General features: G+C 69.6%; 50 protein-coding genes and 11 pseudogenes (2 of these 61 running past the window's edge). 30 read left to right on the top strand and 31 right to left on the bottom strand.

Annotated features, from left to right (window positions below; all coding sequences use genetic code 11):
- From QWM81_RS04960 to QWM81_RS29255, 4 genes and pseudogenes are all read right to left on the bottom strand, one after another.
- Positions 1–273: pseudogene (locus QWM81_RS04960) on the bottom strand (MobF family relaxase); its annotated part reaches 551 nt to the left of the window's first position; the annotation flags it as partial.
- Between the two features lie 537 nt (positions 274–810).
- Positions 811–1,140, bottom strand: a complete 330-nt coding sequence (locus QWM81_RS04955) for a hypothetical protein (protein WP_290110251.1) — start codon at positions 1,138–1,140, stop codon at positions 811–813.
- Positions 1,141–1,178: 38 nt separating this feature from the next.
- Positions 1,179–1,598, bottom strand: a complete 420-nt coding sequence (locus QWM81_RS04950; RefSeq protein ID WP_290110291.1) for an amidase domain-containing protein — start codon at positions 1,596–1,598, stop codon at positions 1,179–1,181.
- A gap of 677 nt (positions 1,599–2,275) precedes the next feature.
- Positions 2,276–2,965: pseudogene (locus tag QWM81_RS29255) on the bottom strand (DNRLRE domain-containing protein); the annotation flags it as partial.
- Between the two features lie 1,848 nt (positions 2,966–4,813).
- Between QWM81_RS29255 and QWM81_RS29250 the strand changes: the two are divergent.
- Genes QWM81_RS29250 through QWM81_RS04935 form a run of 3 tightly spaced genes read left to right on the top strand, consistent with a single transcriptional unit; the run spans position 4,814 to position 6,382 of the window.
- Complete coding sequence (locus QWM81_RS29250) at positions 4,814–5,272, top strand: hypothetical protein (protein ID WP_435372328.1); 459 nt, start codon at positions 4,814–4,816, stop codon at positions 5,270–5,272.
- Positions 5,244–6,005: an RHS repeat-associated core domain-containing protein gene (locus QWM81_RS29245; RefSeq protein ID WP_435372327.1), complete on the top strand. Its 762-nt coding sequence runs from the start codon at positions 5,244–5,246 to the stop codon at positions 6,003–6,005. Before QWM81_RS29250 ends, QWM81_RS29245 begins: the two co-directional genes overlap by 29 nt.
- Entirely contained in the window at positions 5,921–6,382 is a 462-nt protein-coding gene (locus tag QWM81_RS04935) for a hypothetical protein (RefSeq protein WP_290110296.1), read from the top strand. Before QWM81_RS29245 ends, QWM81_RS04935 begins: the two co-directional genes overlap by 85 nt.
- A 21-nt stretch (positions 6,383–6,403) precedes the next feature.
- On the opposite strand, the gene QWM81_RS04930 is transcribed toward QWM81_RS04935, so the two are convergent.
- Positions 6,404–6,670 carry a hypothetical protein gene (locus QWM81_RS04930; protein WP_290110250.1) on the bottom strand — a complete coding sequence of 89 codons (267 nt, stop codon included), beginning with the start codon at positions 6,668–6,670 and terminating at the stop codon, positions 6,404–6,406.
- Between the two features lie 283 nt (positions 6,671–6,953).
- Here QWM81_RS04930 and QWM81_RS04925 point away from each other — a divergent pair, with 283 nt between their 5' ends.
- Together QWM81_RS04925 and QWM81_RS04920 are read left to right on the top strand one after the other, a co-directional pair.
- Positions 6,954–7,784, top strand: coding sequence for a glycoside hydrolase domain-containing protein (locus tag QWM81_RS04925; protein WP_290110249.1), 831 nt, complete (start codon positions 6,954–6,956; stop codon positions 7,782–7,784).
- Positions 7,785–8,678: 894 nt separating this feature from the next.
- Positions 8,679–9,812 carry an MBL fold metallo-hydrolase gene (locus QWM81_RS04920; RefSeq protein ID WP_290110248.1) on the top strand — a complete coding sequence of 378 codons (1,134 nt, stop codon included), beginning with the start codon at positions 8,679–8,681 and terminating at the stop codon, positions 9,810–9,812.
- 67 nt (positions 9,813–9,879) lie between these two features.
- Here the strand turns inward: QWM81_RS04920 and QWM81_RS04915 are convergent.
- Positions 9,880–10,841: pseudogene (locus tag QWM81_RS04915) on the bottom strand (aldo/keto reductase); the annotation flags it as partial.
- Positions 10,842–11,021: 180 nt separating this feature from the next.
- Between QWM81_RS04915 and QWM81_RS04910 the strand changes: the two are divergent.
- Positions 11,022–11,315 carry a hypothetical protein gene (locus tag QWM81_RS04910; protein ID WP_290110247.1) on the top strand — a complete coding sequence of 98 codons (294 nt, stop codon included), beginning with the start codon at positions 11,022–11,024 and terminating at the stop codon, positions 11,313–11,315.
- A gap of 977 nt (positions 11,316–12,292) precedes the next feature.
- On the opposite strand, the pseudogene QWM81_RS04905 reads toward QWM81_RS04910, so the two are convergent.
- Positions 12,293–13,656: pseudogene (locus QWM81_RS04905) on the bottom strand (transposase).
- A gap of 690 nt (positions 13,657–14,346) precedes the next feature.
- Positions 14,347–14,760 (bottom strand): hypothetical protein, encoded by a 414-nt coding sequence (locus tag QWM81_RS04900; protein ID WP_290110246.1) that lies wholly within the window; start codon positions 14,758–14,760, stop codon positions 14,347–14,349.
- Between the two features lie 677 nt (positions 14,761–15,437).
- Between QWM81_RS04900 and QWM81_RS04895 the strand changes: the two genes are divergently transcribed.
- Positions 15,438–15,812, top strand: coding sequence for a YsnF/AvaK domain-containing protein (locus tag QWM81_RS04895; protein WP_435372326.1), 375 nt, complete (start codon positions 15,438–15,440; stop codon positions 15,810–15,812).
- Positions 15,813–15,922: 110 nt separating this feature from the next.
- On the opposite strand, the gene QWM81_RS04890 is transcribed toward QWM81_RS04895, so the two are convergent.
- Positions 15,923–16,120, bottom strand: coding sequence for a hypothetical protein (locus tag QWM81_RS04890; RefSeq protein WP_290110245.1), 198 nt, complete (start codon positions 16,118–16,120; stop codon positions 15,923–15,925).
- Between the two features lie 270 nt (positions 16,121–16,390).
- On the opposite strand from QWM81_RS04890, the gene QWM81_RS04885 reads away from it, so the two are divergent.
- A complete protein-coding gene (locus QWM81_RS04885; RefSeq protein ID WP_290110244.1) occupies positions 16,391–16,597 on the top strand; it encodes a DUF6207 family protein in 207 nt (68 codons plus the stop codon).
- Between the two features lie 18 nt (positions 16,598–16,615).
- On the opposite strand, the gene QWM81_RS04880 is transcribed toward QWM81_RS04885, so the two are convergent.
- Together QWM81_RS04880 and QWM81_RS04875 are read right to left on the bottom strand one after the other, a co-directional pair.
- A complete protein-coding gene (locus QWM81_RS04880) occupies positions 16,616–16,798 on the bottom strand; it encodes a hypothetical protein (RefSeq protein ID WP_290110243.1) in 183 nt (60 codons plus the stop codon).
- A 543-nt stretch (positions 16,799–17,341) separates the two neighbouring features.
- Complete coding sequence (locus QWM81_RS04875; protein ID WP_290110242.1) at positions 17,342–18,346, bottom strand: amidase domain-containing protein; 1,005 nt, start codon at positions 18,344–18,346, stop codon at positions 17,342–17,344.
- Between the two features lie 71 nt (positions 18,347–18,417).
- Between QWM81_RS04875 and QWM81_RS04870 the strand changes: the two genes are divergently transcribed.
- On the top strand, positions 18,418–18,585 hold the full coding sequence (locus QWM81_RS04870) for a hypothetical protein (protein WP_290110241.1): 168 nt from the start codon (positions 18,418–18,420) through the stop codon (positions 18,583–18,585).
- Between the two features lie 20 nt (positions 18,586–18,605).
- Here QWM81_RS04870 and QWM81_RS04865 read toward each other — a convergent pair whose 3' ends face one another.
- Together QWM81_RS04865 and QWM81_RS04860 are read right to left on the bottom strand one after the other, a co-directional pair.
- Positions 18,606–19,043 carry a DNRLRE domain-containing protein gene (locus QWM81_RS04865; protein ID WP_290110290.1) on the bottom strand — a complete coding sequence of 146 codons (438 nt, stop codon included), beginning with the start codon at positions 19,041–19,043 and terminating at the stop codon, positions 18,606–18,608.
- Between the two features lie 189 nt (positions 19,044–19,232).
- Positions 19,233–19,706: a hypothetical protein gene (locus QWM81_RS04860; protein WP_290110240.1), complete on the bottom strand. Its 474-nt coding sequence runs from the start codon at positions 19,704–19,706 to the stop codon at positions 19,233–19,235.
- Positions 19,707–20,054: 348 nt separating this feature from the next.
- On the opposite strand from QWM81_RS04860, the pseudogene QWM81_RS04855 reads away from it, so the two are divergent.
- Together QWM81_RS04855 and QWM81_RS04850 are read left to right on the top strand one after the other, a co-directional pair.
- Positions 20,055–20,407 (top strand): annotated as a pseudogene (locus QWM81_RS04855) (transposase); the annotation flags it as partial.
- Between the two features lie 31 nt (positions 20,408–20,438).
- Positions 20,439–20,564: a hypothetical protein gene (locus tag QWM81_RS04850; protein WP_290110295.1), complete on the top strand. Its 126-nt coding sequence runs from the start codon at positions 20,439–20,441 to the stop codon at positions 20,562–20,564.
- Between the two features lie 6 nt (positions 20,565–20,570).
- On the opposite strand, the gene QWM81_RS04845 is transcribed toward QWM81_RS04850, so the two are convergent.
- Complete coding sequence (locus QWM81_RS04845) at positions 20,571–21,665, bottom strand: hypothetical protein (RefSeq protein WP_290110239.1); 1,095 nt, start codon at positions 21,663–21,665, stop codon at positions 20,571–20,573.
- Between the two features lie 677 nt (positions 21,666–22,342).
- Between QWM81_RS04845 and QWM81_RS04840 the strand changes: the two genes are divergently transcribed.
- From QWM81_RS04840 to QWM81_RS04830, 3 genes and pseudogenes are all read left to right on the top strand, one after another.
- On the top strand, positions 22,343–22,498 hold the full coding sequence (locus QWM81_RS04840; protein WP_290110237.1) for a hypothetical protein: 156 nt from the start codon (positions 22,343–22,345) through the stop codon (positions 22,496–22,498).
- 297 nt (positions 22,499–22,795) lie between these two features.
- Positions 22,796–23,998 (top strand): annotated as a pseudogene (locus QWM81_RS04835) (Tn3 family transposase); the annotation flags it as partial.
- A 244-nt stretch (positions 23,999–24,242) separates the two neighbouring features.
- Positions 24,243–24,989, top strand: a complete 747-nt coding sequence (locus QWM81_RS04830) for a dienelactone hydrolase family protein (RefSeq protein WP_290110235.1) — start codon at positions 24,243–24,245, stop codon at positions 24,987–24,989.
- A gap of 341 nt (positions 24,990–25,330) precedes the next feature.
- Here the strand turns inward: QWM81_RS04830 and QWM81_RS04825 are convergent, their stop codons facing one another.
- Positions 25,331–25,765 carry a hypothetical protein gene (locus QWM81_RS04825; RefSeq protein ID WP_290110233.1) on the bottom strand — a complete coding sequence of 145 codons (435 nt, stop codon included), beginning with the start codon at positions 25,763–25,765 and terminating at the stop codon, positions 25,331–25,333.
- Positions 25,766–25,962: 197 nt separating this feature from the next.
- On the opposite strand from QWM81_RS04825, the gene QWM81_RS04820 reads away from it, so the two are divergent.
- The 4 genes and pseudogenes from QWM81_RS04820 to QWM81_RS04805 form a co-directional block, all read left to right on the top strand.
- Positions 25,963–26,274 carry a site-specific integrase gene (locus tag QWM81_RS04820; RefSeq protein ID WP_290110231.1) on the top strand — a complete coding sequence of 104 codons (312 nt, stop codon included), beginning with the start codon at positions 25,963–25,965 and terminating at the stop codon, positions 26,272–26,274.
- Positions 26,275–26,671: 397 nt separating this feature from the next.
- Positions 26,672–27,370: pseudogene (locus QWM81_RS04815) on the top strand (helix-turn-helix domain-containing protein); the annotation flags it as partial.
- 537 nt (positions 27,371–27,907) lie between these two features.
- Positions 27,908–29,710, top strand: coding sequence for a reverse transcriptase/maturase family protein (locus QWM81_RS04810; protein ID WP_290110230.1), 1,803 nt, complete (start codon positions 27,908–27,910; stop codon positions 29,708–29,710).
- 106 nt (positions 29,711–29,816) lie between these two features.
- A pseudogene (locus QWM81_RS04805) lies at positions 29,817–29,987 on the top strand (integrase core domain-containing protein); the annotation flags it as partial.
- 51 nt (positions 29,988–30,038) lie between these two features.
- On the opposite strand, the gene QWM81_RS04800 reads toward QWM81_RS04805, so the two are convergent.
- The 3 genes and pseudogenes from QWM81_RS04800 to QWM81_RS04790 form a co-directional block, all read right to left on the bottom strand.
- Positions 30,039–30,416 (bottom strand): VOC family protein, encoded by a 378-nt coding sequence (locus QWM81_RS04800; RefSeq protein ID WP_290110229.1) that lies wholly within the window; start codon positions 30,414–30,416, stop codon positions 30,039–30,041.
- 538 nt (positions 30,417–30,954) lie between these two features.
- A pseudogene (locus QWM81_RS04795) lies at positions 30,955–31,191 on the bottom strand (N-acetylmuramoyl-L-alanine amidase); the annotation flags it as partial.
- Positions 31,192–31,474: 283 nt separating this feature from the next.
- Positions 31,475–32,080: a hypothetical protein gene (locus tag QWM81_RS04790; protein WP_290110228.1), complete on the bottom strand. Its 606-nt coding sequence runs from the start codon at positions 32,078–32,080 to the stop codon at positions 31,475–31,477.
- A gap of 213 nt (positions 32,081–32,293) precedes the next feature.
- Here QWM81_RS04790 and QWM81_RS04785 point away from each other — a divergent pair, with 213 nt between their 5' ends.
- The 3 genes from QWM81_RS04785 to QWM81_RS29070 are packed head-to-tail and all read left to right on the top strand — an operon-like array spanning position 32,294 to position 33,414.
- Positions 32,294–32,518, top strand: coding sequence for a hypothetical protein (locus QWM81_RS04785; RefSeq protein ID WP_290110227.1), 225 nt, complete (start codon positions 32,294–32,296; stop codon positions 32,516–32,518).
- 45 nt (positions 32,519–32,563) lie between these two features.
- Positions 32,564–33,004 (top strand): hypothetical protein, encoded by a 441-nt coding sequence (locus QWM81_RS29075; protein WP_353938278.1) that lies wholly within the window; start codon positions 32,564–32,566, stop codon positions 33,002–33,004.
- The gene (locus QWM81_RS29070) at positions 32,944–33,414 is read left to right on the top strand and encodes a DinB/UmuC family translesion DNA polymerase (RefSeq protein ID WP_353938277.1); all 471 of its coding nucleotides are present in this window, start codon (positions 32,944–32,946) and stop codon (positions 33,412–33,414) included. Before QWM81_RS29075 ends, QWM81_RS29070 begins: the two co-directional genes overlap by 61 nt.
- On the opposite strand, the gene QWM81_RS04780 is transcribed toward QWM81_RS29070, so the two are convergent.
- The 4 genes from QWM81_RS04780 to QWM81_RS04765 all read right to left on the bottom strand — a co-directional run bounded on the left by QWM81_RS04780 (position 33,318) and on the right by QWM81_RS04765 (position 37,270).
- Positions 33,318–33,725: a hypothetical protein gene (locus QWM81_RS04780; RefSeq protein ID WP_290110226.1), complete on the bottom strand. Its 408-nt coding sequence runs from the start codon at positions 33,723–33,725 to the stop codon at positions 33,318–33,320. The genes QWM81_RS29070 and QWM81_RS04780 overlap by 97 nt on opposite strands.
- Before the next feature lie 134 nt (positions 33,726–33,859).
- Positions 33,860–35,185, bottom strand: coding sequence for an MFS transporter (locus tag QWM81_RS04775; RefSeq protein WP_290110225.1), 1,326 nt, complete (start codon positions 35,183–35,185; stop codon positions 33,860–33,862).
- 113 nt (positions 35,186–35,298) lie between these two features.
- The gene (locus tag QWM81_RS04770; RefSeq protein WP_290110224.1) at positions 35,299–36,399 is read right to left on the bottom strand and encodes an LLM class flavin-dependent oxidoreductase; all 1,101 of its coding nucleotides are present in this window, start codon (positions 36,397–36,399) and stop codon (positions 35,299–35,301) included.
- Between the two features lie 103 nt (positions 36,400–36,502).
- Positions 36,503–37,270, bottom strand: coding sequence for an MBL fold metallo-hydrolase (locus QWM81_RS04765; RefSeq protein ID WP_290110223.1), 768 nt, complete (start codon positions 37,268–37,270; stop codon positions 36,503–36,505).
- A 59-nt stretch (positions 37,271–37,329) separates the two neighbouring features.
- On the opposite strand from QWM81_RS04765, the gene QWM81_RS04760 reads away from it, so the two are divergent.
- From QWM81_RS04760 to QWM81_RS04750, 3 genes are all read left to right on the top strand, one after another.
- Positions 37,330–37,965, top strand: coding sequence for a CGNR zinc finger domain-containing protein (locus QWM81_RS04760; protein ID WP_435372325.1), 636 nt, complete (start codon positions 37,330–37,332; stop codon positions 37,963–37,965).
- 143 nt (positions 37,966–38,108) lie between these two features.
- Positions 38,109–38,714: an MBL fold metallo-hydrolase gene (locus tag QWM81_RS04755; protein WP_290110221.1), complete on the top strand. Its 606-nt coding sequence runs from the start codon at positions 38,109–38,111 to the stop codon at positions 38,712–38,714.
- Positions 38,715–38,979: 265 nt separating this feature from the next.
- Complete coding sequence (locus tag QWM81_RS04750; RefSeq protein ID WP_290110220.1) at positions 38,980–39,204, top strand: hypothetical protein; 225 nt, start codon at positions 38,980–38,982, stop codon at positions 39,202–39,204.
- 1,246 nt (positions 39,205–40,450) lie between these two features.
- Here QWM81_RS04750 and QWM81_RS04745 read toward each other — a convergent pair.
- Together QWM81_RS04745 and QWM81_RS04740 are read right to left on the bottom strand one after the other, a co-directional pair.
- Positions 40,451–40,663, bottom strand: a pseudogene (locus QWM81_RS04745) (tRNA (N6-isopentenyl adenosine(37)-C2)-methylthiotransferase MiaB); the annotation flags it as partial.
- A 71-nt stretch (positions 40,664–40,734) separates the two neighbouring features.
- Positions 40,735–41,400: a TetR/AcrR family transcriptional regulator gene (locus tag QWM81_RS04740; protein ID WP_290110218.1), complete on the bottom strand. Its 666-nt coding sequence runs from the start codon at positions 41,398–41,400 to the stop codon at positions 40,735–40,737.
- Between the two features lie 131 nt (positions 41,401–41,531).
- On the opposite strand from QWM81_RS04740, the gene QWM81_RS04735 reads away from it, so the two are divergent.
- Positions 41,532–43,094, top strand: a complete 1,563-nt coding sequence (locus QWM81_RS04735; protein ID WP_290110217.1) for an APC family permease — start codon at positions 41,532–41,534, stop codon at positions 43,092–43,094.
- 473 nt (positions 43,095–43,567) lie between these two features.
- Positions 43,568–44,725 carry an agmatine deiminase family protein gene (locus QWM81_RS04730; RefSeq protein ID WP_290110216.1) on the top strand — a complete coding sequence of 386 codons (1,158 nt, stop codon included), beginning with the start codon at positions 43,568–43,570 and terminating at the stop codon, positions 44,723–44,725.
- Between the two features lie 289 nt (positions 44,726–45,014).
- Here QWM81_RS04730 and QWM81_RS04725 read toward each other — a convergent pair.
- Both QWM81_RS04725 and QWM81_RS04720 read right to left on the bottom strand, forming a co-directional pair.
- Positions 45,015–45,479 (bottom strand): annotated as a pseudogene (locus QWM81_RS04725) (IS5 family transposase); the annotation flags it as partial.
- 259 nt (positions 45,480–45,738) lie between these two features.
- Complete coding sequence (locus tag QWM81_RS04720; protein WP_290110215.1) at positions 45,739–46,404, bottom strand: ATP-dependent endonuclease; 666 nt, start codon at positions 46,402–46,404, stop codon at positions 45,739–45,741.
- Positions 46,405–46,546: 142 nt separating this feature from the next.
- Here QWM81_RS04720 and bdeA point away from each other — a divergent pair, with 142 nt between their 5' ends.
- Both bdeA and QWM81_RS04710 read left to right on the top strand, forming a co-directional pair.
- Positions 46,547–47,602, top strand: coding sequence for a bis(hydroxyethyl) terephthalate hydrolase (gene bdeA, locus QWM81_RS04715; RefSeq protein WP_290110214.1), 1,056 nt, complete (start codon positions 46,547–46,549; stop codon positions 47,600–47,602).
- 204 nt (positions 47,603–47,806) lie between these two features.
- A complete protein-coding gene (locus QWM81_RS04710) occupies positions 47,807–50,569 on the top strand; it encodes a helix-turn-helix transcriptional regulator (protein WP_290110213.1) in 2,763 nt (920 codons plus the stop codon).
- Between the two features lie 354 nt (positions 50,570–50,923).
- Here QWM81_RS04710 and QWM81_RS04705 read toward each other — a convergent pair whose 3' ends face one another.
- From QWM81_RS04705 to QWM81_RS04695, 3 genes are all read right to left on the bottom strand, one after another.
- Positions 50,924–51,445 carry an HAD domain-containing protein gene (locus QWM81_RS04705; protein WP_290110212.1) on the bottom strand — a complete coding sequence of 174 codons (522 nt, stop codon included), beginning with the start codon at positions 51,443–51,445 and terminating at the stop codon, positions 50,924–50,926.
- Positions 51,446–51,826: 381 nt separating this feature from the next.
- A complete protein-coding gene (locus tag QWM81_RS04700; RefSeq protein WP_290110211.1) occupies positions 51,827–52,315 on the bottom strand; it encodes an LIC_13387 family protein in 489 nt (162 codons plus the stop codon).
- Positions 52,316–52,317: 2 nt separating this feature from the next.
- Positions 52,318–53,502 (bottom strand): FAD-dependent monooxygenase, encoded by a 1,185-nt coding sequence (locus tag QWM81_RS04695; protein WP_290110210.1) that lies wholly within the window; start codon positions 53,500–53,502, stop codon positions 52,318–52,320.
- Positions 53,503–53,581: 79 nt separating this feature from the next.
- Here QWM81_RS04695 and QWM81_RS04690 point away from each other — a divergent pair, with 79 nt between their 5' ends.
- Positions 53,582–54,166 (top strand): TetR/AcrR family transcriptional regulator, encoded by a 585-nt coding sequence (locus QWM81_RS04690; protein WP_290110209.1) that lies wholly within the window; start codon positions 53,582–53,584, stop codon positions 54,164–54,166.
- Between the two features lie 68 nt (positions 54,167–54,234).
- Positions 54,235–54,378 carry a hypothetical protein gene (locus QWM81_RS04685; RefSeq protein WP_290110208.1) on the top strand — a complete coding sequence of 48 codons (144 nt, stop codon included), beginning with the start codon at positions 54,235–54,237 and terminating at the stop codon, positions 54,376–54,378.
- A 355-nt stretch (positions 54,379–54,733) separates the two neighbouring features.
- Here QWM81_RS04685 and QWM81_RS04680 read toward each other — a convergent pair whose 3' ends face one another.
- Together QWM81_RS04680 and QWM81_RS04675 are read right to left on the bottom strand one after the other, a co-directional pair.
- Positions 54,734–55,891 (bottom strand): DUF1152 domain-containing protein, encoded by a 1,158-nt coding sequence (locus QWM81_RS04680; RefSeq protein WP_290110207.1) that lies wholly within the window; start codon positions 55,889–55,891, stop codon positions 54,734–54,736.
- Positions 55,888–56,348: the end of a coproporphyrinogen-III oxidase family protein gene (locus tag QWM81_RS04675; protein ID WP_290110206.1), read on the bottom strand. The gene runs 979 nt beyond the window's last position; the window shows 461 of its 1,440 coding nt (coding positions 980–1,440); the start codon falls outside the window, past its right edge; its stop codon occupies positions 55,888–55,890. Before QWM81_RS04675 ends, QWM81_RS04680 begins: the two co-directional genes overlap by 4 nt.

The following is a 56,348-nucleotide window of genomic DNA, read 5'->3' as shown; positions in this document are numbered from 1 at the left end:
GCCACGCAGGACGTAGGAGAGGTAGCGGCGGGCTTCGGCGAGCAGATGGTGGCGCTTGAACGCGCCGCGCATCACGTACACCACGGCGACGACGTCGACGGCGGCCAGCGCTATGTCCACGACCGGCCGCACCCGCGCCCACACCGCCGCGGCCGCTGCCCGCGCCCGCTCGGCGAGCCGGTAGATGGTGCAGGCGCCGAACGTCCGGATCGCTGAGGTGCGCCATCGCTCGGTCAGCGACAGCAGCTCCGTGCGCTTGGGCGGGCGCGTCTGAGCGGTCGGCAGCCTCCGAGCTGCGAAGCCGGGGCTTGGTCCACCCCGAGCATCTGCTTAAACAGTAGGAAAGGTGCTCCAGGTCGAAGCGGCGGAGGAAGGACTGCCAGCAACGGTCGATGTCGGCTGTGATGACGGCAGTGCCCGACCAGCAGGACGTCCTGACCCCGAACCCACGACTATGGCCTTCGTGCTGGTTCCTCTGCCTTTGTGACGGAGCACAGGATCAGTCGAAGGCCGCCCTCGCGTCCGCTGAACTGCGAGAACGCAGATCAATTCGAGTCGCGTTCGACATCGGACCTTAAACGCCAAGCTGAATGGAACTGATCAAGTAGTGCTCACGGCTCTGACGCGCGTGTGCCCCGGCCGGAGGAACCGACCGGGGCACGGGAACGCATGTCAGAGTCCGGCGTCAGCCTTCGCCCCCGCCGTATGTCCGATGGAGTCCTTGGTCATGACGTCGCTAATCGTCACGGAGGAGGAGAGCGAACTCGTCATCGTACGGCTCGTCCTCGTTCTTCGGTACCAATAGCAATGTCAGGGCAGACCGTTCACCGACGAAGCGGAGATCGACGGATGTTCCCTTTCGGGTTGCGCGAAGTCGGCCGTGACCGGGCGCTGGGCGGCGTCGCCCCAGCGGGCCACCCAGCGCTTGGCGGCGCCCCTCGTATCGCCGTCCTTGGCCGCGAACTCGGCCAGCCCATCGACGTCTCGAGCCTTGAGGCGGGCCAATACGTGCTCAGTGATGGAGAGGCTGCCAGGAGTGGGGCGTCCGGTGACGGACAGCTCGATGTTAGCCGTACCGTCTTTCCACCGACGCTCTGCCTTGTCCGTCGAGAGCGCGTCACATCCGCTGAGCAGCAGCATGAGCGCGCCGGCCAGGCCCACTGACCACTGTGCCCGCCTCAACCGCGCTTCCCCGGCCGGATGATGCTGATGGCGCTGAGATGCTTGTTGTCGAACCACCGGTTCAACATCGTTTGCGGCCTGCTGCCGTGCTGGCTGATATTGATGTTGCCTCCCTTGGCAGCAGTGACGATCCCCGCATGGTTCCACGCCTTGGAAGAGGTGTAGTAGGCGAAGATCACATCGCCTGGCTGGGCATCGTAGCGGGATATCTCTCGGCCACCCCGGTAGTTCTTCAGATGCTGGCGCAAGTTGGCGGCGCCGGCCCAGGTGCAGCTGTCGAGCCGCCACGAACCGATGTTGTTGCGGAACCAGCGGGATGGATTCTTACGGCCGCCCTTGCGCTGCTGCATCTTGCCGCCCCAGTGGAGCGCCTTGGACGCGAAGGTGGCGCAGTCGTACTTGTAGTCCTTCCCGATCCTGTCGGCGTTGCGCTTGGCCCATGTCGCGGTGCCGCTTGCGTCGGGCGCGGCGGCGACACTACGGCGAGCTGCATTGTCGTAGTGTCGGGGGCGGGCTCGTCGGGCAGCATGCCGTCGGCGTCCAGCTTGGTCGGCAGGTCCTCTTCCCCCTGCGCGACCTCCTCGACGCTCTGCTCCGCCAGCGGCGCCACGGAGGCATCGCGCACGGCATCGTTCGTCGTGGGCAGGGTGACCTCGGCCGCAGCGTCGTCGGCTTCCATGCGCAGGACGCCGTCGGCGAAGACGAAGCGACCGGGCAGGTCGCTCTCCTCCGGCTCCTGTGTGCCGTCGGTGTGGGTGAGCACACTACGCTCCGAGACCGTGCCGCGCACGATCACGGTGTTGTCGGCGCCTGGACCGGTCAGCACGTCGTCGAAAACTGTGGTGATCTCGGTAAAGCGTCGCTCGTGACGGGCATACGCTTCGCGGCGGTCGTTCAGGTGGGGCAGCTGCTGTTCCAGCAGCGCGCGGAACATCGCGCCGTGCGGGCTGCTTGCGGCGGCCTGCTCGACGGTGGTGTACGTGCCCTTGAGGACTCCGGCACGAGCGGCGAGGTAGTCGCGCACCGCTGGGGCGTAACGTTCCTGCTCAGCGACGGCGACCGGCTTGGCCGTGACCGACACGGCTGCTTGGGATGTTCCGTGTGTGGAGGCGGCCGTGACCGTCACGGTGTGGTTTGCGCCGTTTGTGAGGCTGTCGAAGACGACTCGGGTGTCCTGGGTGGTGGTACGGGCAGCCTCAGTGCCGTCACGGTGGACGATCACCGTGTAGGTGAGTGCGTCGGTGGCTGCACCGGGGTCGGTCGGCGGATTCCAGGTGGCCAGCAGACCGCGGGCGGCCGGTACGGCCTTGACGTTCTCAGGGGCGCCGGGGGCGCCAGAGGGGACGTAGGACACCTTGAGCACGGGACGCAGTTCTGGGTCCTGAGCCCGCGAGGAGTGGTACACCACACCGGGCGCCGCCGTCTTCTCGTCCCCGAATTGGAGGCTCAAGCCGTGGTTGTCAGTCTGGTAGAGCCAGTCCGCGACGAGTGATCCCAGGTTCAGGTCACCGAGCGCTGCGAGCAGTTCGTCCTCGGCGAGCAATGGCTCCTCGTTGGCTGCGGCGGCGAGATCCTGTCCGCTGAGGGCAGGGTCCCATGCCGTAGCGAGGTCACGCACCGTAGCGGCTGGTTCGGTACAGGTGGGCTCGTCCCCGCCCCCGCAATCGGCCCGGTGAAGGGTGAGCCGAGCGTCGGTGATCCGGGCGCCGGCCGGTACTGCGGACAGGTCTGCCTTTAACCAGGTGCGCCAGGCGATGCCGCCCGGTGTGCCTACCCGCAGCATGCCGTCCTGGACAGCCGCGCACGGGCTGGTGCCGCAGTCGGTGGCGCCGACCGGGGCGGTGGCATCGCGCAGGGCGTCGCCGGAAATGTCGACGGTGCGTACCTGCGGGACCGGCTGGGCGGCCGGGGCCTTGGCGGTGAAGGTGCGCTTGGGTGTCCACGCCGAGCAGGCCGTGTCGCTACAGGCGCGCATGGCCCACTGATAAGTGCGCCCGGGTACGAGAGTGCTTTCGGGAATCAAGGTAGCGACGCGCCGGCCGCTTTCACAGGACGGCGGCAACTGCACGCCCGGCAGGGGCGCGCCCGTGGCGTCGTATAGGGCGAACTCACCGTGCAGGTATGCGCGGTCTCCCGACGTCAGCACACCGGACAGCATCGGTGCGGGAGTGTCCTGGGCGCCCTCCTGGAGAGCGCTAGGCATGTCCGGCACCGGCAGAACCGCCGGCTTGGGGCCCCTGCCGAACTGGTAGGCGGTGACACCGGAGAGCAGACCGGCAGAATCCACGGTACGGGCGTGCAGGACATGCCAGCCCTTGGCAGGGTTGACCCTGACGGTCTGCGGCTTGCCGCCGGTGCCGGCCGGGTCATTCACCTGCTGGCGAGTGTTGGGGTCGTCGAGCCCCCACAGGAAGCCGCGGCCGTCGGAGGTGGTGGTGGTGAAGGTGCAGTCGATTTCACCACTCGTGTCGGTCCATGCGTCCTGCGGGTGGCCGACGCACGCGATCTGCGGGGCGGCAGGCTTGCCGGTGTTCACGCGGAAGGGGACACAGCCGCTCCACGGGCCGTACGCGGACCCGTCATAGGCACGTGCACGAACCCGGTAGCCGAACGCGCCAAGCTTCCTGTCCTCGGGAAGCGTCAGCATGGCGATGCTACCGGACGTGACGGCACCGCTGGTGCCCGCCCAGCTATAGGTACCCGCGTCGTTGAACGCCGGGTCGGGGGTGACCTCGAACTGGGCACGCACGGTGCCACTGTCGGCGTCCGTCACACTCGCCGAGAAGGTCGGCGTCACCGAGGTGGCGTACGTGCGCTTGTTGAAGGCGTTGTACGAGGACGGGGAGAGCGCCACGGACGTGGGGATTCCCGGCGGATTGTTGTAGGTGACCGACAGGACTGGGACGTTGGTGGCCGCGTTGCGTGAGTTGGGTCCACAGGTTCCGCAGGCGCCATCACCGGCGGCGGTACCAACCCCGCCGCGCTGGCCACCACACCACCTACGAGTTGACGTGTGGGGCAACACGGCGGTCATCACCAACACCGCCAACGGCGTCACCCGTACCACCACCACCGCCTACGACGGTGCGGGCCGCGCCACCACCGTCACCGTCACCGGCGGCCTGGGCCAGGCCGTCCCCGCGACGACCACGGCATACGACCCGACACCGGCCGGGTCGCGACCGTCAGCTAGGCCTCCTCCGGGACCATCACCAAGGCGTACGACAAGCTCGGCCGCCTGACCTCCTACACCGACGCCGACGGCGGCGTCACCAGCACCGAGTACGACACTCTGGACCGCCCGGTCAAGGTCGCCGACAGCGTGCCCTAGACCCAGACCTTCACATACGACCACAGCACCGAACCCCGTGGTCTGGCCACCGCGATCACCGACTCCGCCGCCGGAACCTTCAGCGGCACCTACAACGCGGCCGGGACGGCGACGGCACCCTCGTGCACGACAACGCCGTCACCCAGTCCGTCCACGACCAGAACACGAGCAGTGCCGGCTGGTCCGACCAGAGGTTCGGCTACGACGCCGCCGGCAATCTGACCAGCGTGCAGGACACCGCGGACACCGTGTGTACCCGGCGGACGTACGCGTGCGACGGCCGGACCAACCGCACCGGACTTGACCACGGCCAACGGCGGACCGGGCGAGGACTACTCGGTCTCCGGCGGGACCACCGTCACCACCGCCTGCCGCTCGGCCGACCAGTCCGTGGCCGCGGGCTACGTCTACGACGCCTTCGGCCGGACCACCTCCCAGCCGGGCGGCGTCACCACCCGCTACTTCGCGAAAGACATCGCGCGGCAGCAGACTACGGCCACCCAGCGGCAGACCTGGAAACTCGACGCCGCGCTGCGCATCCGCACCTGGACAGCCGAGAACAGGACCGGCACCACTTGGACACAGGTCGGCAGCAAGACCAACCACTACAAGCGCGATGCGGACAGCCCGCGGTGGATCGTCGAGGACAACGCCACCGCAGCGGTCACCCGCAACGTGTCCCCCCCTCTCCGGCGGTCTGTCCGCCACGACGGGCGCGACCGGCGACACGGTGCTCCATTTCACCACCATCCACGGTGACGTGGCGCTCCAACTGCCCCTGGACGCCTCCGTCGCCCCGACTGCGCTCGACACCGACGAGTACGGCAACGCCCGCGCGGGCCAGCAGGTGCCCCGCTATGGCTGGCTGGGCGCCAAGCAGCGGACCGCGGAGACCGTGACCGGCCAGACGCTCATGGGCATCCGGCTGTACGCCCCGGCGACCGGCCGCTTCCTCTCGGTCGACCCGGTCTTCGGCGGCGGTGACAACCGCAACCGCTACCCCGGCGACCCGGTCAACAAGAACGACCTCGACGGCCGCAAGTGGAAGTGCAACACCAAGTGCCAATTGGCCGGGCACGGTTCGCACTGCACCGGGTACATCTGGGGCGCGGGCTCGGGCCACAGCCAGGAAGGAGGCCGCCCGGGACGCCAAGCGCGACACCGTGCACCAGGCTCCCCGCGGCTGCTACGCCCGCCACTGCAAGGCGTACGACTGCACGAAGAACCGCGTCCGCCAGTGGTGAGACAGCAACAACAGCCCGCGCAACATCCACCGCCGCAAGCCGCCAACTGGATGCGCAGCGCCAACCACAACTCGTGGGGCATTCTGTTCCACAGCGAGGTGTGGCGGGCACCTACGGCAGCTGGTGTGGCTGCGGCCCCTGATCTGCCTGGAGGACGTCCGACATGCCCGACACCACCCCTGACACCGACCCCGGTGCCGGCACGGATGCCGACGGTGGGTCCGAGGAGCCGAGGCTCTGGCAGGTGAAGATCGCCATGATCGCCACCTCCGCCGAGCACGAGGAGCTGATGGACCGCCTTGCGGACGTGCTCTGCCCGGACCCCGATCACGACGGTCCCTGCCCCGTTCCGTGGGGGATGCACAGCATCAATGGGGACTCCCTGACCGACGAGGAGCGCTCCGCACTCTTCACGGAGATCGAGGAGACCAACTGGAACCTTAAAGAAGGCCCGAGGACGGCGAAGGCCGAGAGCAGTAGCGAGACCGGAGGCTCCGGGCAGTCGGACTGCCCGCGGCCTCCGCACGTCTCGCGCCCGCCATCGATGCCAGCACCGGCATTTCCTCTGCGCTTCGGTTTCGCAGCCTCTGTAGGAACTGCTGGACCTGCCACTCGCCACACGTGACACGTGCATCAGCCGGAGGCGTCATCGTGCGGTGCGCAAGTACGCGCGCCGTGCGGTGACCAGCGCGCGCCAGCGCCTGCGGACGGCTTGCGTGCCGTCGATCCACCGCGTGGACGACGATGACTCCATGGGCAGGTCGGCCATGGAGTGGGCAATGTCGGCGTAGTAGACGTAGTCGCCGGTCCAGGGGAGCTCGCGTAGCCGGTCGATGACGGTGCGCACCTTGTCGTACTCGCCCAGGACGGCGCGGTGGAAGGCGAGGGCGAGTTCCAGGACGGCGACAGCCACGGTGATACCCGCGTGGCGGATCCTCGGCCCGCAGCGCGCAGGCTGATGCGAGGCCGCATCTTCTCCGCTGTGCCGCGCCGCGTTCCGAACCGCTCGCACCCCAGACACCGGGGTGCGGCGCGACCCCGTCGAGTACGGCGGCGCGCCGGTAGAGGCCGCGCTGCCGACCTCGGCGACGAAGACGCCTAGGTGGACATGCTGGTAGGCCATTGCAGGGCCCCACTTCCCGGTAAGGTGATCGGGCTCCGGAGAACCGGGGCTCGATCGTGTCCTGGGGTGGGGAATGCCGAAGCACCGGTTGTCCAGAAAAGGCCGCTACATCGCCATGGCGACGACAGGTGTCGTCGTCGTGGTCGGCGCCGGGATCGCGGCGCAGACCACGATGGCCGCCTCGGCGTGGCCGACTCAGAGGACGTACACAGGCCGGGCTTTCGACGCCTGCACCGCACCCTCACTCGCCGCGATGAAGGCGTGGAAGAAGGACGGCTACTACGGCGGCGTCGCGGTCTACATCGGGGGCAAGAACCGCGGCTGCGCCCAGCCCAACCTGACCAAGCCCTGGGTGAAGTCCGTCGACACCCTCGGCTGGCGCGTCATCCCCCTGTACGTCGGCGCCCAGCCGCCCTGCCAGAAGAGCCGGAACAAGGAGAGGTTCACCGCCGCCACCGCGGTCTCGGTCGGCGTCAGCAACGCCAACGACGCGATCGCCAAGGCCACGGCGCTCGGGATGAAGCCCGGCAGTCCGATCTACCTCAACATGGAGTCGTACGACATCGCCGACAAGGCGTGCAACGATGCCACCCTCGCCTACGTGCGGTCCTTCAGCAGGACCCTGCGCGCCAAGACCTACCGCTCCGGCCTCTACGGCTTCAGCAGCTCCAGCGCGAAGGCGATCGCCACCGCCAAGGACCGCACGGACCTGCCGGGCAACCTCTGGTACGCCCTGTGGAACGGTCAGGAGACCACCACGAAGGACTGGCCCTGGAACCCCAAGCTGTACACGGACCACAGCCGCGGCCACCAGTACAAGGCCAATAGCAAGGAGACACGCGGAGGTCACACCATCACCGTCGACCGCAACGCCTGGGACGCCCCGGTCGCCATCATTGGCTGACCGACAAACTGTTGCATGGTCATGCCCGCCTTTCCCACTCCAGAGCGATCAGTCCGTAGGGAGGTGGACGGCGCCTGGGCCACCCTCTAGAGGAGACCCAGGTCGGAAGGACCCTGTTGGACCGGTGGAGTGAACTGTGTCGGTCGATGCCACGGTCGGTCCTGCTCCATGGAAGAGCCGCCCTCCTGGGCACACCTCGTCGGAGCACTCCGCGGTGCCCGATGTAACCCTGCCCTGCCTCGTGGGCCGCGCGAACGCGCTCAGGCGCTGGACCACAGCGTCCCCTCATCGCTGCGCGGCCGCTACAGGCCGTTTGGCTTCCGACGGGTACCTCGATCGATTTGCGCACGCTTGTCCACCTTGCGTTCCCTGCCAGACACCTCTGATCGGGGCTGCCGCGCGTTACATGGTTCAGTTCCCGGCGTGCGGCCCGGGCCTCCTGGCCTTGTCCAAGATCCTCGTCCCGCGTCGCAGCGACCCGGGTGACTGAAGTTCGTATCCATGGGTGCGCGCACGGCTACGAACGCCGCGTCGCAACAGCAGCCGCCTCAGCCGCCCGTCGTGTAACCGCCGGCCGTATCTCGGCGGTCCCCCGCTCCCGGCCGGCGGGAGCCTGCCGCCTGCTGCGCAACCGGAGACGTGGGTGGTGACGGCCGTCATGTAGAGGTGGCGGACCGCCTCGTCGTGGGGTCAAGAAATGGCGTGGTCTCGGCGTCTTCATCCGGTCCGCACGCTGATCCGAAGAAACGGTAAACGCTGTGGGCAATGGGGTGATCCTCCGGAACTCCCTGCCCGTCGCACCGTCCTGTCTGGAGGACTCGCCCATGGGCAGCGGTGCTTCCGGTTGCTCTACTTGAGCCGCTTGGCGCGACCGCTTCGCCGGAAGGAACGACCATGCGCATATTTCGCCGTTCGAGCAACGCCGGGTCATCGAGCCGTCCCGCCACAGATAATTCCCCTGCCGCAATAGCGCGACGCCCGCTGCTCGGGGCAGCGGCAGCCCTGCCGTTCGGGCTGCTCGGCTGCAACGCCGCGGCCAAGACCGGGACCGAGGCCGCGAGCGCGACCGCGAGTGAGACCGCGCCGCGCGCAGGACAGCAGGACGCGGCCGGCGGACCGGCACCCACTGTCAGGGTGCGCCTCCTGGGAACCGGCGGACCGGAGATGTCCACCACGCGGCAGGGCATGTCGACGCTCATCGAGGCCGGCGGCCTACGCCTGCTGTTCGACGTGGGACGGGGCGCCACCCAGAACATGTACGAGTCCCGTGTCAACCCCAAGGACGTCACCAAGATCTTCCTGACGCATCTGCACAACGATCACTACGAAGACCTGCCGACGCTCTGGCTCAACCCATGGTTCATGCTCGGCCGGACCGAGCAGTTGGAGATCTGGGGCCCGCCCGGCACGGCGGGCATGGTCAAGGGCATGCGGGCCATGTACCAGCACGACCTTGACCACCGCTCCAACGCCCTGTTCAAGAAGGAGTATCTCGACATACGCGTGCATGAAATACGGCCCGGCATCGTGTACGACCAGGACGGCGTCAAGGTCACCGCCTTCACCGTGGAACACAAGGACGGAAATCCCGCCTACGGGTTCCGCTTCGACCATTCCGGAAAGTCCGTCCTGCTCTCCGGTGACACCACGTACCACGAGAACGTCGTCACCCACGGCAAGGGCGTCGACGCACTCATACACAACGTCATCGCATTCGACGAGGAACTGACGAAGTCGGGCAAGCTGAAAGCGGTCGAAGAGAAACTCACCACACCGGAACAGGCCGCCCGGGTGTTTTCCGAAGCCCGGCCGCGCATCGCCGTCTTCTCGCACATCGCGAAGAAGGGCCTGCATGGAGAAGCCGGAGACCAGGTCATCATGAACCGCACCCGCAAGGCCGGGTACGACGGCCCGCTCTACATGGGCCTGGACCGGATGACCATCGACATCGCCGACGACGTCACGGTACGGAAACCCTTGTCCACCGCCGGTCTGCCCGAGCTGGACGGCCCCGGCGTTCGGCTCTGAACGCTCCACGGCGAAAGCGGCCCGTTCCGCACCTTGGCCATGTCTTCAAGTCCTGGCCCATGGCGCTGCGGCGCGTGGTGCCGCGGTCGTCGATGTCCGCCCACAGGTCGCCGTAGACGTTGCGGAGGATGCCCGGTTCGCGCAGGAAGGCGTACGGGAAGCCGAGCGGTACCGCGCTCACCCGGTCGAGCCGCTCGACGGACTCGGCGTCGAGGGTGACGTCGAGGCTTGCCAGGTTGTCGGTGAGCTGGTCCGGACGGGTGGCGCCGATGATCGGGACGATGGTGCCGGGGCGGCCGCGCAGCCAGGCCAGCGCCACCTGGCCGGGCTCCAGCCGCCCTGCTCGGCGATCTCCAGCACCGCCGTGATGACCGCGTCCTCCTGAGGGTCCGCCCCGGCGGCGTCCAGGCCGGCGGGGCGACGCCCCGTCTCACCGCGGCGGTATTTCCCGGTGAGCTTGCCGCCGGCGAGCGGTGCCCATGCGAACACCGCCTGGCCGAAGGCGCGGGCCTGGGACAGCAGTTCCCGTTCGGGCGTCCGCTCCAGCAGGTTGTAGCGCAGCTGCGAACCCGCGAAGCTGGTCGAGCCGCGCAGGTCGGCGAGGGTGTTCGCCTGGGCGATCTCCCAGGCGGGCCAGTCGGACACACCGAGGTAGAGCACCTTTCCGGCGCGTACGAGATCGTCCAGCGCGCGCATGACCTCCTCGACCGGCGTGAACTCGTCCCGCGCGTGCACCCACAGCACGTCGAGGCGGTCGGTGCGCAGCCGGGCGAGCCTCTCCTCCACCGACCGCACCAGGTTCTTGCGGTGGTTGGCCGCCGCGTTCGGGTCGCCCTGGCGGGTCGCGCAGGTGTACTTGGAGGCCAGGACCAAGCCGTCGCGACGGCCGTCGAGCAGCTTGCCGAGTACCGTCTCCAAACTTCCGCCGTTGTAGACGTCGGCCGCGTCGATGAAGTTGCCGCCCGCGCCGGCGTACGCGTCGAGGATGCGGCCGCTCACGTCCTCGCCGAGTTCGTCGCCGAACGTCATGGCGCCCAGCGCCAGCTCGCTCACGCGCAGGCCGGTCCGGCCGAACAGTGTGTAACGTACGGTGTGCCCTCGTAGCACTCGTGTAGCACTCGTGGCCCTGGTCGGGTCGTACCCGCGCGCTGGGGCCTGTCTTTCGGATCTTGGTTCCGAGGGTCCCGGGGGAGCGATACAGTGCGCGGCGTGGACATACCCGGCTGGTTCGTCTGGATCGCTCTCGGTCTGGCCGTCTTGCAGGCCCTCGGCCTCGTTCCCGTCATCCGCCGACTGCGCGGATCCGACTCCGCGGTGCGTTTCAAGGCGAGCCTTGACCTGCTGGACGTCGTCGGCTCCCTGCTGCTCTTCGGCGGCCTGCTGCTGAGTCTGGTGGTGGCGGAATCCTGGTTTTGGCTCACGTTCGCTGGCTTCGCGCTCATGGCCGCCGTCTACGCCATGAAGGGTGTTCACCGGCTCCGCGCCCGCCGCCCCACAGCCTGATCCAAACGACAGGCCCTAGGTCGCTTCCACCGTGACGCGAGCCCGACTTGACGGGGCAGAGCGCGAAATGCGGGCGCTCGAAGCACCGGTTGCCCGCCCCCGGCGAGCATGAAAAACAGCTGTGACCTGTGGCGTTGCCGTGCCGTTCGGCTAAAGCGTTTCTGAAACACCCATCCGTGACGCCCGTCGCTGGCGGCAGGCCCGTACACGGCACCGCGTCGAGCAGTAGACCGCCGAGCGCGATCGCTCGACTCCCACCGTCCACGACCGCCCGCACACCGGACACTCGGCCGTCTCCCCCCGCTGCATCAGCACCCACAGCACCCACCGCCGCCGGGCCCGCTGAAGCCTCCGCCACCGCCATGACCTGCAACGGCCCGAGCAGAACACCGCCTCCGCCGCCATCGACGACGGAAGCGGACTACCGCACTCCCGGCAGTACCGCCGGCCCACCCCGCCAGACGCCACAACCCAGATCATCCAGCCGTACAAACCTCACGGCCAGAGTTCAAAAACAAGCTCTCAGCTTGTCGTTTAACCTTGTCTCCGTTGGGGGTGGGGATGGAGCACGCGGTTTTCGAATCCGTCAGGTACTCCGCCGTGTGCCAGGACTGCGGCGCTGAGCTGGAGTGTTATGGGGTCCAAGCCCTGGTCAACGGCCGCTTGCGGTGGGACGTTGAGTCAACATGTTCCGCCTGTGGCTTTGCGGTAGCCGTGTGCGGTGGCGACCTGCCAGCTGAACGGCGCGATCAGATGCTCTCGGAGCATGGAGCCACGAGGCTGCAGGTGAGGGGTCCGTCGACGAAGAGTGTCGTCATCATGCGGGTGCTGCGGGCTGAGCTCGGCATTGACCTGATGAGTGCCAAAGCTGTGCTGCTCCGTGTGCTGAACGGTGGTTACTCAGGAACGCTTCCCGAGGTCGAACGCCTGGCCCGCAAGCTGCGGGAGTCTGGCATCGCTGCTTCAGCTACTCGCTCTCAGATCTCTGATCTGGGCGCTCGGTGACGGTTCGCCTGGGCTTGGTTGCCCTTCTTGTGGTGCGCGGGGCGGCTGCATGCCTCACCGGTCGCCAGGACTCTTCCCACGTCATGACAAGTGGCCGTGCGACGGTTCTTCGACCCCGGCGGTCGGCCGGGCCCGGGTCGGGACGGTTTCGGTGCACCGGTCGGGGAGCCGGTCTTCGTGCGCAGGTTCCTGAACCCTCCGCGAACACGGGCCGGTGTGAGTCTGTTCGGCTCGGCTGGCTTCTCCCAGGGCCGTCGTAGCTCGGTGGTCAGCGGCCGGCGAGCCGGAGCTGGGCATGGGCGGCGATCACCAGCCACGTCCACCGGCCAGCCGCTTCCGAACTGCGAAGCCGGGGCTTGGTCCAGCCGAGCGTCTGCTTGAACAGGCGAAACGTGTGCTCCAGGTCAAATCTGCGAAGGAAGGACTGCCAGCAGCGGTCGACGTCGGTGGCGGTGGCGCCGGTGCCTGACCACCACAGCCAGACCGGCTTGTTCACCCCGCCGCTGGGCAGCTTCTCCACGGCCAGGCGGATGACGGTGCCTTCGATGATGGGCAGTGGTCCGTCGTGGTCGATCCAGGCCGCCCGCCTGGTCAGCCTCGGGTGCAGCCGGTCCCATGCCTGCGCGGTGGCCTTCCCGTAGCGGCGGGTATCCGTGACAGTCCTGGCCTGCTCGGCGCCCCAGGTAGCGGGATCGCCGAATACGAACTCGCCGCCGTGCTTGGGTGGTCGGCCGCCCTTTCAGCACCACCAGGACCTCCGGGTCGCCCGGCTTCCACTGGCCGGCCGCGACGAGCCGTTCGACGACCTCGCGGTTCTGGACCGCGGTCACCGCTGCGACGTCCGCGCCGGGCTCCAGACGGACCGCGCCCAGCACTGCCGTCCACGATGTCCGGCCGTCTCCAACGCGGCCACGATCGAGTACGGCCAGCCTGGCACCATCTGGTGCTCACCCTCGCCCCGGCCGAACGTGTGACAAAAGGCCCGGTCAGGGCAAGTGTTAGCGTCCGGCCGCAGCCATGGCGAAACGTCCGCGGCCAGCACAATCCGACCGTCCGCCGCCCTCGGCAACGGCATGGAGGCAAGCGCGCGACGCAGCCGGGCCACGTCGATCCGGCCCTGATTGAGACCGCCGTACATGGCCCCATGCCCGCGGCGGTGCTCCGGCGCGAGCGCCAGATCGACCAGCGTCCGCACCGGCCCTTCCGCGCACAGCAGCGCGTCACATAACTCGAACAACGCGTCCCCCCGCGCGGTCAGACACGCGTACAACTCCGTCCGGAAGCGTGACACTTCCGCGAACGCATCCCGCAGGACGCCTTGATACCCCAGACTCATGACCACGGCCTTCGTACTGCTTCCTCTGCCTCTGTGACGGAGCACAGGATCAGACGAAGGCCGCCCTCACGTCCGCTGAACCGCGAAAAGGAAGATCAAGTTCGAGTCATGTTCGACGCCTAGCCTTAAACAACAAGCTCAGCGCTACAGCCACCATCGCCCCATAACCGTAATCATCGCGGTGTAGAGCATCACCGCCCGTCCTCGCCCCCATACCGCGTCCCCCACCCGCCAGCCGACGCACCGGATCCAGAGCTGTCCGGCTCCGGCCCGGCACCCACCGGGTCGTCACTCCGCCGGCCTCGGGTACCTGTCTGCCGCAGCAGCGCACACATCACCCAGTGGTCACCGACGCGAACCGGCGAGTCCAGCCAGTACACAGACGCCGACAACCCCGGAGCGATCTCACCGTGGGAACCTTCCATGCCCCACCAACGCCCCGGGCCCGCGACACGAACGCCAGTAGGCGTGCAACCTCACCGGGACCCAGCCGTTAGCAAGCCGGGTACACATCCACATCAGCGCTCTACTCAACGTGGCCGACCCAAGGTTCTTCGCCTACCCGGGCCGGCTCACCAGGCCTTCGTACGCCCCCACCGTCAGCCCGCCAAAGCGCCACGGCACCCAGAGCGCCCCCATCATCCGGTTGCCGGTGCGCTGCCGCGGTGCAGTCAGGGGCACCCCGCGCACTCAGCGGGGGTCGCCGTACGAAGCCTTTTCCATGGCCTCCAGGAGCAGCTGGAACTCGGCATCGTCCACCGCGCGGGTCACGTTGCCGAGCTGTACGGGGCACCGGCTCACGAGGGACGCGGCGAACTCCAGCACAGCCGCCTGACTCCTGGAGGCCCCCCGGGACCATCCTGGGGCCTTCAGGAGGTGGCCGACGCCGTCCCAGCCGACCGTCGGATACCGGCCGGTGAGGTCGATCAGCGGATGGTCGACCAGGGCCGCGAGTTCCCGGTCATTGGTCATGCGCCGCAGCCAGTAACCATCGCTGTGAGCCCCCAGCAACTTCGTCGCCGCCCTCATCGGCTCGTTCACCACCCCCTCCAACAGACTCTCGGCAAGCTTCTCGCCCGTCGTGCTGTCACTGACCACGCTCACCGGCATCTCCATTCGTCGTGAAGCGAGGCCACCAGGGGGGCGGCCCCACGACCTCACTGTGCGCGGCGACACCGGCAGCCTGTAGCGAACACGCCGAAGGATCCACCGGACACCACCCAGGTATGCAGGCAAAGGGAAGAACACATCAGCCGGGGCTGGTCCCGGGCAGGGCTCTCATTCTGGCCCGCCCGGCACCCCGCCCAGCCGCGAGCAGCCTGATCCGTCCGTTGGGGATCGCTGCCGTCCAGGTCAGCAGCGAGCAGGGCAGCGCGTTGAAAATCGCCTCGGCATCGGCATTGATCGCGCGGACCACATCCGCAGCGGGGCAGACAGCATCGGCGAAGAACGCCGACTTACCGTAGGGATCTCGCTCCCGTCGGGGGCCGGGAGGCCGACTTGCCCCGGCTCTCTGCCGGCGTTGCGCTCCACTTTTGAATCCGGCCGGATGGTGTCGGACTTCTGGTGGGCGTGAGGTTGGCCGTTCGTATGGTCCCGATAGCGCTCGGAGTAGTGGGCCGGGTTGGTTTTGGTGCTCATTTGATTGCGGTGTCCGTGCCAGCACCGCCTCTACGAGCACTACGGCATCGGCTGGGACACGGCGTGGCAGCAGGCCAATGAGCCCGGCGAGGGCGGCTGGGCCCGCAGTGATACGTCCATGCAGCGCTCCGGTGACGACGATGACGCGGTCCGGGGAGCAGATGCATGTCGGCACCGAACGCCGTGAAGCAGGACGGGCCCGCCTGCCCAAGTATGTGGTGACGGAGGAGGGCCAGCGGACCGTCCCCGTGCGGCACGAAGAGGTCCGTGTTGAGCGTGAGCCGCTCACTGACGCCAACGTCGACCAGGCCATGCCCGGCCCCGAGATTTGCGAGGCCGAGCACGAGGTCACACTCGACGAAGAGAAACCCGTCGTGCAGACCGAGGCCGTCCCCGTGGAGCGGATACGCCTGGACACCGAGGAGCACGCCGAGGAAGGAACAGTGCACGGCCAGGTCCGCAAGGAGCAGATCGAAGCCGAAGGCGTCGACGAGGGCGATGACCGGCGAAGCTGATCATCCAGCTGCCACCCAGGCACCGCAGCGGCGCCCACCGTCTCACGGGCTTGGGGAAGCATCGGCTCCAACGGGCGGCTTCAGCACCACTGCGCGCCCAAGGCCCTGGGTCAGCCGAGGTAGCTCTCGGGATGCGCTGGCTTCTGCAGCGTCCAGAACTCGCCCGAGCAGCCCGACGGCAGCGGCGGGAAGCGGTGGCCCTTCACGTCGGTGCTCCAGTGGTGTTCGCCGCCGCAGCCGCATTCATAGATCCCCCCGCTGGCGGGCACGATCTCACCGGGATGCCACGACGTGTTCTCCTCGCTCATAGCTTCTGTCTACGACGGCACTGCGCACGGCGCGACCCGGGCTTTCACCGGGGCCCGCGCGCTCGGGGTAGCGCGGACCCCGGCGAGAGGGGGCAGCAGCCTTAAAGGTCCCGTCCTGTCATCGGACCGCAGGCCGCACCTGTCTCTGTCTACGGACCCGGCCGCACCCACGCGACCGGCCGCGGGCAGCACGCCTACGGCCCTCACCCATCCGGGCGGTCGTACGGCTGCCGGCGAACCGGGAGACCGCGCCGGGTCGTCGCCAGGGTCATGCACATCGACGAACAGCACATCGCCGAACCCGGGCTGCTCGTCCGGGACATCACCTCCACCGACGAAGACACCGGCCGCGCGGTGATGGACGCCCTTCAGCAGCAGTGGGCGACCTCGGGGATCACCCCGGTATGGCGTACGTCGGGGAGAGCCCGGGGTGCAGGCGCGGGTGAACGCGGACATCCGACGCCCCGGCACTGCTGACTAGTCGGCCCTGTGGCCCTATTGGGTCGTGTGGTCGGGGTCGAGGAGCTCGAGCGGGAAGTGTCGCTTCAGGATCTCCGCCCAGCGGGGCAGCGTGACGAAGCCGGTGGTGTCGGCCTGTGCCTGGACCAGCTCGGTCAGCGCGGCGACGAACGGCCGGGCGGGAGCGTCGGCCTGGGCGTAGGCGACAGGATGCGGCAACCGCCGCCCACGTCCTCTCCTGTGGGCGGCGGCCGCTATCTCTCATGAGATGCCGATTATTAGGGCTTCACCGGATCACCGTCGCCCAGTGCCAGCCACCACACATCGTCGTCCTGGGTCAGATCCAACACCTGTCGTCCCCCACCGCTGAAGCCTAGTTCCGCAGAGGCCAGACCAGGTGTGCGGGGTCCGATACGACCGCATCAACCGGCTCGTCAGCGTGTGACGCATACCTGGAGATCGCCCTCTGCGCAGCCCGCTCTCTGTCCGTGAACCACGGAGCACCAATACGGGCTAAATCCCTAGCGTCCCCCGCGCGAAGGCGCTGGACGTACACCTTGATGACCAGTTCAGCTTCGCGAGCGACTTCTTTTGCCTCCGGGTAGGTGGTCTCCGCAGGCCGAACCGTCACATGTACCTCGGGAGTGTCCCGCAAGGCGTAGGGTGCGGGCTCTCGAAGTAGCCACCACGTGAGAGCGATTGCGCCGAGGCACAGGGGCAGACCCACCCCTATGGCCCACTTGGCTCCTGGGACCTTCGGCATCAGTACCACCCTGGCTTGACGCGGATGATGTCCGCCCAGGTGCCTCTCTGGCTGTTCACGTAGGTATCGAGGCGCTGGTTGAGGCGGTTGTTGTTGTGTGCGCTCACGTAAGCCTTTCCGTTGGCCATCTTGGTGATGACACCGGCGTGGTCATAGCCTCCCTTGCCGGCCCAGTTAAGCAGGACCACGTCTCCGACCTTGGCGTACTGTTGCTTGGTCTCCGTGTTCACTAAGCCGTCGCTGTGCCGGGTGAGGAAAAGACGCATCGTGTCAGCGACGGTCCAGCTATGGGAGTTGGTGTAGTGGAAGCCACCGCCGGAGTGCGGCGGTGACGCGTGCTTGAGTCGCCCCCAGTTGTCGGCGCTCCTCTTGTCTTTGTTCACGCCCTTCATACGCATGCCGCCACCGTGATACAGCGCCTTGGAGACGTAGTTGGTGCAGTCCTGGCTGTACTCCGGGCGGTCGTTCCAGTGGTCTCTCGCCCACTTTGCCGTGCCGCTGGCGTTGATGGCGGCGTACGGCGTGTACTGCGCCGCGTACGCCGTGGACGTGTTGGCAGGCAGGGTGAGCGACCGGGTGGCCGCCGTGGCCGAGCCGTCCTTCTCCACGGTGCCGTGGGTGACGGAACCGAAGGCGCTGTCGTCCTTCGCCAGCCGCTGTTCGTACTGACCGGCGTTCATTTTGCCCCGTACCACGGGAGCGTCTCCACGGGAGAAGATGTAGAGGACGGTCGCCTCGCTGGTCTCCGGATCCGAGGGCGCGTCGGCCAGTGTCCTCTGCTCACTCACCACGGCGCGGACGGTCACCGATCCGTCGCTTGAGGGCATCACCAGGGCGTCGGAAAGGGTGGTGGTGATCGATGTGTAGGCGAGGCCGTCTGCCTTAAGGGGGTCTCGGGTGTCGATCACCCAGGATTCCTCCGCCTTCAGCAGCCACGAGTACTTGGCGGCGTTCGGGCGGCCAGCCGCCGCGGCAGTGGCACTGTTGTGCGTGCCGGTCGTCAAGGAAGCACCGGCTTCGAGGTACTCGCCGGCGTCTGGGTGTATGTGGCGCTGTCCAGGGGCCGCTCAACGGCTTGACCACGTTGCTGATGGCGGTGTCGCTACTGCCGTACGGGGTCGAGGCGCTGACCCGGAAGGTGTACGACGCGCCGTTGGCCAGGCCGCTGATCACGGTGTCCGTGCCGCTTGTTGTCCGCTTGGTCACCGCAGCACCGGAGGAGTCTACGGCCGTCACCTCGTAGGTGGGGACCGTGTCGTTGTATCAGCTGTCCTTGCTGGCACCCCAGGTGATCAGAGCCCCGCTGTCCCCGGCCCGGGCACTGACCTCGGTGGGCGGTGACGGCCGTGTCGCAGCGCCGTACTCGACCGTGAGCGAGGCAGAAGTGAAGCTGATGCCCGCCGTGCTCGGCGTGCCGTCGGGCGTACGCAGTACCAAACCGTGGTTGGTGTTCGCGCCGTCGGTCCAGCCGGTGACCAGGCCGGTGACATCGATCGTCCACGGCGGGCCGGCCGTCAGGTTGGCCTCGGCGGCTGTGACCGCGTCCAGTGCGCTTCCCGTCCCTGTCGGAGCCCAGGCGCCGTTGCGGGCTTGCACATCGAGGTCGGGCGTCGTCGCGCTTGACTGGAGCTTGAGCACGGCGTTGGTCACCCGCGCGCCGGCGGGATCTTCGACACGTCGGCCTTGAGGTACGTACGCCAGTTCTTGCCCGAGACGTTACCGACATTCAGGGTGCTGCCGGTCTGCCCTACGCAGTCGTCGGAACCGGTGCAGACAGTGGCCTTGGTGAGCGGGGGCGTCCACCGACGAAGCGGCGGGCGCTGGGGTCGGCTCCGTGCCGGAACCCCGGGTGATCGCTGTGCTGGCGGTCCACGCGGAGCACTTGCCCGCCTAGCAGGCTCTCATCGACCAGTGGAAGGGACCGCCGGAAGTGAGCCGATCGGCCGGAATCCGGAAGTCGGCGCGCTCTCCGTTGGGGACGAGCTGCCTGGCCAGGGTCTGATGTCCCTCGGCATTACCGAGCCGGAACTGGGCCTCAATCATGCCACCGTTGGGTGAGGTGACGATGCCCGTGATCAGGGGGGAGGCAGTGTCCGTGGCCCCGGCCTGCACCTGCGTGAGAAGGTCGGCGGGCAGGACAGCGCTCGCGTCGCCCCGGAAGGTCTTCCAGCCGGACCAGGCGGATGTGTCCGTCCCGTCGCTGGTACGCGCGCGCATCCGCAGATGGCTGCCGTCCGGCAACGCCGACGCGGTGGGAATCTGCGTCGTCGCGACGGCGCCCGGAGCGAACTCCGCCGTCTTCCCGGTCCAGGTGTACGTGGCATCGGCGAAGGCTGGATCCGCCTTGACCTGGAACTCCGTCACCAGAGCGGATTCGGCATCGCTGTCGCCGACCGTGGCCCGGAGTGCAGGCGTCAGGCTCCCGGCGATCGTGAGTGTGGTCCCCGCCTTGAGCGGACTGACATTCAGCTCGGTGGGCGTCGTCGGTGCGGAGTTGTAGGTGACGATCAGTGACGGCTCAGTCGCCGAGTCGTGTACACCGTCGACGTAGTTTGGCGGAGCGGTAGCGCCGCCAGGTGACCGTGTCCGTCTCGTCCACGGCAGCCAGCCGCACCCCGTAGTTGGGCTGGCCGTCCGCCCACGCCTGGACAATGCCGTCGACGGTTGTAGCCCTTGGCCACCTTCGACACGCCCGCCTGCGGGTCGCCCTACGGCAAAGGACGGCCACGCACCAGGCCGGATGTGGTCCTGGCCGACAGGGCGTACTCCTCCCGCGCGATCCGCGAGCACCTGCGCAAGCGCGGAATCCGGGCAGCGATCCCCATCCCGGCCGACCAGCGGAGCCACGGCTGCGTCGGGGCAGCCAGGGTGGCAGGCCACCGGCCTTCGACCGTGATGCCTACACGCAGCGCAACACCGCCGAGCGGTGCATCAACCGCCTGAAGCAGTGGCGTGGCATCGCCACCCGCTGCGAGAAGTCCGCGACCATCTACCTGGCCGCCCTCCACATCGCGGGCATCTTCCTCTGGTCCGCCCGATGCCCGAACGAAACGGCCTTGCGCGATCGATGTCGCGATCGGCGTCGTCTACTGGCTGGTGCTCGTGCACGTCGCCGACCGGCTGTGCGCGGCGCTCGGCCAACCGGCCTGGCGTCGGCGCTCGGAGCGGATCGCCGGCTGGATGTTCATCACCCTCGCGGTTGGGGTGGCGGCCACCGAGTAACGCCCGCTAGGACCGCGTCGCCCTCCCGCACTCGTCCCCAGAGGACTCGCCGCGCCCGACCGGCGCGCTGCGGTCATACGGGTCGACCGCCGTGCCGGCCTCGTCCGCCCGGCGGTCCGTGCCGAAAGGCGGTGTGAGGTAGCCCGCGGCAGCGTCGCAGCCGCCGTTGGTCATGTCGTACTTGTACGAAACGATCGAGAACGTACCCGGCTCGGTGATCACCTTGTCAGGGTCGTCCCAGCTCAGGACCAGCTCGCGCCGGACGATCGTGCGCACGATCTCGTCGTCGCCGCCCGCGTCCGCGCGGGTGACCGGGTAGACGAAGGTGACGTCGGCGGTCACCTGGAGCGCGCCGCGCTCACCCTCCCGGTAGGTGAGCCGGCCCTGGGTCTTCACGACGTCGCCGACCAGGTGGGTGCGGGAGGGCTGGAAGCGGCTGAAGAGCAGGAGGGGGTCGTTCTTCTCACTCGGGGTTCGGAAAGCGGTTTTCAAAAGGTCTTGGACGTCCTTCTGGTGCGGGTTGATCATGGCAATCGCCTTCTCGGGGCGCTCGCCCCGCAGCACGCCGCGGTCCAGGCCGGACGCGACGAGGAAGTCCCGGCTGCGGGCAAGGGCCCGCTCGACCTCGGCCGCGCTCATCCAGCCGACCGCTCCGGCCTTCGGCACGGTGATCCCCGCCGCTCCGCTCGCCCAGCCCGCCGCCGGCGAACCGCGGAACGGTTCGTCCATGGTGGGGCGTTGGGCGACCTCCGCCGGGGGTACCTGGGTCGGGCGGGCGGTCTCGGCCGCGAGCAGCGGGGAGTCAGCGTCGGCGAACAGGCCCACTATCCGCCCCGGCGCGAGCGCCACCACCAGCAGCACCAGCGAGGCCAGCAGCCCGACCACGTACCAGCCCGTGCGCCGCTTCGGCCGCGCGGGCGTGTAGCTGCGCCAGCCCTCCAGGCCGCGGCCGGGCTCCGCGCGCAGCCGCTTTGCCACATCGCGGGCCCGCGCCGACGGCTCCTTGGGCGCGTCGGCAGCACCCGCCACCGACTCGCGCAGAAACCGCTCCCACTCCTCATCGGACCTGGACGACCCGTCCGACTCCGTACCCGCGCCCATCCCCAACCCCCTGGCAATCAGTAGACCGCGGCCCACTCCCCTGGGACGCGTCCGCATAATGACACAGAGCGTTGACAGCGAGGTGAGCTGGGTGGGCCGTGTGGGCGCGCTCCCCTTTCTCAACTGGCCAACCGCATCAGTCCCAGGTATTGAAGCTGCCGGGGGCGAGGCGTTACTCATCCCGCGAGGACCAGGTGCGCCCGGACTAAGGACGAGTTCAAGCCCGTTGAACCTCAGCCAGACTCACTTCCCCTCGGCCAGACCTATCCACCCTCACGCATCCTCACTGGCAACAGGCACAGCGGTATGAACCCGCGTGCGACAGTGATTCCGCCTTGAGGAGTTGGTTTGACAGGCTTAAGCGATGTGCTTGCTGAGAAGAGTTACTGGCATCGCAGCATGCAGAGTCGTACCTGGGGTTTTAGGGCCTATAACGTACTCAGGGTGTAGCAAGCCTGTAGATCGGAAAGGTCGCCAAGCGCTCTGCTACGGCCGCAAGTTACAGCGCCACGATCACCCGTCGATAGACTCCAAGAATTCGAAAGGAGCCCTGCTTCCCGACGGGTTTCCAGGCCACTGAGTTGGGAGGGCTCCTTGCGTGGTGTCGCAACGCAGAGAAACGCAACTTCACCAGTACGGAGCCTGGCGTGAATCCATTAGACAAGCATCCACGTCCGGTGGACAGGTGGCTGTCGTCCATCCGCAGTCACCTGCGGAAATGGCGCGGAAACGGTGGACACAGTGTCCACCACCACTTCCTCCAGGGCGTCGCCTACAAGTTGGGCAGTGGCGCCGTGACGGTGCTGATCCTGTGGTGGGAAGCGCGCCGCTGATCTCGTGGAGGGCCAGCCGGCTGCGGGCCCTGCCTGCAAGCCGACGGCTCCCGAGAAACTACGACCCGGCGCGGACAACGCGTCGCCGTGCCCACCAGGACAGCCGCGGCGTGGTGGCCGCGTTGACCGCCCGGCCGAACGGGTCCGCGGCTGTTCCAGGTGGCGGTGAACCTTACGCCGGTCCAGGGTGGTCGGGGCCGGCCTGGTTGAGGTGGTCGGCAGCACCGGCGTGCTGCGCCGACAGCTCCAGCGCCGTTTCGGCCCGCCTTCCGGCAACGAGCCCTAGCTCTCAGCGACCCCTTGGGCCGCTACGTGATCGCCACGTTCGTCAAGGGCACCAACATGGACCCGTACGAGGCCGCCCGGCACATCCCCGGCGTGAGCGGGCACGAGCTGTCGTACGTCGCCAACAAGCACTTCTCGATCGTGCTGCTGGACGAGGCGATCGCCGACCTGGTGAACGCGCACGCCCGCCTGGACATCTCGCAGGCGTGGGGCGACGGGACCGCCGTCGCGGCGGACGGCACCCACATGGACACGTACCTCGACAACCTGCTCTCCGAGACGAGCGTCCGGTACGGCAAGCCGGGCGGCATCGCCTACCACCACGTCTCGGACACCTAGATCGCGCTGTTCATGCACTTCATCCCGTGCGGCGTGTGGGAGGCTGTCTACATCATCGAGGGCCTGCTGAAGAACATCAGCGAGGTGCAGCCGACCACCGTGCACGCGGATACCCAAGGCCAGAGCTTCCCTGTCTTTGCGCTCGCCCACCTCCTGGGCTTCGACCTGATGCCCAGGATCAGGAACTGGAAGGAACTGACCTTCTACCGGCTCTCAAAGCAGAGCGAGTACGTGCACATCGACGCCCTGTTCGGCGAACCGGGCAAGCACGTCATCGACTTCGACCTGATCGAGTCCCAGTTCCGCCACCTGATGCGGGTGGCCGTCTCCGTACGCGAGGGCACCATTTCCTCCTCCACGCTGCTCAAGCGGCTGCGGTCAGGGTTGCGGAAGAACGCTACCTACGCGGCCTTCCGCGAGGTCGGCCGCGTGATCCGTACTGTTCGGCTGCTGCGCTACCTCTTCGACGCGCCGCTGCGCCGGCAGGTGACCGCGGCGACCAACAAGGTCGAGTCGTTCAACCGGTTCTCACAGTGGATCGGCTTCGGCAACCGCAGCGTCATAGCCGACAACGACCCCATCGAGCAGGAGAAGGCGATGGAGTTCAACGCGCTGCTCACGAACGCGGTGATCTTCCACAACGCTCTGGACATCGCGGAGATCGTGCGACAGCTCCTGGAGGAGGGATGGGAGATCGACCCGGAAGACCTGGCGCACATCTCGCCGTACCTGACCGAGCACATCAACCGGTTCGGCGAGTACAGCACCCACGAACTCGGCGTCCAGCCCGAGGCGTACGACCCGAAACTCGACGTCGACTTCACCCCGCTGCGCGAGCAGGACCTGACCGCCGCCGGCCTCGGCCAGGCCGCCTGAACCGTGAGGTCAACCAGCTGGTGACGCCCTTCGCGGGAGCGGGCCGGTATACCTCAGAATCCTGCTGCGAGGGTCAGCCTCCAGCACCGTGGCCTGGGCAGGTGATCCGATAGCGCTGCCGTGGGGACGGGGTTTGTGACCGTTCTGGTGAGCCCTCGCCGTATTTCAGAGGGATATCCGCGCTGTTCTGCCAGCGGCAGAACACCAGCCGGACCGGGCTCGACGATCACTACAGTCCAGTCTCATGACGACGTTTACGACGCGTACGGTCGAGTATCCGGCCGACGGTTTGACGATGATCGGGCACCTCGCGCTCCCGGCCGGTGTCGACCGCCGGCCCGCGGTGCTGCTCGGACCAGAGGGCATGGGGCTCAGCGACGTCGAGCGCCGCCGGGCCGATGCTCTCGCCGAACTGGGATATATAGCGCTGGCCTTCGACCTTCACGGCGGGCGCTATTTGGGCGACCCCGAGGAGATGCTGGCCCGTTGCATGCCGCTGCTCGCCGACCCCGACCGGATGCGGAGCATCGGCCACGCGGCGCTCGACGTGTTGCGCACCGAACCGCGGACCGACCCCGACCGGATAGCCGCCGTCGGCTATGGCACCGGGGGCGCCATCGCGCTGGAACTCGGGCGCGATGGCGTCAACCTGCGCGCGATCGGGACAGTCAACGCAACTACCACGGGCCGACCGGGCGAGGCGGCGCGCATTCGCTGCCCGGTGTGGGCCGGGGTCGGGTCCGAAGACCCGATCATGCCGCCCGCGCAACGGAACGCGTTCACCGCCGAGATGCAGGCCGCGGGCGTCGACTGGCGCCTCGCGGTCTACGGCGGTGCCTTGCACGCCTTCCACCACCCGCCGGTCGGCCACCCTGTGGTCCCCGGCGTCGGCTACCACCCACGGCACGCGCAGCGAGCCTGGCGCGACGTCGTCGACCTGCTCGCCGAGTGCCTGCCCGTGACGGAGGATCTGGGGCATGACCCCAGGTAAGCATGCTGGCGCCGGGCACTGACAGTCCCCTCCCCTCAAGTCCGCACAACAGAGCCGCATTCGCCCGGATGCTCGATCGCGGAAACGCGTTCGCAACTGCCGCAGTAAATGCCGGATTTACCGCGACAGAGCCCCCACCCTGATCACCGCGGCCTGCGACGGGCCATTCCGGCCGCCGGGGCGAGGTGTACGCATTTACTGCGGCAGTGCCGGAAGGGCGGGACGGACGTGACGATCGAACGAGTGACCGAGCTGGGAGCCGGGGGCGCGCTGCGTGTGCCGCGCGCCCGGGTCGTACCCCTGTCCGCCGCTTCGGGGTCGTACACCGCGGCGGTCGAGCGCTACCTCACCGGCGCGGGCATCGCGAAGTCCTCCGCGCGTATCCACCGCATCTCGCTGACGACGTGGGGAGGGACGCTCACTGGCGAACCGGCGCCGACCGGACCGCCCGCCGAGGCGCGAAGCCCCCCGTCTTCCCCGTCGCCGCGATCGACGACCCGGCACTGCCGGAGGTCTTGGCCGAGCTGGCGGCGGCGCGGGCGGACGAGATGGACGCCGACACCGTCAACCGGGAACTGTCCATCGCCCGCAAGGCGATCGGCTGGTGGCAGCGCCAGGGCTGGATCGAAGGCGATCCCACGATCGGCATCGAGCGGCGGCCGGCGCCGCCCGACCGCACCAACGCCCTCGTGGAGAACCAGATCGCCGCCTTGTGGCGCCTCGACGTCGCGCTGCGGGAGAAGACCCAGTGGAAGATGCTCTACGAGTCCGCGCACGGGCCGACGAGGTGCTGTGCCTCAACGCGGAAGATTTCTACCCGCAGACAAGCGCGGCAGGATCACCGCCAAGGGCGGGGCGACCGAGTGGATTCACTGGCAGTCCGGCACCGCCCTGCTGCTGCCCCGCCCGCCCTACCCGCGGCCCGCTGTTCCTCACCGACCGCAAGGCCCCGGCCGGAACACCGGCGCTCGACGTGTGCCCGGAGACCGGCCGGGCCCCGCTCTCCTACCGCCGCGCTGAGGAGATCTTCGAGGAGAACACCCGGCTGCTGGCCAACCCCCTCGCCTCACCCGACGACATCGAGGACCTGGACGGGTGGACGCTCCACTGGCTCCGCCACAGTGCCCTGACACACGACGCCGAGGACGGCACCTCCACCCCGATGCTGCTGGCCCGCTCCCGCCACGCATCCGTCCGCTCCCTGGAGCGGTACGCCCGCCCCGGCGTCGACTCGGTCGCCCGATACGTCGCCGAACGCGACCCCGCTGCACGTCGCCGCACGTAAATCCGAGCGGATCAGGGCTTCAAGATCGTCCCGTTGCCCCTTTGGCGCGTATCTCGGTCACACCCCCTATGGACTCGGACAACGACCCACCGGGTTTCCCGCCCGCCACGAGGCTGGGCAAAACGGCACCGGCACTCCCGAATACAGCCAAAAGGTGCGGCTGATCCTCCGAGCGTTGGAGCAGCGACGAGCACTCACGGTGGGGGCGTGACAGAAGTTGAGCCAGAACCCAAACTCGTGAACAAAACCACTAGATGTATTGATCATGAGCCTTGTTGACAGCCGGGGGTCTTGATCATGGCGAAGACCTCCGGTGTGGCGGAGCTGTCTAGGACTGCACCGCACGGAAATCTTCGTGTCCCACCGTAATGCCCAGCTGACCGTTCATGGGAGATGACTGCCGGTCGAACGTGTCCGCTTGGCTCGTCCGGTCGCGCACGTTGCGGCCGAGATGGGCGTCGCGCGGGCCACCGCCCACAAATGGATGCGCCGGTGGAGGGCGGAAGGCGAGGCCCGGCTGCACGACCGCTCCAGCCGGCCACACACGACGCCGCACCGTACCCCGGCCACCCTGGAGGCCCGGGTCCGCGACCTGCGCCAGGCCCGCATACTGGGCCCGGCACGGATCGGGCCCATCCTGGGCCTGGCCGCCTCGACCGTGCACCGCATCCTGACCCGCCACGGGCTGAACCGATTGGCCTGGCTGGACCGGCCCACCGGCCAACCCATCCGCCGCTTTGAGCGCTCCGGGCCCGGCGAGCTGGTCCACGTCCACATCAGAAGCTCGGCAACATCCCCGACGGCGGCGGCTGGCGCATAGCCGGCAGAGCGACAGGCGAGCGACACCGACAGGCCACCACCAGGGAGCGCAAGAACTGCAAGCCGGTGATCGGCTACAGGTACATCCACTCCGCCGTCGGCTTCTGGCAGCGGGCCCAGGCCTTCTTCACCGCCCACCGCATCACCGTCGAGCGGTCCTGACCGACAACGGCTCGTGCTACAAGTCCAAGCTGTTCACCCAGACCCTGGCCGCGGGCGGCGCCACCCACAAACGCATCCGCCCTACCGGCCCCAGTCCAACGGTAAGGTCGAACGCTTCAAGTGCGCCACGAGGCGCTCTGTCGTATCCCCGGCATAGCCGGGAGGAAATCGAGGGGAGGTTCCTGGGCCTAATGGCTTACCTGGATCCGAAAGGTGAAGGGGACCAGAGCATGCCAGGAAACCAGCAGCCGGGTTCAGATGTCAGGGACGGCGTACTGGGAAGGCCCGCGTGATATGGCGAAGGCTTGATTGCTTGAATCCCAATCTCCAGGAGATGGAAGTTCACATCCGCCGGAAAGACATCTGAAACCGGCGCCAGCCCTGCGGAGTTCGCGTTGAACGGACTCCGCAACTCTCGGGGCAAGGAGCGATACCTAGTGAAGGCATTCAAGGAGATGAGTGGGGCGCCTACGTCACGCTATGACGTGCGACAGAGATGAACGTGGGATCACCTAACGGGCGCGAGCCCCATGGTGACGGAGGCCCCGTAGTAGTCGCCGGAGTCACGACCGGCCAAGGAGGACGGGAAAGCCGTCCGCATAGGGCGAAGGGGGCCAGGTGATCGGACACTCGAAGTCGGGAGGTATGCGAAATGCAGAGCGCCGAAACGGTGCTGGGTGTCCTGCGTGAGCGCGGTAGGCGTGGTCTGCCGTGTGAGGAGCTGTATCGACAGATGTTCAATCCGCAGTTGTATCTGTTGGCTTACGGCCGCATCTACTCCAACAAGGGGGCGATGACGCCGGGGGTCACGCAGGAGACCGTGGATGGTATGTCAACGGGCCGGATCGATCGCATCATTGATGCGATGCGTCACGAGCGCTATCGTTTCCGCCCCGCGAGACGTGTCTATATCCCGAAGAAACAGATTGGGAAGACTCGCCCTCTCGGCCTACCCACTTGGTCGGATAAGTTGGTTGGCGAGGTGGTGCGACTCCTGTTGGAGGCGTATTACGAGCCGGTCTTCTCCGGTCGGTCCCACGGATTCCGTCCTCGGAAAGGTTGCCACACCGCGCTGCGCGAAGTGGTGAACACCTGGACGGGGACGACCTGGCTCATCGAGGGCGACATCGCCGACTGTTTCGGGAGCCTCGACCATGAGGTCATGCTCCGGACGCTGGGCGAGAAGGTCCACGACAGCCGGTTCCTGCGGCTGGTGCGGAACATGCTGACGGCCGGTTACCTGGAGGACTGGACATGGCACGCGACGCTGAGCGGAGCTCCGCAAGGCGGCGTGGCCTCACCCGTCCTGTCCAACATCTACCTGCACAAGCTGGACACCTACGTCGAGCAGACACTGATCCCGGAATACAACCGAGGACGCCTCCGTGCACGTAGTACGGAATACCGGCGGGTGGAATCGGCGATCGCACGTGCCCGCCGAAGAGGCGACCGAGTAGAAGTGCGGTCTCTCTACAAGCGGTTGCACCGTCTTCCCAGTCAGGATCCCAACGATCCTGACTACCGGAGACTGCGATACGTGCGTTATGCCGATGACACTCTCCTGGGATTTGTCGGACCGAAGGCCGAAGCCGAAGAAATCAAACGGCGTCTGGCGAAGTTCCTGCGTGACGACCTCAAGCTGGAACTGTCTCAGGAGAAAACGCTGATCACCCATGCCCGAACGGGCAGGGCTCGATTCCTCGGCTATGAGATCTCGACGGCGAGTACGGACCGCAGAACACGGCGACCGTCAACGACGGACCGGCGCAACCGCCGGTCCCTCAACGGGACGATCGTCCTGCATGTGCCTGCCGCCGTAATCAAGGCCAAGTCGGCACCCTTTCTGGCACGCGGAAAACCCGCCTGCCAGAACTCCCTTGTGAACGAGTCTGACCATGTCATTGTCGGAAAGTTCGCCATCGAGTACCGGGGTGTCGTCCAGTACTACCTGATGGCCGGTGACGTCTTCCGGCTTCACCGGCTGCGCTGGGTCATGGAGACAGCAATGCTCCGCACCTTGGCGCGAAAGCACGGCTCCACGGTGTCGAAGATGGCGGCCCGCTTCAAGGCCAAGATCCAGACGCCGTACGGACCGCGCACCTGTTTCGAGGCTCGCATGCCACGGGACAACAGGAAGGAACTGATAGCACGGTTCGGAGGGATTCCCCTCAAGCGGCAGAAGACGGCGGAGTTGACTGACCGTCTGGCGGGTCCTGCCTATCCCCACAAGGAGTTGATCCGTCGACTTCAGGGAAATCCGTGCGAGGTTTGCGGTCAAGCTGGTGAGGTGGAGGTTCACCACATCAGGTCACTCAACGACCTCAACCGTCTGGATGCCCCGTCCCCCGATTGGATGAAGCTCATGGCCAGGCGCCGGCGCAAGGCCCTCGTGGTCTGCGGTGCCTGTCACGAGCGCATCCACACCGGGAAGCCAAACGCAATGCTCACGCAGTAGTCACTGGAGAGCCGGATGCTCGGAAAGCGGGCCCGTCCGGTTCGGAGGGAGGCCGAGCGGAAAAGGCCCTGCCCAGCAGGGACCTCGCCACTCGGCCGACCCTACCCGCACCCTGCTGGACGAGTGGGCCTACCTACGGCCCTACACCAGCAACACCGAGCGGACCGAAGCCCTGACAGACTTCCTCCACACCTACAACCACCACCGCTGCCACACCGCACTCGACGGCAAGCCACCGATCAGCCGCGTCAACAACGCTGCGGGTCAATACACCTAGCCCTCGCGAAGCTGGGCGTTCTCGGCCCACCCCGGCGGTCGATCCGAACGTTCAACGCTTCGGATTTCTGACCAGGCAGAAGGGATGCCCGGCCGGATCGGTGAAGACGCGCCACCTGTCCTCATCCGGCTGGTAATCCGGCTTACCCGCACCCAGCTCCATCAGCAGGCCCTCGGCCTGGTCGAAGTCCTCGACTGAGAAGCAGATGTGGAGTTGCTGGGGCACGGTTTGGTCGGGCCAGGTCGGGGCCCGGTACTCGTCGACTCGTTGAAAGCCGAGGAAGAGTCCGTCCTCGCGGTTGAGACCGGCGAAGTCAGCGTCCGATTTGGGGTGGGGTTCTAGGCCGGTGGCCTGCTGATAGAACGCGGCCAGAGCGAGCGGATCAGGACAGTCGAGTGTTATCGCGGCCAACTTCATCTGCAGGGGCATGGAACCTCCGGGGCCGATCGGTGGAGCTGAGCGTTGGATCATGATGCTCGGATCCACGTCATGGCTTCAACCTCAATAATTCAGAGAAGCCGGGGCGCAGGTCCAGCTGCCCGGTCTCCGGGGTACATAGTCCCAGTGGTCCTCAGCCCGGAGCCTGGGGGAAGTCCGCTTCGACGATCTCTTCGGCTCGCGCCACGGCTCGCTCCCACTGCGCCGTCATGCCGCGCCCTCCCCGGCTGCCTTGGAGTTGAGAATGAGCCACTGCATCAGCGTGAAGCCATGGCGGCCCACGCCGGCCTCCTCTTCCTACTCGTGCCCTGCCGGACACGTAGAGCGCGCCTAGTCGGTCCAGCGGCCGGTCGCGGCCAGAGCACGGGTCGCGCCGCATTGCGGGCACGAGGTGGAGTCTGGCATGGCTGGGGGAACGCCCGAGCGATCCGCGACCGGCTGATCTGTGCTGCTGTCACCGATGACGACATCGTGGGCGTTTTTGCGGAGCAGGCCCAGTTGTTGGTGTCCTCATCGGGGCCGAACAGTGCTACGTGAGGCGGACGAGGCCGTCGGTGGTGATGGTGGGGCGGCCGCTGGTGCCGACCACGACGATCTTGATGGTGTGCTTGGCGCTGGTGGCCCAGGTCTTGGTCCAGATGGCGTCGCGATACTTGGTGTGGACGACTTCAGGTCGACGGTGGCGGTTTTGAGACCGTCGACGTAGATGTGTGGCTGGCCGGAGGTGGCGGCTCGGGAGACCACCCCAGGCGGCGGGCCTCCCCGTGCGGCTTCTCCCATTCCACCGTCGGCCTGCTCACCGACGCGGAGGAGCGCCCGCAGCGCGTCGACGCCGAAGGCAACCTCCTGGTCGGCGAAGCGGTCACGGGCGCTGAGCGAGAGGCGCAGTACGCCGATCTCGACCGGCGTGCACGGGGAGTTCGTGGAAAACCTCGTCGCCGAGGAGCTTGTGGCGGCCTGACCGCCAGGGAGCCAGCGGCCCGTACGCACCTCCGGTCCCCCGGGGCTGTATCCGTCCGTCGGTTGTCCCTGGCTTTGGGAGGCGTGCGTCAGGGGCGCAGGCCAGTGTGTGCGAGGGCGACCTCGCTGAGGGTGGCGATGACCTGCTGGTCGCCCCGGCGCCAGGCATCGGCGAATCCGCCGGGCGGGGTGGGCAGCTTGACGAGGGCGGCCGGCGGGCCGGTGAGGGCGCGCAGGGCGAGCAGGTCGGCGCCGCCCGGCGCGTCGGCGAGACGGCGGACAATCATGCTGTGGCGAATCCAGAGCAGGCGCGGGGGGAGCCACAGAACCAGGATGAGGAGCACGAGGATGACAATGAGAGCCGTGGCCGCCACGTCGGCGACCTGGGTGACGGTCTCCTGGAGCGATGCGCCGGCGTCCGCGAAGCCGGTACTGGCGTCGGCTGCGGACTGGAGCGGCTTCTTCAGGACGTCGCCGATGAGCGGTACGTCCGACGCCGCGTCCCCGGCGTTGCCGAGTTCCTCGGCGAGGCCGTCTCCGGAGCTCTCGACCTTCCGCCCCGGCTCGGCCAGCAGCAGGATCGTGTCGCGGACGAAGAATGCCGCCCACACCGTGAGGGCGATCAGGGCCACGGCGATCAGGTCCACGAGCACCTGGCGGTTTCGGCGTGCGGGAGTCTGGGCGTAGAGGCGCAACGGCGGGCTCCTGTTCTGTTCAGGGCGTCGAGGAGAATCGGCCGTCCCGTCAGCGACTCGGCCGGCCGGTCGTCGGGGTCAACCCTTCCACCGCGGTCCCCGGGCAAACGTGCAAGACGCGGACGATGGCCGACCCGGCGCCGCGGTAGCCGCGACGCACCGCGTTCCGGGGCCGGTAGCGGCCCGGGGGCGGGACTTCCCGGTTCACTCGGAATGGAGGTCCTTCAGCGCCTCTTGGACCAGTTGCTGCCCCTCTCCGACACCGACCAGCGCCCTGCCCAACAGGTCTGGGACCGCTCCGTACGCGCCGCCCCCAAGGACCGCCCGCCCCTCACCTACGAGCAGAGGGTCGAGACCGCCCGCCGCGAGGGCGTACCGGGCCGGCAGCGCGGCGACCCATCCACCGCCACGACCCTCGCCAGTGACCTGTCGCGGTAAGGACCCGCTTCAGGTTGTTCATGCCCCCAACGAACGTTATCGATCATGGTCACGGGACGTGAGGGCGGGTCCCTGGCCGGCACTGCGGCAGCACCGGCTGCGGGTGCAGGAACGGGGGCGGTCGCCGGAGCGGACGTCGGGACGGTGGGCGGACGCGGGGGTCGCGGCTACCCCCTTCCTGCCGATCGTCTTCGACTAGTACTGCAACGGTCTTTGCCGTCGCGTCAATGGCGTCCCTGGAGCGGGGCTGGGCGGAGTGCATGCGGAGTGCATATGGTCGGCTCCGGCCGGGAGGAGGTGGCGGCGTTCCTTCACCCGCGGCCGGTTGGTGAGCTTCACGGCATCGGGCGCGCCCACGAGCGGACGCTGACGACGTACGGGGTGTACACGATCGTGCTGCGGGCGAATCTGCCGGAGGCCGGACGGTGCAGCGGGTGCTGGGCGGAAAGGCCGACAGGCTGCTGCGGGAGCGGCCCGCGGAGTTGACCGCCGCCGGGTGGTGTCGGCCGGGCTGCCGCACAGCGCGGCGGGCAGCGCTGCTTCCCGACCGATACTCTGGCCCGGAACTGGTGCACTCTGCGCTGCTGTCGCTGGCGGTCGAGCTCGGCGAGCGGCTGCGAACGCGCCAACAGGCGGCGAAAGGTGTGACACTGACGGTAACCTTCGCCGACCGCACCCAGATCCACCGCAGCCGCCCGCTGCCCGGTGGGCCGTCCGCGCACACCGATGATCTGAGCGATGCGGGGTATGAGACACCTCGGGGTCCTAACTCGCCGAGTCAGGCTCTTGAGGCGTCGGGTCAGGTGCTCTCGTCGTCGAACAGGGTCTCTCCGATCTTGATGAGTTCAGCAGTGGTCAGAGGGGGTGCAGCCCAGTTCTGGTCTTGTGCATGCTGAACGAACCGCTCGTCCAAGGCGACGTGGTACTGCTCGACGTAGTGGGCGAGGTCGGAGTACCAGAACCATCGCCCGTCGGTCAGTAGATGCAGCCCGTCGATCAGCTCTCGGCCGGGACTCAGAACGTCGTGAACGCGAGACCCAGTGACGGCAAGGATCGAACCCGAGCGCAGATACTCCACGAGGCGGGGCTCGTCCGGGCCTGCGTGACCGCGCATGGCAGCACGGAGCGAAGGGCCGTCGGGCCGGCCGTGCTTGAGCTCCTGGAACTCGCCGAGGAACCGGTCGGCGTGAGGGTTCTCGCTGTTCATGCGCGGGAGCCTAACCCGGGGAAATGCCCGGGTGTCGCCCTCGGGCACGTCCTATGCGGCGTGAGCCCTCCTGCGCCTGGCGGTTCAGTTACTGCGGAATGCCTGGGCGGGCGGGCTGACGGTTCGGCGCTGGTCTATCGGCGTTCCGAGGAAGGTGTGCGGGGCGGGCTTTTCTGGGCAGTGACGATGACTGCGGGGAGGAGAGCAAGTGCGAAAGCGGCGCCGGTGAGGGCGAGGAGGGGGTAGCTGGCTGCAGCGACGACGATCCCGGAGGTCATGCCGCCGGTGGCCCCGGCAATGGCGATGGCGACGTCGACCATGCCTTGGGTTTTGGCTCGCGTGGCCAGGGGAACGGCGTCGGTGATGAGGGTGGTGCCGCTGACGAGGCCGAAGTTCCAGCCGATGCCGAGCAGGATGAGAGCGAGGGTGAGCAGGAGGACGGACTCGGCGGGCGCGGCGGCGGCGAGGATGCCGGCAGCCAGCAGGGTCAGGCCGGAGGCGGCGGCCATCACGGTGGGGCCGTAGCGGTCGGTGAGTGCTCCGGTCAGGGGTGAGGGCAAGTACATCGCGCCGACGTGCAGGGCTATGACGAGGCCGGAGGCGGCGGTGCTGTGGCCGTGGTCGTGCATGTGCACGGGGGTCATCGTCATGATCGCGACCATGACGAGCTGGCTGAGGATCATCACCAGTACGCCCAGCGGCAGGCTGGGGCGGCGGTGTGTGACGGGCTGCGGGACGTCGGGTGCCGGTCCGGTGCCGGTGCGCTCTGGCCCCTCCGGCTCGGGAAGGAGGGTACGGGCGAGCAGGAGGGGGTCGGGGCGCAGCCAGATCAGCAGGGTCAGTGCGGCCAGGGCGAAGGCCGCGCTGGAGATGAGGAACAGGCCGCTCAGCGGGGGTAGTGCGAGGGCGGTGGCGAGGTGTCCGGCGGGGGCGGTGAGGTTGGGGCCGACGACGCCGCCCAGGGTGGTGGCGACCAGGACGGTGGACAGGGCGCGGGCGCGGTGACGCGGGGCGGCGAGGTCGGCTCCGGCGTAGCGGGCCTGGAGATTGGCGGCGGTGCCGGCGCCGTAGAGGAAGAGGGAGATGAACAGCAGGGCGGAGTTGTCCAGGGCGGCTGCGGCGACGACTCCGGCACCGCCGAGGGCGCCTGCGAGGTAGCCGGCGGCCAGGCCGGGGCGGCGCCCGCGGGTCTGCGAGATGCGGCCGATGGTGACGGCGGCGAGGGCGGAGCCCGCGGTGAGCAGGGCGCTGGGCAGCCCGGCCAGGGTGGTGGAGTGGAGCATGTCCTGAGCCAGCAGGGCGGCCACGGTGACGCCGGCCGCGAGCCCCACGCCGCTGAGGACTTGGGAGGCCAGCAGGATGACCAGGATGCTTTTTTGCGTCTCAGGTATAGGAGGCGCAGGAGTGGCCGATGGGGCGTCTGTCGGCCCGCTGGGTGGTGTGGTCGCGGTGTGGTGCATGGTTTCTCCGTTACGAGCCCCGCGGTGGTGGGCGAGGTGTTGCGGCGCCTGATGTGGTTGCCTGTCCGACTGCTCGACGCGGTCTGGTGCCAACTGCCGGGTGCGGGGCCGGTTTAGCGAACGGACACGGGGGCCGGTGTGGTCGGCAGGTTGTAGGCATCGGTGATGAGTTGAGTGGAGTGCAGGAGCGCCTGAGGGCTGTGGCCCACGCTGGCGAGCATGATCTCGTCGGGGAGAGCTGTCTCGTGCAGGCGGTTGAGGTGCGCGGTGACCTGGTCGGGTGTGCCGTGCAGGACGCTGTTGGTCCAGCGGTCGAGGACATGCTGCTCGGAGGCGGTGTAGCGGTGGGAGGCGGCCTCGTCGGGCGTGCGCACGACGTAGGACTTGCCATGGAGCATGCGCATCATGCTGTGGGCGTAGCTGCGTGTCTGGCGCAGGGCCTCGTGCTCGTCGTCGGCGGCCATGACGGCGAAGCTGGCCAGTGCGTACGGCTCGGCCAGGGCGGCTGAGGGGGTGAACCGGTCGCGGTAGAGCTGGAGCGCAGCGGCGACGTGCTCGGGAGAGAAGTGCGCGGCGAAGGCGAAGGGCAGGCCGAGGTGGGCGGCGAGCTGGGCGGAGTACCCGGAGGATCCCAGCAGCCAGACCGAGGGCCGGCCGGCCGTCTGTGAAAGTCCGTTCTCCTTGTCCTGTCCGGGTCCGGGCACGGCGTAGACGCGCTCGTGGTAGGGGTGTTCTTCGGGGAAGTCGTCGTTGAGGAAGTGCAGCAGCTCGTTGACCTGCTGGGGGAAGTCGTCGTTGTCCGAGCGGCCGCGGCGCAGGGCGGCTGCGGTGGCCTGGTTGGTGCCCGGGGCGCGACCCAGACCGAGGTCGATCCGGTTCGGCGCGAGGGCTTGGAGAAGGCCGTACTGCTCGGCGACGATCAGCGGGGGGTGGTTGGGCAGCATTACTCCGCCCGCCCCAAGCCGCAGGCGCGTGGTGTGGGCGGTCAGCCGAGCCAGCAGGACGGCGGGGCTGGAGGAGGAGACGCCTGGCATGGAGTGGTGTTCGGTCACCCAGTAGCGGGTGAAGCCGCGCCTCTCGGCGAGTTCAGCCAGGGCGATGCTGCCGGACAGGGCGTCGGTGGCGCTGATGCCGCGGCCGGCCAGGGCGGTGTCGAGGACGGACAGCGGCGCGGGAGCAGATCCGCGGGCTATGCCCTTGATCGGGTCGTTCACGGGAATCCTTCTGCGGTGCGCCGGCCCGGCGCGAGTGGCCGGGCCGGGGAATGGGCCGCTGCGGTGCGCTCGTGACACACCGCAGCGGCCAGGGCGTTCGAGGTCAGGCCAGTTCCACCCGGTCGATCAATCCGGCGGTGGTGAAGGCGTCCACGAGCTGCTCGCGGCCCTCGGTGAAGTGGGCCCAGCTGTCGAAGTGAACGGGCACGATGCGGCGGGCGCCCAGGATGCGGGCGGCCTCGGCGGCCTGAGCGCTGTCGAGGGTGAGCAGTTGGCGGTCCAGGACATCGGTGCGGACGGCGCCGGCGAACAGCACAGCGGTGTCCACCGGGCCGAAACGGTCGGCGATCTCACGGACCACGGAGAGCTGGGCGTTGTCGCCGCTGACGTAGACGGTGGGCAGGCCATCACCGCTCAGGACGAAGCCGACGACCTCGCCGACGACCGGTTCGAGGTCCTCGCGTGCCCCCGGTCCGTGCAGGGCCGGAACGCCGGTGACGGTGATCGTGCCGCCGCCGGGGCGGTCCAGCTCGATGGACTCCCAGTCCTTCAGGGGGCGTGCGGTGCCGCCCAGTCGGCCCGCGCCGCTGGGCGTGGTCAGGGTCAGGGGTACGTCGGCGAGCAGGGCGCGGCCCGAGGCATCGAGGTTGTCGTCGTGCTCGTCATGCGACAGCAGCACCACATCGATACGGCCCAGATCGGCGGGCGCGGCGGAGGCAGGCGCGGTCTTGGCCAGCCCCGACGGGTAGGTGCCGGGGGCGTCGAAGGTCGGGTCGGTCAGGAACCTCAGCCCGCCGTACGCGATGAGCGCGGTCGGGCCGCCGAAGACACGGACGGGGACCTGCTCGCTGGACGCGCCGGTTACTGTCATGACGAAATCACCTCACGGATAGATAGGCTTACATCCGTGACCATAGGGGTTTGTCACGGATGAAAGCAAGCTGTAACGTGAGATGCGTGAGTGAGACCGATACCGCCGAAACTGTCGACCCGGGCCTGCCGCCGGCGCCGGGCGCTGAGCACTACCCCGCGCTCGACCTCGCCAACAGCGCCATCGCCCTGCCGGGCGGCCAGTTCCTCGACGTGCTGGGCACCCCGTCCGGCGCCAACCAGTGGCTGGTCGACCACAACCTGGCCCCCGCGGACGCCGGTATGCAGGAGATCTGCGCGGCACGCCTGCGCTCCCTGCGCGAACAGGTACGCGCCCTGCTCGCCGCCCAAGTCGGCGGCCACCCCGCCCCCGCCACCGCACTGGCCGCCGTCAACGACGCCCTCACCCGGGTCCCCACCGCCTCCCCGCTCGGCTGGGACTCCGTCCGCGGCATGCACCGCACCGCCCCTCACCCCATCGACCAGATCGTCGACCAAGCCCTGGGCATCCTCGCCGCCGACGCCGCCGACCTGCTCACCGGGCCCGACGCCGAACGGCTGACGGCCTGCCCCTCGGCCCCCTGCAACCGCTACCTGCTGCGCGCCGGGCGCCGCCAGTGGTGCTCGGTCCGCTGCGGCGACCGAGCCCGCGCCGCTCGCGCCTACGCCCGCCGCACCCAGACCACCACCGACTGAGTTCGGCCACCCCCGCCCCGCCGACGGTTCACGAGACCCGCGCCGGGGCGCGGCTTCGCACACCCTCAAGCCCCCGGCATGGATGGCACACCGCGCTCTCCATCCGGCCATCCCCCACGATCAACGAAGGACCATCACCTCTCATGACGGCCACATTCACCCTGCTGACCACCGGCTACGACAGCCTTGACGCACGCAATGCGGATCGCGACGGTCGCGAGAAGCCCTGGCACGTCGCCTCGACCGTTTGCCTCCTGCGCGACGGCGACACAATCGTCGTCGTCGACCCCGGCATGGTCGAGGACCGCAAACTCATCCTCGACCCGCTCGCCGCCGCCGGAATCAGCCCCGAGCAGGTGACCGACGTGGTCTTCAGCCACCACCACCCCGACCACACCCTCAACGCAGCCCTCTTCCCCAACGCGCGCGCCCACGACGTCTGGGCCGTCTACCACAACAACCTCTGGTACGACCGGCCCGCCGACGGGCACCGGCTTTCCCCTTCGATCCGCCTGATCGAAACGCCCGGCCACACCCCCCAGGACATCTCCACCGTCGCGGACACCGCCGAAGGGACCGTCGTCCTCACCCACGCCTGGTGGAGCGTCCACGGCCCCGCCGAAGATCCCACCTCCGACGACCATGAGGGTCTGCGCGCCTCCCGCCGCAAAATTCTCGCCCTCAAGCCCGCCCTGGTCGTCCCCGGCCACGGAGACCCCTTCGTCCCCGACGAGAACACCCCCGTCTGACCCGCAGAGGTAACCCCACCCCGAGACCGGCTTCGGTACGCCGTCGTCGTCCGGTGCTCGCTCACGGTACGCCTGCTGAATCTGGCCCCGGCACCGGACGATCACCCCAGGCCCGGCGGCCCCGGATGTGCGCTGTCGCCGCTCCTCGGCTGCCTCGGCAGTACCCGGACGACACCGGCACGGTCGGCCAGCTGCTGGCGCAGCAGACCGTTGCGGCTGGCTGCTGCTGCACGCGAGCCAGCAGATCGACCGGCCAGCCCTTCGCATGCCGCTGATCACCCGCACGATCCGCAGCCGCGAGCTGACGACCGGCGCAGTGATCGGCGTCGACCGGCTGACCAGCTGCCACCCGAACCCCGGCGGCTCCCCGCTCTGCACGCCGGGGGCACAGCCCGACGCGTGGCATCTGGAAGCCAGCGACGTCCAAGCCCTCGCCCTGCCGATCCCCGCGCGCGGACAGTTCGGACCCTGGCGGCCACCGGGAACCTGATCGCTCAGGTCCTCCAGCAACTGCCGCACCTGCGGCCGTGACCACTCGGCGCCGCCACGTGCGCGCGGTGCCCACACCGCCGGAACAGCCCGTGGCGCCGGTCCGGCTCCTGAACTGGCGCCACTACAAGCACTCCGCCCTGCCCGCGTCGGGCGTGCTGTGTGGCACCACCACCCCGCTGAGGTCCCACGCCGACGAGCCCGTGCACAACGTGTGCGGAGCTCTGGAACGCGGAGCACCCCGTCCAGACCCGTTCGGCTCCGACCCGCCCAAGGGCGGGACCACCGACCACGCCTGCCCCCTCACCTCCAGGTGGAGGGCTCAATGAGCAGCACCAACCGCGACGTCGACCACACGCTCGCCTACCCCGAGCCGCCGGCCTCGCCGCTCTGGCACCGCCACAGCCCGCACGTCCGGCCGCTCACCGATGCCCAGAAGCGGCGCAATCGCGAGCTGCTGGACCTCGCTCAGTACACTCCCGACCTCACTCGCCTCGCCCCACAGAGACCCTGGCGGAGGCCAGCTGATGAACCCCCAGACGCACCTCGCCGCAGACGGCTACGTCGACGCCGCCCCCACCCCCGGCCCGACGTACCGTCGCCGACTGCACTCGCCCGTTCGTCGCCGCGACCGGACTCTGTCGTGGCTCGTGCACCACGCCACACCGCCCGGTGGTGTCTGGCCGGCCGACCGGCAAGGTGGCGGTTTCTGCCGCTCGTGTCGGCTGCCATGGAAGGCCGATCTGTCGAACCGCGGGTCGCCCGGCGTCGAATCCCGGCTCCGCGCCGGCGCTCGGGCGCGGCGGATGCGCGCCCGGCGCGGGTGGGACGCTTCTTCGACGACGTACTCGACCAGACCTGCTACGGCTTCATTACCTGTGAGGACCTGCAGGCCATGGTGCTCTCCGTGTGCTGGCCGCTCGATCTCACCGATAGGGCTGAACAGCGGGTCTACGACGCCTTCGACGGGTGGTGGGCCCAACTGCCCGCGCTGGACACGGACGACGACGGCTGCGTCTCCAAGGACGAGTTCGTGGTGGGCACGCTGTCGGACCCGGCCGCGGGCCGACCGTACCTGCGATCCGGGCTGCTCCAGGTCATGGCGGCGGTCTTCGACGCGGCCGACTGCGATCAGAGCGGACATCTGGAGCTGGCGGAGTACCGCCGGGTCTTCGGTCCCCAACTGCAACCGGCCGACCTCGCCCGAGGGTTTCAGGAGATCGACCGTGACGGTGATGGGATTCTGGGCAGCCAACGACTGCGATCTGCATGCCGGGCCGCTTCGACTTCATCGGGGCGAGCCGGCCGAGGTTGCCGTACAGCTTGTTGTCGGCGTTCTCCCGTACCGCGCACGTGTTGAAGACGACGACGTCCGCGTCACCATCGGCTCCCTCGGGGGCGCGGACGTAGCCGGCCTCCTCCAGAAGGCCGGAGAGACGCTCGGAGTCATGGACGTTCATCCGGCACCCGTAGGTGCGGATCTCGTACGTCTTCACACCGTCCGCATCTCCGCCAGCCGCGTCGTTACCGCTCACCCCTCCAGGGCAAGGGGTGTGCCTCCCTGGTCAGGGGTGACGACGGCGGCCAGGCCGTCGAGGAGGAGGGCGAGGCCCGCCTCGAAGCCGCGGTCGTCCAGGCCGGCCAGGCCCGAGGGGTCGGCGTCGGCGTCTTCGAGGGCGGCGGCGAGGGAGGGGTAGGCCGGGCGGTAGCGGTCCGGGGGGCGGGTGAAGCCGGCGGTGAAGGTCTCCAGGGCCGAGCCGAGGACCAGGTAGTCGAGCGCGGCGGCGACCTCGGCCGCCTTGGCGGGAGTGCAGCCGATACGGACCAGGGCGGCGATCAGGGTGTCGTAGCCGCGCAGGGCCTTGTCCGCCTCCACGCGGCGGCGGGCCACCAGAGCGATCATGTGCGGGTAGCGGAGGTAGACGCGCCGGTAGCCACGGGCGTACGCGGCGATGCCCTCGCGCCAGCGCGGGTCGTCGAGCGGGGCGAGGTCGATCTCCTCGTTGATCCGCTCCAGGGCGGCGTCCAGCAGGTCGTCCTTGGACGCCACGTGGTGGTAGAGCGACGCCCCGCGCACTCCCAGGCGCTGGGCGAGGGCCCGCATCGTCAGGGCCTGGGGGCCCCTCTCCTCGAGCAGTTCGAGCGCGGTGCGCGCGATGCTCTCGCGGCTGAGCAGTGGCTGGCTCGGTCGGCCCATCGCGGTGCTCCCCCTCTTTCCGCCGCCAGGTTACCGGGCGGAAGGGGTTCACATTCGGCCAGTGGCGCGTTAAGTTCCCCGCACCCCGATACCTAACAATGTTAGATATAGCTGCGACGCCGAGGTGACCCATGACGCCCGCTCCACCCGAACCCATAGCCCCGGACAGTGACGCCGATGCCGCCCGCCTCGGCGACCTGGGCTACCGCCAGGAGTTGCGCCGCAGCCTCGGCATCCTCGGCAACATCTCCATGGGCTTCGCCGTGGTCTCACCCGTGGTGGCCCTCTACGCGGTGGCCATGGTCGGCACGACCGTCGCGGGTCCCGCCTGGATCTGGGCGCTGCCGGTGGTACTCGTCGGCCAGTGCCTGGTCGTGAACGTCTACTCCGAGCTCGCATCCCAGTGGCCGCTCGCGGGCGGCCCGTACCAGTGGAGCCGCCGCCTGCTGGGGCCGGCGTTCGGCTGGATGGGCGGCTGGGTGTGGCAGTTCGCCGTGATGTTCGGCAACACCACCGTGGCGTACCTCGCCTCCCCCTGGGTCTTCGCCCTCTTCGGGATCACGCCGTCGCCCGGGGCGATGGTGGCGGTGGCCGTCTCCATCCTCCTCGGCTGCATGCTGATCAACGCCTACGGGATCCGGGTCCTGAGCTTCATCGTGTCCCTGGGCATCGCGGCGGAAGCGGTCGCGTCCGTCCTGGTCGGCTTCTCCCTGCTGCTGTTCTTCCGGGAGCACGACTTCGTGCTGTTCACGGACACCATGGGCGCCGAGGCGCTGTCCGGCGGTTCCACCGTCCTGGCCTTCCTGGCCGCCGTCGCCGTGGCGGGCTGGGCGTTCATCGGCTTCGACGCCTGCGTCTCGACCTCCGAGGAGACCAAGGACGCGGGGCGGCAGGTGCCGCGCGCCATGTGGTGGGCGCTGCTCAGCGTCGGCGCGGTCGTGATCCTCAACGCGATGGCGGTCGCCCTGTCCCACCCCGCCCCCGAGAAGGTCGTCCTGGGCGAGGACATCGACCCGGTGACCACGGCGGTCGTGCACTCCTTCGGCTCCTGGTCGGACAAGCCCTTCGTGGCCGTCGTCCTGGTCGGCTTCCTCGCGTGTGCCATGGCGTCCCAGGGCGGGGCGGCGCGCGGGCTGTACTCGCTGGCCCGGGACGGGGTGTTCCCCTTCTCCCGGCAGGTACGGAAGGTCAACCGGCGCCGGGCACCCATCGGCGGCCTGGTCGCCTCCACCCTGGTCAGCGGTACGGCACTGCTGCTGGGCCTCGACGCCACCGCCATCGGCAGCCTGATCGCCTTCGGTACGGCGGCGACCTTCCTGCCGTTCTTCCTGACCTCCCTGGCCGCGCTGGTCGCCCGCCTCCGCTCCACGTGGGTGCCCTCGGGGCACATCCGGCAGGGCAGGAAGGGCACGGTCCTCAACGCGCTGGCCGTCCTGTGGACCGGCTTCGAGGTCGTCAACGTCTGCTGGCCGCGCGCCATCCTCGCCCCTCCGGGCGCCCCCTGGTACCAGGTCTGGGCCGGGCTCATCGGCACCACCGTGATCATCCTCGCCGGGCTGGTCTACCTGATCGCGAAGCGCCCGCAGGACAAGATCCGCGACGAGCGGGGCGAGCGGGGCGACCAGCCGTCGGCCGGCGATGTCCGTGCGCCGGACGCGGGCGAGTCCGCCGCGCTCGCAGCCGACGCCTCCTGACGGCTCGGCCGCCCCACCCGGCCGCGCCGACAACCCCTCGGGCGCCACCCCGGCTGGGCACGACGCCGGTCTCGGCCCCCACTGCCGAGGCCGGCGACGTCCTCGCGCTCCAGCCCGGCTCGCGCACCGCAGGCCGGGTGGGAGGGAGCCGACCGGCGCGCCCACGACCATGCCGGGTCACCAGCCGCTCGACCCGTCCCATCCAGCCGGGTCACCCCGGCCCGCTCCGACCCGATGGCGCACCCGGCCCGGAGCGCCCGGCCCGCTCCGACCCGATGGCGCACCCGGCCCGGAGCCCCCGGCCCGGGGCACCCGGCCCGGCGCACCCGGGCACAGAGGCCCCGCCCGGAGGCCCGGACCGTTCCGGGCTCCGGGCGGCCGGGGCCGTCCCGATTCCCCGATTCCCGGGGCGGCGACGCCCCCAGCACCCCCTGTCCGACCGCATCAGCCCCGTACTGCAGAGGAGATACGACATGAGCCTGCCCCGCACGCCCCGCATGCCGCACCTGAGCAGAAGAGCACTCGGCGGCGCCGCCCTCTCCGCCGCCGCGGCCGCCCTGCTCGGCTCCGGCCGTGCCGTCGCCGCGACGAGCACCGAGGAGACCACCGCCAAGGAGAACACGACCGTGTTTCGCGCCCCCGCGGAGTGGGAGGCGCACTCCGGCTGTGTCATGGCCTGGCCCTGGGACCCGGCCGTCGGCTGGGGCGGGCTGCTGCGCGACGTCCAGGCGGAGATAGCCGGCATCGCCCGGGAGATCGCCCGCTTCGAGTCCGTCCTCATGGTCGCCGAGCCGGGCCACGGCGATGCGGCCCGGACCCGGTGCGGCAGCACGGTCACCGTCATCGAGTACCCGATCAACGACTGCTGGACGCGCGACACCGGCCCGGTCTTCGCCGTCGACGCGGGCAAGACGCAGAAGATCGGGCTCGACTTCAGGTTCAACGGCTGGGGCGAGAAATACCCCTACGACAAGGACGACTTGCTCCCGGTCGGCGTCTGCGACCACCTGGGCGTGCAGCGCAAGGCGATCGACATGGTGCTGGAGGGCGGGGCGGTCATCACGGACGGGCAGGGCACGCTCATCACCACCGAGGAGTGCCTGCTGCACCCCAGCCGCAACCCGTCCATGACACGCGCCGAGATCGAGGCCGCGCTGCTGGCCGCGTACGGGGCGAGCAAGGTCGTCTGGCTGCCGTACGGGCTGCACAACGACGACATCACCAACGGGCACGTCGACCTCGTCGCCGCCTACCTCGGCCCGGCGAAAATCCTCCTGCACACCCAGCCCGACGCCACCAGCCCCAACCACGCCCGGATGGCGGCCAACAAGGCGGTGCTGGACAACGCCACGGACGCGCGCGGGCGCCGGTTCGAGATCGTGGAGCTGCACCACCAGCCGCACTACCGGCACAACGGGCTGCTGGTGGAGACGTTCAGCTACACCAACTACTACGAGACGAGCGGCAGCGTCGTCGTCCCCCTGTCCGGCGAGCCGGTGGACACCCTGGCCCTCGCCCAGTTCCGCACCCTCTTCCCCACCCGCGAGGTCATCGGCGCCCCGGCCCGCACCCTCGGCTGGGGAGGCGGTGGAGTGCACTGCGTCACCCAGCACATCCCGAAGACGCTGTAACCACCGGTTATGGGCGGGCGCGGAGGGTGGCGAACGGGGGGCCGACGGCTGGAGCAGCAGGCCCACCCGGGGCTCCACCTCCGCGATCGTCAGGTCGAGGCGGAAGCGCTGCGCGAGCGTGGCCAGCAGCATGACGGCACGCCGGTCGGCCGACCGCACCAATGACGACGCCCGCAGCCACTCTCAACGGCTGCGGGCGTCACCCCCCCCCGGCCGGTCCCGTGGCGGACTCGGGCATCCCGCACACGATTCCCGAACGCGTCGACCAGGTCTGCCAGGGAGCCATAGCGTTGCGGTTGCCGCCTGTCGGCGTGACGGCGAGCGGGATGCCGGAGGCATCGGTAATCACGTGATGCTTGCTGGCTGTCCTGCCCCGGTCAACAGGGCTTCGTCCCGTCCTGGGCCCCCTTGAACGCCCGGATGTGGGAGCTGTCGACCGCCGCCCGGGAAGAGTCCAGCACGTTCACGCCGCGGAGTTTGGCCAGGAGGACTCCGTGGAGCCGGGACCGGACGTCGGCCTTGGTCCACTGGCCAGACGGCGCCAACACGTCATGCCCGAGCCGAAACCAAGCTGCTGCGGCAGGTGTTCCCAGGCAATCCCGGTATGCAGCACGAACATGATGCCCTGGAACACCCATCGGTCCGGGTGACGCTTGCGCCCGGGATGGTGCGTCCGGCGCTCCACCTTCGGCAGAAGCGGCTCGATCGCCGCCCACAGCTCGTCATCAACATGCCATGGCTTCGGCCGAGCCACCCACCCCCGGATCGTCCCTTCCGGAGTGATCCAACCACCCCAAAGATCATTCCGTTAGGAGTTCTACGACGGCCAGTTCCGCATCCGTCTCACGGTCCGCCCAGTGATCGGTCCCGAGGTCCTCGATCATCCGACTGCCCCTCCCCGTTGGTTCGGCGCCGTTCGGAACCGTAGGGGGCCGGGTGGCGGCAGCACATCATGCGCTGTGCGTAGTCCGTCGAGTCACTTCAGCCTCGAGTCACTTCAGCGCCGAGTCACTTCACACCGCCGTGTCCGCGAGCAGGCGTGCCAGTGGCCGGGGGATGCCGGCCGGGTCCAGTCGCTGGACGAGAAGGCGTGCGTACTGCGCCTTGCGGCCGCTGTGGGTGCCCATGAACCGGTGCAGTTGCTGCTCGACGGTCCGCTCACGCTGCGCCGGCTGCCTCTGGAAGGTGTGGAACGCGCGCCATTCGCCCTCGGCGGCGATGACGTGCCGGACCGTGTCGGTGCCCACCGCCCGTATCAACTCGTCCTCCAGATCGGCCATGCACACATGGAAACCGCGGCGCTCCATGTCGGCGCGGCCGAGGGTGGCCCCCAGCCCCGCCCGCTCCAAACCGCGCTGGAACCAGCGCTCTTCCGGGGCGTCGCACAGGCCCGCCACGTCGAGGGCGAGCCCTTGGGGCCCGAGCACCTCCAGGAACCGTCCGATGCTGGTCACGCCGCCGAGCGGAACGACCGGGAAGCCCTCGGCGTCGAGGTCCCGGCCCAGCCGCGCGGCCAGGGCCTCGACCGCGACCCGGTCGCTGTGGCCCTCGACGAGGACGACCTTCTTCGGCCGGGTACGAGCGGCCAGTTCACGCGCGTCCGCGGCGGCCGCCCGGGCTGCGCCACCGGCTGCCGCCCAGGCGACCACCGCCGACCGGAAACGCCTCGCATCGTTCATCCGCGTCAGTTTCGCAAACCCGCGCGGGCGCCGTCGCCGGACTTTCCGTGCGGCGGATTTCCGTCCGGCCGCTCCGGACGCTCCTGCCCGCTCCGGACGCTCCTGCCCGCTCCGGCCCGCTCCGAGACCGGTGATTACGCCGATGCCGTACCGACCCGGGCGCCCCGACAGTGACACCGCCATCCACGACGGCGATGTCGACCGGCCCCCACCGGGACGCACCCGCCACGACAGAGAGGACGACTCCGTCGTGAAGTACAGCAACAGCAACGGAACCCGAACCCACAGCACCGCCGCCACCCCCGCCCCCGCCCCCGCAGCGCGGAAGCGCCACCGGCCGTTCACCGCGGCCCTGGTGGCGTTCCTGGCCGTGGCCGGCCTCGGCACCGCCCTGACCTCGGGCGCCCAGGCGGCGGACAACCCCTACGAGCGGGGCCCCGCCCCCACCACGGCGAGCATCGAGGCCGCGCGCGGCCCCTACGCCGTGTCGCAGACCACCGTCTCGTCGCTGAGCGCCAGCGGCTTCGGCGGCGGCACGATCTACTACCCGACCACCACCAGCGACGGTACGTTCGGGGCGGTGGCCATCTCGCCCGGCTTCACCGGAACCCAGTCGTCCATCGCCTGGCTGGGGCCGCGGCTCGCCTCGCAGGGGTTCGTCGTCATCACCATCGACACGCTCAGCACCCTCGACCAGCCCGAGAGCCGGGGCCGCCAGCTCCTCGCCGCGCTCGACCACCTGACCCAGCGCAGCACGGTCAGGAGCCGGATCGACAGCACCAGACTCGGCGTCATGGGGCACTCGATGGGCGGCGGCGGTTCGCTGGAGGCGGCCAAGAGCCGGCCGTCCCTCCAGGCCGCGATCCCCCTCACCGGATGGAACACCGACAAGACATGGCCCGAGCTGAGGACCCCCACCCTGATCGTCGGGGCGGACGGCGACACGGTCGCACCGGTCTCCTCGCACTCCGAGCCGTTCTACGAGTCGCTGCCGGGCACGCTCGACAAGGCGTACCTCGAACTGAACAACGCGTCCCACCTCACGCCGAACACCTCGAACACCACCATCGCGAAGTACAGCATCTCGTGGCTCAAGCGGTTCATCGACAATGACACCCGCTACGAGCAGTTCCTGTGCCCCCTTCCGCGCCCGAGCCTGACCATCGAGGAGTACCGCGGCAACTGTCCGCACGCCTGACGGCCGACCCGCCCCGGTGACGGCCGCCGCCACGGGCGCGGCCACCACCGGGGCGTTGTGCATGCGCACAGAGTGGCCGTCCCGTCCTTGGGGCCAGGCCCATCGACGAGCCTGTTCCGGCCGGTCACTTACGAACCTCAAGGCCCTCGCTCCGGACGGACGCAAGGCTTCCGACGCTCGTTACGCGCAAGTAACGTAACGGGCGTGCCCACGAAGACGACCGCCCGGAGCCCGCTGCGACTGTTCGGCCGCGACGCGGAACTTGACGCCGTCGCCGCCCTGTTCGGACGCCTGCTGTCCGGCCGGTCAGGAGTGCTGCTGCTCGCCGGGGAGCCGGGCCTCGGACGTACCGCCCTCCTGGACCGGGCGGCACGGGACTTCGACGCCGGACCCGTCCTGCACACCCGTGCCGCCCCCGCCGAGCGCCACCTCGCCCACAGCGGCGTGCACGCGCTGCTGAGCACCGCCCCCGGCCCGACCGGCACCCTATGTGCCACCCTCCTGCGCACCGGCCTGCCACCCACCGGACTCCTGGACCTGCTGCGGCGCACGAGTACGCACCGCCCGCTCCTCGTCTGCGTCGACGACGCGCACCTGTGGGACCCGCCCTCGCGGGCCGCTCTGGGGTTCGCCGCGCGGCGCGTCGACTCCGTGCCGGCCATCGGCCTGCTGCTGTCGGTGGCCGGCCACCGGGCCGACGCCCCCGACTTCGCCGGGCTGCCCCTGGTACGCCTTGGCCCGCTCACCGAACAGGCCGCGGGCGCGCTGCTGGACGAACTGACCGGCGCCGCCGCCGACCCCCTCGTACGCGAGGAGCTGCTGTACGAGGCCGAGGGCAACCCCGCCCTCCTCACCGCCCTCGTCGACCGGTTGTCCGGGCCCCAGCTGTCCGGGCACGCCCCGCTGCCCAGGCCGCTCGCCGACGGGCCCGCCCTCATGCGTGTCGTGGGCGGCCGACTGGCCGAACTGCCTCCCGCCACCCGGGAGCTGCTGTTACTGGTGGCCGCGGCCCACGAGCAGCACGGGGACGGTTCGGGCGCCGACGCGGCCCTCGTCCTGCGGGCCGCCCGCGCCGCCGGCCTCGACCCGGCCGCGCTGGACGCGGCGGAGGCGGCGGGCGTGGTGCGCGATGCCGGGAACCGTATCCGGTTCGACGACCCGCTGATGCGCCGTGCCGTCCATCGCGGCGCCCCGCTCTCCCGCCGGCGCGCGGCGCACACGCTGCTCGCGGCCGCCCTCGACGGTGAACGCCACCGGCTGGCCCACCTGTCACACCGGGCCCTGGCCTGCGACGGCCCCGATACGCGGCTCGCCGCCGAGCTCGCGGCCGCCGCGGCAGCCCCGGACGTACGGGCGGAGCCTCTCCAGCGGTCCCTGGCGTTCGCCCGGGCAGCCGACCTCACCGCCACGGACGGCGCCCGCGCGGCCCGGCTGACGGCCGCCGCCGAGTACGCCCGGCTGGGCGGCCGTCCCCGCCGCGCGAGGGAGCTGCTGGCGGCGGCTCGCGAGGGGGCGGCGGCGCACGACGCGGTGCGGGGCAGCACCGAACTCGTGCGCGGCACCCTCGCGTTGCGGGACGGCCCCGTGGGCGACGCGCACGAGGCACTGCTGCTGGCGGCCGCCCTGCTCGATCCGTACGACCCGGGGGGCGCCTGGACGGCCCGGTTCGGCGCCCTGGAGGCGGCGTGGGCCGCGGGCGACGTGCCTGCCTGCCTGGCCGCTCTCGGCCAGGGCGTGTCCCCCGCAGCCCCCGCCCCGGGCCACGACGACTTCCGGGCCGGGATGCTGGCCGCGCTGGGCGGCCGGTTCGGCGAGGCAAGCGGGCCGCTGCGGCGGGTGCTGGCGCGGGCCGGACACGACGACGACCCGGCGGGGCTGCTGCGCGCCGGAGTGGCGGCGCTCGTGCTCGGCGACATCGCCGCCGCGTGCCACGTCAACGCCCGGGCGCTGGCAGCCGCCCGGGCCCGCGACATCGCCACCCTCGTCCCGCAGGCCCTCGAACACCTCGCCTACGCCGAGCTGCGCGCCGGGCGGCACGCGCGCGCACGCGCCCACGCCGAGGAGGGACTGCGCGCCGCGCACCACGCGGGCCAGCGCAACGTCGTGGCCCACCACCATGCAGCCCTCGCCCTGGTGGCCTCCATCGAGGGCGACGGCGCCGCGCTCACCGCGCACACCGACGCGGCCCTGGCGGTCGCCGGTCCCCACGGGCTCGCCCAGGCCGCCGGCCTCGCCGAATGGGCCCGCGCCCGCGCCGACCTGAGCCGCGGCCTGGCCCTGGACGCCGCCGCCCGGCTGGGCCCCCTGGTACGGCCGGGTCACCGGCGCGGTCACTTCGCCGTACGGATGCTCATGGCGCCCTGCTTCGTCGAGGCCACCGTGCTCGCGGGCGAACCGGGCGACGACACCCGAACCGCCGTCGAGGAGTTCGCCCTCTGGGCGGCCCTGGGCGCCGACCCGCAGGCCCCCGCCCAGCTCGCCCGCTGCCGCGCCCTGCTGGCCCCGCCGGGCGAGGCCGAAGCGCTGTACGCGTACGCGCTCACCCGGCACGAGCACGCGGGTGGCGACTTCGAGCGTGCCCGCACCCTGCTGCTGTACGGCAAGTGGCTGCGCCGCCGCAGGAGGCCCCGGGAGGCGCGGGGCCGGCTCACGGACGCGCTCTACGCCTTCGAGCGCTCCGGCGCCCGGGTCTGGGCCGACCAGACCGGGGCCGAACTGCGGGCCACCGGCGGGACTGCCACGCGGGAGGCGGCCGGCCCGCTGGCGTGCCTCACCCCGCAGCAGCTGCGGATCGCCCGGTGTGTCGCCGAAGGGGCGACCAACCGTGAGGTGGCACTGCGGCTCTCCATCAGCCCCCGTACCGTCGACCACCATCTGCGCAATGTCTTCGCGCTCCTCGGGGTGCGCTCCCGCGTCGAGCTGTCCCGACTGGTGGCCCGCGAGGAGCGGAACATCGCAGCCGGGTGAGGGCCAGTCCGGCGCTGAAGCCGCCGGCCATGCCGATGAGGGCCACCTGGTCCCCGGGCAACTGCGCACCAGCCCCCCTGGTCCTGCATCCCCGCGGCATGCCACCGACGGTTCGTCGGGCAGTGTTCGCACGGTGCCCGGTGGACTGCCCGGGCTCCCTCTGGCCCGGCCGCCTGGTCGGCAAAGAGATGCGCAACGCGGTCATCTGCCGCACCCGCTCCTGGCTGGCCAATGACGCGACGGCGAAGCTTATCTGCCGCGCGTCCAGGACACCGGCGACAGCCGGTACCGCCTCGGCCCCACCGTCACCTGCCACTGGACCCGCTTCCAGCGCCTCGCCCCGCCGGCCGAGTATCAGACCAGCTGTCGCAGCCACGAGTCGAGAGCCGCATAGTCGCTGTCAGTCAGGCCATGGCGAGGATCGACACCATGGAGCAGGGCCTGTCCCGGGTGGTGGGCAGCAACCCAGGCCCGATCGGTGTCTGTGACGTCGTCGTCAACCCAGGCGAACGGGCGCCCCGCCGCCCACTCGACAAGTGCGCGGGTCTTCCAGTGCAGTCCGTTCCGCTCGTCGTGGTCATCGATGTCGGACGGGTCCGGCCAGACCACCACTGCCAGCTGAGGCAGACCGATGCGGGGCGCGATGCACTCGTTCGCGTCCGCCATCCATGTCGTCGCCCAGACCACCTCGCACGGGAGCGCCGCCAGCCGGGGTCCATGCTCGGGATTGATCCTGGTCAGAAGCGGATTCGCATGGGCGCCAGGCAGTTCAGGGCCCGTCACATAGGGCGGATACGGCTGGGAGACCGCGCCGAATGGGATGAGTGGCCCATCGACATCGAGAAACAACAGGGAACGCCGCACAGAGCCAGTCACGGGAGCACGATAGCGACAGATCCCCACGGGGGACCGCCTCGATGACCAAAGCCCTGCAACCGAGCGGCGCCCCGCCTGCTGCTATGTCTCGGGTTCTGGCACAAGCTTCCGCGCAACGGCCCCCGTGCGTGGCGGCTCGTACTTCCAGGCGCCTTGGAAGTCGCCCGGAAATGAGCCGTGGTCACGGTGGTTCGCCTGACAGTTCCGGGCCGTGGAAGAGGTCGTGCTCCGTCTGGAGGAGCTGTTGTTCCCGTCGACCGCAGACATCGCGGTGCTGTCGTTGGACGTGGGTACCGAGATCGTGCGCGTCGACGCGCCGTGCACCGCGGCTGGCGCCACCTGCCCGGAAGGCGGAGCCTGGTCGACCCGGGTCCATAGCTGCTACCTGCGGTTCCCAGCGGCCGCGCGAGCGGCGGGGACCGCCCTGCGCAGGGACAGGGCGAAGGCGCAGCTGGTGAGGGTGAGGACGACGATCGGCGGAAGGGGCAGCAGGAGGACGGATATCGCCAAGGCGGCCAGGGAGAGCGTGAGGGTGATCCATCCGAAGGCGGTGCGGCGCTGGACGAGGGTGGGGGCGTGGCGGACGGCGGTGAGGATCAGGAGGCCGCAGGTGATGATGGAGAGGGCCATGACGATGCTGATGCCGGTGAAGACGTCGAGGACCGCGCGTTCCAGACCCAGCAGGCTGAAGGTGGACTCCCGCATGGCGGTGTCGGCTGCCCGCTGTCGCGGGGTCTTGGTGGCCAGCGCCGAAGCGGCGGAGAGGGCGAGGTGGCCGATGCCCAGGACGACGAAGCCGTAGGCGCCAACCACGAAGGGCTGGACGGAGTCCGCCCGGCGGAGGGGGCCGGATATGACCGTGGTGTTCACCGTTACTCCTTGACGTTGACGGGGGTGGAAGGTGGTTGCCAGCTCAGGACCGTGTCCAGAGCCCTCAGCGACAGCGCCTGCGGCGTGGCTCGTACGGCCAGGTTCCGGATGGACACGGCAAGCGGGTGGGAGAGCCTGGCGAGTTCGCCGATGCGCCGGGAACGGCGGCTGATCCGGGTGGTCCGCCGGTGTCTGGCCCTCGTATAGGCGGCGAGAGCGGCCGGCACGTCGTCGGCGGGCGCGAGGAGATGCGCCACGACTACGGCGTCCTCGATGGCCTGGCAGCCGCCCTGTCCCAGGTTGGGGGTCATCGCGTGGGCGGCGTCTCCGAGCAGGGCCACCCGACCGGCGTGGAACCGGGGCGGAGGCGCGGCCAGTTCGTGGAAATCATGGTGGAGTATGCCAACCGGGTCGGGGTGCCCCTGGTTCAGCCGGTCCAGCAGCGCGGGTATCGGATCGTGCCACGCGCCGAAGCGCCGGGTCAGCTCCGCGTGGTGGTCGGCCGGTTTCGCGCCGGGGCGGGAAAGGGCGGTGGCGTAGACGTAGATACGGCCATCGGCGAGCGGAACGATGCCGAACCGCTCGCCTCGCCCCCACGTTTCGGCGGCCCGCTGGGGAGGCAGGCCCGCACCGGGAAGCACGGCTCGCCATCCGGCTTCACCGGCGTGACGCAGACCGTGGTGAGCGGGGAAGAGCTGGCCGCGGAGCACGCTGCGACTGCCGTCCGCCGCCAGTACGACATCGGCACGGAGGTCGCCTGCCGACGTACGCACGGCCACGGTGTCCCCCGCGTCGTCCACGCCGGTCACTGATACGCCGAGACGTACGACGCCGGCCGGCAGGGCGGCCGCGAGAGTCTCGATCAGGAAGCCGCGGTGCACGGCGCGCGCGGAGAGCCCGTAGCGGGCGGACACCGCGCCGCTGTCGGATCGACTCAGCCACGTGCCGTCGGGCGTACGCAGTCCGACCTGACCGGGCAGGGCGTCACCCGCCCACAGGCCGGGGCCCAGACCGATGGAATCCAGGGCGCGCAGTGCGTTCGGGGCGAGCACGATGCCGGCGCCGATGCCCGTGAGCACAGAGGCCCGTTCGCAGACGGTGACGCGCCATCCGCGGTGGCTCAGGCCCACCGCCGCGGTCAAGCCCCCGATTCCGGCTCCGGCCACAACAGCATGACGAACACCCATGTCGACTGCCTCCCCCTCCCTGCGGCCTCTACATCTGTAGAGGCGACATACTCGCACTCTACATCGGTAGAGTGCGGGTATGTCCACTCCTGACCGCCGGGACCTGATCGCCGACGCCGCCATCAGTACCGTGGCCACCGCCGGGCTGCGCGGCCTGACCCATCGCGCGGTCGACGCCGCCGCAGGCCTGCCGGCCGGCAGCACGTCGTACTACTTCCGCACCCGCAGCGCTCTGATCAGCGCCTGCTACCTCCGCCTGGCCGAACTCTCGGTCGCCGACGTGGATCGCTGGGAGGCGGACCACGGGCGCCCGGACTTGGACTCCGCCGCAGGGGCGCTCGCCGCACTGCTGCATCACTGGCTGACGGCGGCGCGCGACCGCCAGCTCGCCCGCTTCGAACTCAGCCTGGAGGCAACCCGGCGGCCGGAGCTGCGTGCCGACCTGCGGACCGCCGGCCTCGCCGCACGGTCCAGGGCCGCCGCCCTGCTGGCAGCGCTTGGGGCTCCCCGTCCGGCGCCGGCAGCGGATCTGCTCGTCGCCTGGACCGACGGCCTGCTGTACGACTGGCTCGCCGGCGCGATGGCCACGAGCCGCCCGCTGCCCGACGAGACCGAGCTGACCCCGGTGGTCCGGCGGATGCTCGAAGCCGCGCTTTCCGCCTGACCGAAGCCAACGACCCCGTTGGCGTGCGGACGTGTTCGGCCTGGTGACCGCTCTCAGGAACATGTGCCGTGGCTGTCGCTGCCAGTGTCCTGGAGTGGTGGGCTGCTGCTCGCAAGACCGTGCGCCGCGAGAAGACGCTCATGGCGCTGCAACGGTTGAAGGGGGCGGCGGCCTTGCCACCGGCGTGGACGCCGGACCGCGAGCACGGGTGAGTGATGGTGGCCCGTGACGACTGGGTGATGGAGCGGTTCATCATGCGCCGGGGATGATGTCCGGCTTCCTGCGCCGCCAGGTGCGAACGTCCCGTAACATCCGGGGCGGTCCCTTCATCGATGCGGCCTTGGGCGGCCTGAACTACCAGGAGACCGGGGAGTTCTGGCGAGGAGAAGGGCATCTCGTAGGACGAGACCGACGAGACGGGGCTGCTCCGCCTCTACCGCCAGGTAGTGGGGGCCCTGCACCGCACGGGTCAGGCGATGCGCGCGGCCGGCCGGCCCGGTGCGGCGTCGGCGGGGGCACGGGACGACGCCGCCCGCAGCGCGGTGTGCGTGCGGGCGGCGCGGGGATTCACGCCAGGGTGAGGACGGCGTCGTCGGCACCCATGACCGCCCGCAGCGCGGTGATCTGCTGCCATGTCAGGCCCAGGGCGCGGGCCGCGAAGCGGTACGTGACGTGGTCGGCGCCGTTCGCCGTCGCCCGCACCTGCTCCAGTGCCTGGTCCCGGTTGGCCGGCAGCAGGCCCGCCCGGGCGGGTGACCGTCCGTGTGCCCGGTGGCGTTCGCGAGCGATCTCGTGGATGCCGGTGAGCTTCGCCGCCAGATCGGCGGCCTCGTCCAGCGTCGGCGGCAGGGTCTCCAGCAGGTGTCCGGCGACGAGGTTGTGACGGATGGCCTCGTCCAGGTCCAGGTGGTAGACGCGTGCGGAGGCGTCTGTGAGCGGGATCAGGCGATCCACGGTCCGCACGGTCCCGCGCACTCCGCCGATGGCGGCGGTGAACAGGGCGGAGGCCTCCGACGGGTGCCAGGACAGCGCGGTGGCGGCGGTCGCGGCGTCCCCGGTGGTCGGGGTGAGGTAGCGGCTCCCCAGCCGGTCCAGGAGAACCGCCTGGGGGATCTCCCCGTCGGTTCCCGGACCGGCGACGTACACGGTGGCGCCGACGCCGGCGAGTTTGCACGCGGCCAGGGTCAGCGCGTCCACCAGCGGGCTGCACAGCGTCTCCTCGTCGCCGTGGGCGAGGACGTCCCCGCCGATGTCGACGATCCGGACGTGCGCCTCCCCGTCCCCGTCCCCGACCCCGTGTCCGTCTCGCGCGAGGCGCAGGATCTGCTCGGCCATGCCCCGTAGCCCCTGGTACGGGTCGAGCAGCACCAGCCTGGCCGGCAGGTCCCCGGCGAGGCGCGGCAGCGTCGAACCCGCCGGCGGCACCGGCCGGGTGGCCGAGGTGACGACAGGTCGCTCGCCGACCTGCGACAGGCCCGTGAAGTGGCCATCCCCCAGGGGGCCGGGGGTGGGGTCGACCTCCAGGCGTTCCCAGGCGTAGGTGACGATCGTGGGTAACTCGCCGGTGCCGGTGCCGGTGCGGGTGCCGGTACCGGTGCGAGTGCCGGTGCGGGTCGCTGCGGCTGCGGCTGCGGCTGTGGCTGCGGCTCTGGATATGGCGGCCGCGGTGATCGCGGTGCCCACGGGGTCGCCGCCCCCGCCCGCGGCGACGAACACATCGCTCACGCGCTCTCCCCCGCGGTGGTGATCCCCGTGATGCGCACCGGGGTCCCCATGTTCTTCTTCGCCCGCATGTTGGCGTTGTGCAGACCCTCGTAGTACTCGCGGTCGAGATTCTTGACGTGATCGGAGTAGAACATCCACGACAGGATGTCGCGGTACTTGAACCCCTTCGGGGTGAGCTGGATCCGGCGCGGGCCGACACGGTGGATGAGCCCGTTGGACTCCGCGGCGTCCAGCACCGCGCCGACCTCGTCGGCGATCTTGTCCAGGCCGAAGCGGTCCAGCTCCGACAGGTCGAGGTCGAAGGAGTCCAGCACGAGCCGCTTGCGGACGATCTCCTCCGGCGTGAGGGCGAAGCCCGTGGTGGGACGGAGCCGGTGCTCCTTGGCCTGGGCGATGTAATCGGCCACCTCGGCCATGGACGGCTTGACGCTGCCGGTCATGTAGTCCAGCACGGAGG

The organism is Streptomyces ficellus, from assembly GCF_030406405.1.
Lineage (GTDB): Bacteria > Actinomycetota > Actinomycetes > Streptomycetales > Streptomycetaceae > Streptomyces > Streptomyces ficellus_B.
This window is presented reverse-complemented; position numbering and strand designations above follow the sequence as displayed.

Coding starts and splice junctions, on each gene's coding strand:
- QWM81_RS04955 (WP_290110251.1), bottom strand. CDS start 1,140: ATGCTGCTGCTCAGCGGATGTGACGCGCTCTCGACGGACAAGGCAGAG.
- QWM81_RS04935 (WP_290110296.1), top strand. CDS start 5,921: ATGCCCGACACCACCCCTGACACCGACCCCGGTGCCGGCACGGATGCC.
- QWM81_RS04925 (WP_290110249.1), top strand. CDS start 6,954: ATGCCGAAGCACCGGTTGTCCAGAAAAGGCCGCTACATCGCCATGGCG.
- QWM81_RS04920 (WP_290110248.1), top strand. CDS start 8,679: ATGCGCATATTTCGCCGTTCGAGCAACGCCGGGTCATCGAGCCGTCCC.
- QWM81_RS04895 (WP_435372326.1), top strand. CDS start 15,438: ATGACGCGGTCCGGGGAGCAGATGCATGTCGGCACCGAACGCCGTGAA.
- QWM81_RS04890 (WP_290110245.1), bottom strand. CDS start 16,120: ATGAGCGAGGAGAACACGTCGTGGCATCCCGGTGAGATCGTGCCCGCC.
- QWM81_RS04885 (WP_290110244.1), top strand. CDS start 16,391: ATGCACATCGACGAACAGCACATCGCCGAACCCGGGCTGCTCGTCCGG.
- QWM81_RS04845 (WP_290110239.1), bottom strand. CDS start 21,665: ATGGGCGCGGGTACGGAGTCGGACGGGTCGTCCAGGTCCGATGAGGAG.
- QWM81_RS04830 (WP_290110235.1), top strand. CDS start 24,243: ATGACGACGTTTACGACGCGTACGGTCGAGTATCCGGCCGACGGTTTG.
- QWM81_RS04810 (WP_290110230.1), top strand. CDS start 27,908: ATGCAGAGCGCCGAAACGGTGCTGGGTGTCCTGCGTGAGCGCGGTAGG.
- QWM81_RS04800 (WP_290110229.1), bottom strand. CDS start 30,416: ATGCCCCTGCAGATGAAGTTGGCCGCGATAACACTCGACTGTCCTGAT.
- QWM81_RS04785 (WP_290110227.1), top strand. CDS start 32,294: ATGGAGGTCCTTCAGCGCCTCTTGGACCAGTTGCTGCCCCTCTCCGAC.
- QWM81_RS29075 (WP_353938278.1), top strand. CDS start 32,564: ATGGTCACGGGACGTGAGGGCGGGTCCCTGGCCGGCACTGCGGCAGCA.
- QWM81_RS04780 (WP_290110226.1), bottom strand. CDS start 33,725: ATGAACAGCGAGAACCCTCACGCCGACCGGTTCCTCGGCGAGTTCCAG.
- QWM81_RS04775 (WP_290110225.1), bottom strand. CDS start 35,185: ATGCACCACACCGCGACCACACCACCCAGCGGGCCGACAGACGCCCCA.
- QWM81_RS04765 (WP_290110223.1), bottom strand. CDS start 37,270: ATGACAGTAACCGGCGCGTCCAGCGAGCAGGTCCCCGTCCGTGTCTTC.
- QWM81_RS04760 (WP_435372325.1), top strand. CDS start 37,330: ATGAAAGCAAGCTGTAACGTGAGATGCGTGAGTGAGACCGATACCGCC.
- QWM81_RS04755 (WP_290110221.1), top strand. CDS start 38,109: ATGACGGCCACATTCACCCTGCTGACCACCGGCTACGACAGCCTTGAC.
- QWM81_RS04750 (WP_290110220.1), top strand. CDS start 38,980: ATGCCGCTGATCACCCGCACGATCCGCAGCCGCGAGCTGACGACCGGC.
- QWM81_RS04740 (WP_290110218.1), bottom strand. CDS start 41,400: ATGGGCCGACCGAGCCAGCCACTGCTCAGCCGCGAGAGCATCGCGCGC.
- QWM81_RS04735 (WP_290110217.1), top strand. CDS start 41,532: ATGACGCCCGCTCCACCCGAACCCATAGCCCCGGACAGTGACGCCGAT.
- QWM81_RS04730 (WP_290110216.1), top strand. CDS start 43,568: ATGAGCCTGCCCCGCACGCCCCGCATGCCGCACCTGAGCAGAAGAGCA.
- QWM81_RS04720 (WP_290110215.1), bottom strand. CDS start 46,404: ATGAACGATGCGAGGCGTTTCCGGTCGGCGGTGGTCGCCTGGGCGGCA.
- bdeA (WP_290110214.1), top strand. CDS start 46,547: ATGCCGTACCGACCCGGGCGCCCCGACAGTGACACCGCCATCCACGAC.
- QWM81_RS04695 (WP_290110210.1), bottom strand. CDS start 53,502: ATGGGTGTTCGTCATGCTGTTGTGGCCGGAGCCGGAATCGGGGGCTTG.
- QWM81_RS04690 (WP_290110209.1), top strand. CDS start 53,582: ATGTCCACTCCTGACCGCCGGGACCTGATCGCCGACGCCGCCATCAGT.